This window comes from Enterobacter sp. 22452 (genome assembly GCF_052045065.1).
GTDB classification, from domain to species: Bacteria; Pseudomonadota; Gammaproteobacteria; order Enterobacterales; family Enterobacteriaceae; genus Enterobacter; species Enterobacter mori.
Genome location: NZ_JBQEOB010000009.1, coordinates 108,234 through 154,494 on the forward strand (window position 1 = coordinate 108,234; position 46,261 = coordinate 154,494).

47 protein-coding genes, 2 tRNA genes and 1 pseudogene are annotated in these 46,261 nt (G+C 58.1%); 29 read left to right on the forward strand and 21 right to left on the reverse strand.

Features of this window, described 5'->3' with window-relative positions:
• Positions 1-6 precede the first annotated feature (6 nt).
• Positions 7-82: transfer RNA gene (locus ACTJJA_RS20830), tRNA-Asn, on the reverse strand.
• A 319-nt stretch (positions 83-401) separates the two neighbouring features.
• On the opposite strand from ACTJJA_RS20830, the gene nac reads away from it, so the two are divergent.
• The 7 genes from nac (at position 402) to ACTJJA_RS20865 (ending at position 5,320) form a co-directional block, all read left to right on the forward strand.
• Positions 402-1,319 carry a nitrogen assimilation transcriptional regulator NAC gene (gene nac, locus ACTJJA_RS20835; RefSeq protein WP_010432103.1) on the forward strand — a complete coding sequence of 306 codons (918 nt, stop codon included), beginning with the start codon at positions 402-404 and terminating at the stop codon, positions 1,317-1,319.
• A 96-nt stretch (positions 1,320-1,415) separates the two neighbouring features.
• Complete coding sequence (gene cbl / locus ACTJJA_RS20840; protein ID WP_440668298.1) at positions 1,416-2,366, forward strand: HTH-type transcriptional regulator Cbl; 951 nt, start codon at positions 1,416-1,418, stop codon at positions 2,364-2,366.
• A gap of 238 nt (positions 2,367-2,604) precedes the next feature.
• Positions 2,605-2,958, forward strand: coding sequence for a type II toxin-antitoxin system RelE/ParE family toxin (locus ACTJJA_RS20845; RefSeq protein WP_237844318.1), 354 nt, complete (start codon positions 2,605-2,607; stop codon positions 2,956-2,958).
• Between the two features lie 4 nt (positions 2,959-2,962).
• Positions 2,963-3,265 (forward strand): helix-turn-helix domain-containing protein, encoded by a 303-nt coding sequence (locus tag ACTJJA_RS20850; RefSeq protein ID WP_182945657.1) that lies wholly within the window; start codon positions 2,963-2,965, stop codon positions 3,263-3,265.
• Between the two features lie 228 nt (positions 3,266-3,493).
• Positions 3,494-4,453, forward strand: coding sequence for a quinone oxidoreductase family protein (locus ACTJJA_RS20855; protein ID WP_440668301.1), 960 nt, complete (start codon positions 3,494-3,496; stop codon positions 4,451-4,453).
• Positions 4,454-4,729: 276 nt separating this feature from the next.
• On the forward strand, positions 4,730-4,987 hold the full coding sequence (locus ACTJJA_RS20860; RefSeq protein ID WP_440668303.1) for an AbrB/MazE/SpoVT family DNA-binding domain-containing protein: 258 nt from the start codon (positions 4,730-4,732) through the stop codon (positions 4,985-4,987).
• On the forward strand, positions 4,988-5,320 hold the full coding sequence (locus ACTJJA_RS20865) for a type II toxin-antitoxin system PemK/MazF family toxin (RefSeq protein WP_440668305.1): 333 nt from the start codon (positions 4,988-4,990) through the stop codon (positions 5,318-5,320).
• A gap of 54 nt (positions 5,321-5,374) precedes the next feature.
• On the opposite strand, the gene ACTJJA_RS20870 is transcribed toward ACTJJA_RS20865, so the two are convergent.
• From ACTJJA_RS20870 to ACTJJA_RS20895, 6 genes are all read right to left on the reverse strand, one after another.
• Positions 5,375-5,450 (reverse strand) — tRNA-Asn (locus ACTJJA_RS20870).
• A 164-nt stretch (positions 5,451-5,614) separates the two neighbouring features.
• Positions 5,615-7,804: a TonB-dependent siderophore receptor gene (locus tag ACTJJA_RS20875; RefSeq protein ID WP_440669097.1), complete on the reverse strand. Its 2,190-nt coding sequence runs from the start codon at positions 7,802-7,804 to the stop codon at positions 5,615-5,617.
• Between the two features lie 26 nt (positions 7,805-7,830).
• On the reverse strand, positions 7,831-9,156 hold the full coding sequence (locus ACTJJA_RS20880; protein ID WP_440669099.1) for a lysine N(6)-hydroxylase/L-ornithine N(5)-oxygenase family protein: 1,326 nt from the start codon (positions 9,154-9,156) through the stop codon (positions 7,831-7,833).
• On the reverse strand, positions 9,153-10,895 hold the full coding sequence (gene iucC, locus ACTJJA_RS20885) for an aerobactin synthase IucC (RefSeq protein ID WP_440669100.1): 1,743 nt from the start codon (positions 10,893-10,895) through the stop codon (positions 9,153-9,155). Before iucC ends, ACTJJA_RS20880 begins: the two co-directional genes overlap by 4 nt.
• Positions 10,892-11,839, reverse strand: coding sequence for a GNAT family N-acetyltransferase (locus ACTJJA_RS20890; protein WP_440669101.1), 948 nt, complete (start codon positions 11,837-11,839; stop codon positions 10,892-10,894). The genes iucC and ACTJJA_RS20890 overlap by 4 nt, the downstream gene beginning before the upstream one ends.
• Positions 11,839-13,581 carry an IucA/IucC family protein gene (locus ACTJJA_RS20895; protein WP_440669102.1) on the reverse strand — a complete coding sequence of 581 codons (1,743 nt, stop codon included), beginning with the start codon at positions 13,579-13,581 and terminating at the stop codon, positions 11,839-11,841. Before ACTJJA_RS20895 ends, ACTJJA_RS20890 begins: the two co-directional genes overlap by 1 nt.
• A 138-nt stretch (positions 13,582-13,719) precedes the next feature.
• Between ACTJJA_RS20895 and ACTJJA_RS20900 the strand changes: the two genes are divergently transcribed.
• Entirely contained in the window at positions 13,720-14,931 is a 1,212-nt protein-coding gene (locus ACTJJA_RS20900) for an MFS transporter (protein WP_440669103.1), read from the forward strand.
• On the opposite strand, the gene mtfA is transcribed toward ACTJJA_RS20900, so the two are convergent.
• Complete coding sequence (gene mtfA / locus ACTJJA_RS20905) at positions 14,928-15,725, reverse strand: DgsA anti-repressor MtfA (RefSeq protein ID WP_440669104.1); 798 nt, start codon at positions 15,723-15,725, stop codon at positions 14,928-14,930. The two genes, ACTJJA_RS20900 and mtfA, sit on opposite strands and share 4 nt — an antisense overlap.
• 246 nt (positions 15,726-15,971) lie before the next feature.
• Here mtfA and ACTJJA_RS20910 point away from each other — a divergent pair, with 246 nt between their 5' ends.
• A complete protein-coding gene (locus ACTJJA_RS20910) occupies positions 15,972-16,355 on the forward strand; it encodes a DUF1090 domain-containing protein (protein ID WP_440669105.1) in 384 nt (127 codons plus the stop codon).
• Positions 16,356-16,446: 91 nt separating this feature from the next.
• Here ACTJJA_RS20910 and ACTJJA_RS20915 read toward each other — a convergent pair whose 3' ends face one another.
• Together ACTJJA_RS20915 and ACTJJA_RS20920 are read right to left on the reverse strand one after the other, a co-directional pair.
• The gene (locus tag ACTJJA_RS20915) at positions 16,447-16,950 is read right to left on the reverse strand and encodes a hypothetical protein (RefSeq protein WP_395998656.1); all 504 of its coding nucleotides are present in this window, start codon (positions 16,948-16,950) and stop codon (positions 16,447-16,449) included.
• A gap of 74 nt (positions 16,951-17,024) precedes the next feature.
• Entirely contained in the window at positions 17,025-17,567 is a 543-nt protein-coding gene (locus ACTJJA_RS20920) for a chorismate mutase (protein ID WP_440669106.1), read from the reverse strand.
• 257 nt (positions 17,568-17,824) lie between these two features.
• On the opposite strand from ACTJJA_RS20920, the gene traF reads away from it, so the two are divergent.
• The 3 genes from traF to ACTJJA_RS20935 all read left to right on the forward strand — a co-directional run bounded on the left by traF (position 17,825) and on the right by ACTJJA_RS20935 (position 21,976).
• Entirely contained in the window at positions 17,825-19,030 is a 1,206-nt protein-coding gene (gene traF / locus ACTJJA_RS20925; RefSeq protein ID WP_440669107.1) for a conjugal transfer protein TraF, read from the forward strand.
• A 56-nt stretch (positions 19,031-19,086) separates the two neighbouring features.
• Positions 19,087-19,761, forward strand: a complete 675-nt coding sequence (locus tag ACTJJA_RS20930; RefSeq protein WP_440669109.1) for a class I SAM-dependent methyltransferase — start codon at positions 19,087-19,089, stop codon at positions 19,759-19,761.
• Positions 19,762-19,840: 79 nt separating this feature from the next.
• Positions 19,841-21,976, forward strand: coding sequence for an autotransporter outer membrane beta-barrel domain-containing protein (locus tag ACTJJA_RS20935; RefSeq protein WP_440669110.1), 2,136 nt, complete (start codon positions 19,841-19,843; stop codon positions 21,974-21,976).
• Between the two features lie 42 nt (positions 21,977-22,018).
• Here ACTJJA_RS20935 and ACTJJA_RS20940 read toward each other — a convergent pair whose 3' ends face one another.
• From ACTJJA_RS20940 to fliE, 8 genes are read right to left on the reverse strand one after another with little or no spacing between them, the layout of a single operon-like run.
• Positions 22,019-22,423 carry a flagellar protein FlhE gene (locus tag ACTJJA_RS20940; protein WP_440669111.1) on the reverse strand — a complete coding sequence of 135 codons (405 nt, stop codon included), beginning with the start codon at positions 22,421-22,423 and terminating at the stop codon, positions 22,019-22,021.
• The gene (flhA, locus tag ACTJJA_RS20945; RefSeq protein WP_440669139.1) at positions 22,420-24,513 is read right to left on the reverse strand and encodes a flagellar biosynthesis protein FlhA; all 2,094 of its coding nucleotides are present in this window, start codon (positions 24,511-24,513) and stop codon (positions 22,420-22,422) included. Before flhA ends, ACTJJA_RS20940 begins: the two co-directional genes overlap by 4 nt.
• Positions 24,513-25,658: a flagellar biosynthesis protein FlhB gene (gene flhB, locus ACTJJA_RS20950; RefSeq protein WP_440669112.1), complete on the reverse strand. Its 1,146-nt coding sequence runs from the start codon at positions 25,656-25,658 to the stop codon at positions 24,513-24,515. Before flhB ends, flhA begins: the two co-directional genes overlap by 1 nt.
• 18 nt (positions 25,659-25,676) lie before the next feature.
• Positions 25,677-26,315, reverse strand: coding sequence for a protein phosphatase CheZ (gene cheZ, locus ACTJJA_RS20955; protein ID WP_440669113.1), 639 nt, complete (start codon positions 26,313-26,315; stop codon positions 25,677-25,679).
• A 5-nt stretch (positions 26,316-26,320) separates the two neighbouring features.
• A complete protein-coding gene (cheY, locus tag ACTJJA_RS20960) occupies positions 26,321-26,707 on the reverse strand; it encodes a chemotaxis response regulator CheY (RefSeq protein ID WP_440669114.1) in 387 nt (128 codons plus the stop codon).
• On the reverse strand, positions 26,697-27,773 hold the full coding sequence (locus ACTJJA_RS20965) for a protein-glutamate methylesterase/protein-glutamine glutaminase (RefSeq protein WP_440669115.1): 1,077 nt from the start codon (positions 27,771-27,773) through the stop codon (positions 26,697-26,699). Before ACTJJA_RS20965 ends, cheY begins: the two co-directional genes overlap by 11 nt.
• A complete protein-coding gene (locus tag ACTJJA_RS20970) occupies positions 27,770-28,624 on the reverse strand; it encodes a CheR family methyltransferase (RefSeq protein ID WP_394146020.1) in 855 nt (284 codons plus the stop codon). The genes ACTJJA_RS20965 and ACTJJA_RS20970 overlap by 4 nt, the downstream gene beginning before the upstream one ends.
• Before the next feature lie 15 nt (positions 28,625-28,639).
• The gene (gene fliE / locus ACTJJA_RS20975; RefSeq protein ID WP_134347999.1) at positions 28,640-28,963 is read right to left on the reverse strand and encodes a flagellar hook-basal body complex protein FliE; all 324 of its coding nucleotides are present in this window, start codon (positions 28,961-28,963) and stop codon (positions 28,640-28,642) included.
• A gap of 264 nt (positions 28,964-29,227) precedes the next feature.
• Here fliE and fliF point away from each other — a divergent pair, with 264 nt between their 5' ends.
• From fliF to fliR, 13 genes are all read left to right on the forward strand, one after another.
• Positions 29,228-30,907 carry a flagellar basal-body MS-ring/collar protein FliF gene (gene fliF / locus ACTJJA_RS20980; protein WP_440669116.1) on the forward strand — a complete coding sequence of 560 codons (1,680 nt, stop codon included), beginning with the start codon at positions 29,228-29,230 and terminating at the stop codon, positions 30,905-30,907.
• Entirely contained in the window at positions 30,907-31,893 is a 987-nt protein-coding gene (gene fliG / locus ACTJJA_RS20985) for a flagellar motor switch protein FliG (protein WP_440669117.1), read from the forward strand. The genes fliF and fliG overlap by 1 nt, the downstream gene beginning before the upstream one ends.
• Positions 31,880-32,584: a flagellar assembly protein FliH gene (locus ACTJJA_RS20990; protein WP_440669118.1), complete on the forward strand. Its 705-nt coding sequence runs from the start codon at positions 31,880-31,882 to the stop codon at positions 32,582-32,584. The genes fliG and ACTJJA_RS20990 overlap by 14 nt, the downstream gene beginning before the upstream one ends.
• Positions 32,581-33,945, forward strand: coding sequence for a flagellar protein export ATPase FliI (gene fliI, locus ACTJJA_RS20995; protein WP_440669119.1), 1,365 nt, complete (start codon positions 32,581-32,583; stop codon positions 33,943-33,945). Before ACTJJA_RS20990 ends, fliI begins: the two co-directional genes overlap by 4 nt.
• Before the next feature lie 12 nt (positions 33,946-33,957).
• Complete coding sequence (gene fliJ / locus ACTJJA_RS21000) at positions 33,958-34,407, forward strand: flagellar export protein FliJ (protein WP_440669120.1); 450 nt, start codon at positions 33,958-33,960, stop codon at positions 34,405-34,407.
• Positions 34,404-35,471, forward strand: coding sequence for a flagellar hook-length control protein FliK (locus tag ACTJJA_RS21005; protein ID WP_440669121.1), 1,068 nt, complete (start codon positions 34,404-34,406; stop codon positions 35,469-35,471). The genes fliJ and ACTJJA_RS21005 overlap by 4 nt, the downstream gene beginning before the upstream one ends.
• A gap of 129 nt (positions 35,472-35,600) precedes the next feature.
• The gene (locus ACTJJA_RS21010; protein ID WP_440669122.1) at positions 35,601-36,107 is read left to right on the forward strand and encodes a flagellar basal body-associated FliL family protein; all 507 of its coding nucleotides are present in this window, start codon (positions 35,601-35,603) and stop codon (positions 36,105-36,107) included.
• A 5-nt stretch (positions 36,108-36,112) separates the two neighbouring features.
• Positions 36,113-37,105, forward strand: coding sequence for a flagellar motor switch protein FliM (gene fliM, locus ACTJJA_RS21015; RefSeq protein ID WP_440669123.1), 993 nt, complete (start codon positions 36,113-36,115; stop codon positions 37,103-37,105).
• A gap of 7 nt (positions 37,106-37,112) precedes the next feature.
• Positions 37,113-37,496, forward strand: a complete 384-nt coding sequence (fliN, locus tag ACTJJA_RS21020) for a flagellar motor switch protein FliN (protein ID WP_046888408.1) — start codon at positions 37,113-37,115, stop codon at positions 37,494-37,496.
• Positions 37,496-37,867 carry a flagellar biosynthetic protein FliO gene (fliO, locus tag ACTJJA_RS21025; RefSeq protein WP_440669124.1) on the forward strand — a complete coding sequence of 124 codons (372 nt, stop codon included), beginning with the start codon at positions 37,496-37,498 and terminating at the stop codon, positions 37,865-37,867. The genes fliN and fliO overlap by 1 nt, the downstream gene beginning before the upstream one ends.
• Positions 37,868-37,896: 29 nt before the next feature.
• Positions 37,897-38,595 carry a flagellar type III secretion system pore protein FliP gene (fliP, locus tag ACTJJA_RS21030; RefSeq protein ID WP_440669140.1) on the forward strand — a complete coding sequence of 233 codons (699 nt, stop codon included), beginning with the start codon at positions 37,897-37,899 and terminating at the stop codon, positions 38,593-38,595.
• Between the two features lie 9 nt (positions 38,596-38,604).
• A complete protein-coding gene (fliQ, locus tag ACTJJA_RS21035) occupies positions 38,605-38,874 on the forward strand; it encodes a flagellar biosynthesis protein FliQ (protein ID WP_440669125.1) in 270 nt (89 codons plus the stop codon).
• Entirely contained in the window at positions 38,874-39,653 is a 780-nt protein-coding gene (gene fliR, locus ACTJJA_RS21040; RefSeq protein WP_440669126.1) for a flagellar biosynthetic protein FliR, read from the forward strand. Before fliQ ends, fliR begins: the two co-directional genes overlap by 1 nt.
• 3 nt (positions 39,654-39,656) lie before the next feature.
• Here fliR and ACTJJA_RS21045 read toward each other — a convergent pair whose 3' ends face one another.
• Both ACTJJA_RS21045 and ACTJJA_RS21050 read right to left on the reverse strand, forming a co-directional pair.
• Entirely contained in the window at positions 39,657-40,181 is a 525-nt protein-coding gene (locus ACTJJA_RS21045) for a hypothetical protein (protein ID WP_440669127.1), read from the reverse strand.
• The gene (locus ACTJJA_RS21050) at positions 40,147-40,953 is read right to left on the reverse strand and encodes a winged helix-turn-helix domain-containing protein (protein WP_440669128.1); all 807 of its coding nucleotides are present in this window, start codon (positions 40,951-40,953) and stop codon (positions 40,147-40,149) included. Before ACTJJA_RS21050 ends, ACTJJA_RS21045 begins: the two co-directional genes overlap by 35 nt.
• A gap of 441 nt (positions 40,954-41,394) precedes the next feature.
• On the opposite strand from ACTJJA_RS21050, the gene ACTJJA_RS21055 reads away from it, so the two are divergent.
• From ACTJJA_RS21055 to ACTJJA_RS21070, 4 genes are all read left to right on the forward strand, one after another.
• Positions 41,395-41,886: a DoxX family protein gene (locus ACTJJA_RS21055; RefSeq protein ID WP_440669129.1), complete on the forward strand. Its 492-nt coding sequence runs from the start codon at positions 41,395-41,397 to the stop codon at positions 41,884-41,886.
• Between the two features lie 115 nt (positions 41,887-42,001).
• Positions 42,002-43,165, forward strand: a complete 1,164-nt coding sequence (locus tag ACTJJA_RS21060; protein WP_440669130.1) for a methyl-accepting chemotaxis protein — start codon at positions 42,002-42,004, stop codon at positions 43,163-43,165.
• A 74-nt stretch (positions 43,166-43,239) separates the two neighbouring features.
• Entirely contained in the window at positions 43,240-43,653 is a 414-nt protein-coding gene (locus tag ACTJJA_RS21065; protein ID WP_440669132.1) for a hypothetical protein, read from the forward strand.
• Positions 43,654-43,773: 120 nt separating this feature from the next.
• Positions 43,774-45,669, forward strand: coding sequence for a methyl-accepting chemotaxis protein (locus tag ACTJJA_RS21070; RefSeq protein WP_440669133.1), 1,896 nt, complete (start codon positions 43,774-43,776; stop codon positions 45,667-45,669).
• Between the two features lie 397 nt (positions 45,670-46,066).
• Here the strand turns inward: ACTJJA_RS21070 and ACTJJA_RS21075 are convergent.
• A pseudogene (locus tag ACTJJA_RS21075) lies at positions 46,067-46,261 on the reverse strand (IS481 family transposase); the annotation flags it as partial.

A 46,261-nucleotide genomic window follows, 5' to 3' on the forward strand; every position in this document is an offset into this window, starting at 1 on the left:
CAAATTTGGCTCCTCTGACTGGACTCGAACCAGTGACATACGGATTAACAGTCCGCCGTTCTACCGACTGAACTACAGAGGAATCGTGTGAACGGGGCGCATATTATCGACCTGCGTTCGCCTTGTCAAAGGATGGATCAACACCTTTCGATCGTTTGCTGACAAAATCAGCAAAGTGACGCTTTTGCCAACGTAATGCACCGTCATGGTGCAAACATACCTCTAATGGGGCAGATCATAAACTGCTGTTTCAGTCATTAAACCCCCATCCATGATTAGCTTTCCTTATTTTCAGCCGCTTAGCAACAAATCAGACCTCTTCGCAAAACTGGCATTCATATTGCAAAACCAGTTCAACAACGACAGCCGGTTCCGGCACAGTTTTTTGAACAGGGGGCAAAATGAACTTAAGACGACTGAAATACTTCGTAAAAATCGTCGATATCGGCAGCCTGACTCAAGCGGCAGAAGTGCTGCATATCGCGCAGCCTGCGCTGAGCCAGCAGGTGGCTACGCTGGAAGGCGAGATGGATCAGCAATTACTGATCCGCACCAAGCGCGGCGTAACGCCAACAGAAGCTGGCAAAATTTTGTATACCCATGCCCGCACTATTCTGCGTCAGTGTGAACAGGCGCAGCTGGCGGTGAACAATGTCGGCCAGACCCTGAGCGGACACGTTTCCATTGGTTTAGCGCCAGGAACCGCGGCATCGTCTATCACCATGCCACTGCTGCAGGCCGTTCGCGCTGAGCTGCCTGAAGTGCTGGTCTACCTGCACGAAAACAGCGGTTCTGTGCTGAATGACAAACTGCTCAACGGCCAGCTGGATATGGCCGTCCTTTACGATCGCTCTCCCGTCGCCGGGATCACCAGCCAGCCGCTGCTGAAAGAAGATCTTTATCTGGTCGGCACCCGCGACTGCCCCGGTCAGAGCGTTGATTTAACCGCCGTGGCCGAGATGAATCTCTTCCTGCCGCGCGATTACAGCGCGGTGCGCGTGCGCGTGGATGAAGCGTTCTCCCTGCGCCGCCTGACGGCCAAAATTATTGGCGAAATTGATTCTATTTCCACGCTGACCGCAGCGATTGCCAGCGGAATGGGAGTAACGGTCCTGCCGGAATCCGCCGCCCGCTCGCTGTGCAGTGCGGCAAACGGCTGGATGGCGCGCATCACCACGCCTTCAATGAGCCTGCCGCTGTCGCTGAATATGTCCGCACGCGGATCGCTGTCGCCGCAGGCGCAGGCAGTAAAAGAGATTTTGATGTCGCTGGTCAGCAAGCCGTCGCTTGAGAACCGTGAACTCCAGCTCGTGAGTTGATATTCCATAAAAGCATAAGATGCTGGTTTTTATTATTTGTTCTGCAGCTCAGCTGACTCTAACAATAGAGCTATGTCAGATGCGCCGGAGTGAATCGTGAATTTCCAGCAACTTAAAATTATCCGTGAGGCGGCCAGGCGGGACTACAACCTGACCGAAGTCGCTAACATGCTTTATACATCCCAGTCGGGCGTCAGCCGCCATATTCGCGAGCTGGAAGAGGAACTGGGGATAGAGATTTTTATCCGTCGCGGCAAGCGTCTGCTTGGGATGACGGAGCCGGGCAAGGCATTGCTGACCATCGCTGAGCGGATCCTCAACGAGGCCAGCAACGTGCGTCGTCTGGCGGATCTCTTCACCAATGACGCCTCGGGCGTGCTCACCATCGCCACTACCCACACGCAGGCGCGCTACAGCCTGCCGCCGGTGATTAAAGCCTTCCGCGAACTTTTCCCGGATGTCCGTCTGGAGCTTATTCAGGGCACGCCGCAGGAAATTGAAGTGCTGCTGCAAAACGGCGGGGCGGATATCGGCATCGCCAGCGAGCGTCTGAGCAACGATCCGCTGCTGGTGGCCTTCCCGTGGTTCCGCTGGTACCACAGTTTATTACTCCCTGTCGATCATCCGCTGAATCAGGTCTCTCCCCTGACGCTGGAAGACATTACGAAATGGCCGCTGATCACTTACCGCCAGGGCATTACCGGACGCTCGCGCATTGATGAAGCCTTCAACCGCAAAGGGCTCACGCCGGACGTGGTGCTGAGCGCGCAGGACTCCGATGTGATCAAAACCTACGTCGAGCTGGGTCTGGGCATTGGCCTGGTGGCGGAACAATCCAGCGGGGAACGCGAAGATGGGAACCTCGTGCGTCTTGATACGCGTCACCTGTTTGACGCCAATACCGTCTGGCTTGGCCTGAAGCGCGGACAGCTGCAGCGCAACTATGTCTGGCGCTTTATCGAGCTCTGCAACGCCGGGCTGTCGGTGGACGAGATTAAACGTCAGGTAATGGAGCCGGAAGAAGTGGCGATTGATTACCAGATTTAGCTGCTGGCTTGCCCGGTAGCGCTGCGCTGGCCGGGCTCGTCGCTCAGTTGAGCGGATCCTGACTTTTTTCGATGCTGCTCGTAACAAAATGAATATCCGATAAGGGATACGCAGAATTACTCCGGCACGCATTCTGTATTCTCCTAACCCCACAAGAATCTTCTTTTCCATCTCAGCATAATCATTGCTATAGCTTTGCACGTATATAGCTTTTGATCTATATTTGATGGGAGGTCTTGTGTGGACAATTAATACGACGGACAGGTTTGATCGCTGGTTCACTTCGCTTGACGATACCGATCGCGCCAGCGTACTTGCAGCAATGCTTGTTTTGCGAGAGAAGGGGCCGGGTTTATCGAGACCCTACGCTGATACGCTTAAAGGCTCTCGTCACAGCAACATGAAAGAGCTACGTATTCAGAGTAAGGGTGATCCATTGCGGGCGTTTTTCGCATTTGACCCAAACCGTACCGGCATCATGCTTTGTGCTGGCAATAAGGTCGGCAGTGAAAGGCGATTCTACGATGAGATGCTTCTCGTTGCTGACCGGGAATTCACTTACTGGCTGAATACATTAAAAGAGAGGGAATAGCACGATGGGAAGAACCCTTGAGCAGCTTATAGCGGATGAAAAGCCGGAGGTTGTCGCCAGCGCTCAGGCGATAGCAACGGATATTTTGCTCAACATTCATCTGGCTGAGTTACGTGAGAAAGTACATAAAACCCAAGTAGAGATGGCACAGGCTCTGGGTATCAGGCAGCCTACCGTTGCGGTAATGGAAAAGCCCGGGCGCGATTTGAAACTCTCTTCACTTAAGCGTTACGTTGAGGCTGCGGGCGGAAAGCTGCGGCTTGATGTTGAACTGCCAGATGGCTCGCACTATGAGTTTGTGCTGTAGGGCAGAAGAATGATGGACAACGTCGCTTGTTTATCCGCCCGATCTGGCACCTGTAAAGTGTCTTTGTGTTCACCGGACAGATTTCGCCCCATTACAAAGGTACAAACATAACAACATGCGAAGCCGTTTTCCCCTTCGGACAGCAGGCGTTCTATGATCGTAATCGGTGCTCACCTGCCATAAAATCTAACGACTTCCCACGGGTCTTGATATGACAGAGGAAAATGAATGAAAGCAGCGGTTTATGACGTGGAAGGCGCTCCCGACGTCCTGCAATACATTGATGTCCCGGATCCGGTCGCAGGGCCTGATGACGTCCTGATTTCTGTCGAGGCAATCTCGATTGAAGGGGGAGATCTGATCAACCGGCGCTCAACGCCGCCGCCTCTTCCTTCGTGGATCGTCGGCTACGCGGCCGCGGGCACAGTGGTTGCCGTCGGTTCGAAAGTCCGTCATCGCAGGGTTGGAGACAAAGTGACTGCGTTTAGCATGCAGGGATCGCATGCGGAACGCTGGGCTGTGCCTGCGGAACGAACCTGGCTTATACCGGATGGGGTGGATGCAACAGACGCGGCGGTGGTACCGATTTCTTTTGGAACCGCGCATCATTGCCTTTTCACACGAGGCATGCTCCGGCACGGAGAAACCGTCCTGATTCAGGCAGCAGCAGGGGGCGTGGGGCTCGCGGCCGTTCAGCTTGCCTCACAAGCAGGCGCGACGGTTATCGCCGTGGCAAGCGGAACGCAGCGAAGAAGTCGGTTGCTTGAATTGGGTGCCGATTATGTTGTGGATCGTGTAGAGGACAACATCGTGGACAGTGTCCGAGAGTACACCCGTGGCGCCGGTGTTGACCTTGTCATCGATCCGGTAGGGACGACGTTGCCTGTTTCGCTTTCTGCACTCGCTCCGCAAGGACGTCTCGTCTTCGTCGGTAATGCGGGCGGTGGCAGTCTGACTGTCGACTTGTGGCCGCCAATGCAGTCTAACCAGACACTCATGGGGGTATTCATGGGGCCCCTTTTTGAAAGGCCCGGCGTTCGGACAAGTGTGGACGACATCTTGCAGGCTGTGGCAGAAGGGCGCATCAGGGTTGTCATTGACCGTGTCTTCCCCCTGGCTAACGCCGCCGCAGCCCACGAATTCGCTGAGACAGCGAAACCGCTTGGTCGCATCGTTATGAAGCCGTGAGAGAGGGGGACCTCAACCTGGCCCCGACACAGCCCTGATCCGGAAGCCGCCACGCATTTCGTTTATCCTATCCCCCATAATCCTTTGAACCGCAAAAACAGTTTTCTATTATCAGCCTTCTTAGTGACGCATTTCGTTCCCACCTGCACCGTCCTTTGATGGATAACGGCTTTCTGCAAACTTCATTACGAAAAGGAAATCACCATGAATCTGATGAATAATTGCGCACTCTCTGCCATGAATGTTATATTAAAATATAATATTCGGAGGTGCGCTATGTATACAACTCGCCTGAAAAAGGTTGGCGGATCCATCATGCTGGCGGTTCCTCCCGCCGTGCTGAAAACGCTGGAGCTGTCGACGGACAGCGAAGTCGGCATGACCATTAATAATGGCTGCCTGATTATTGAACCCCAGAAACGGCCTCATTATTCGCTTGAGGAGCTGCTGGCGCAGTGCGATCCGCACGCTGAAATGAACGAAGAGGAGCGGGAATGGATTGATGCGCCTGCGGTAGGCAAGGAGATCCTGTAAATGGACAGAGGGGAAATCTGGCTTGTTTCACTGGATCCGATTGCTGGCCACGAGCAAAGTGGAAAACGTCCGGTACTCATCATATCGAAGGCATCGTTTAACAAGCTGACTCGGCTACCGGTAGTGGTTCCCGTCACCAGCGGCGGAAACTTTGCACGTACAGCAGGTTTCACCGTTTCACTGGATGGGGCGGGGACAAAAACAACGGGCGTTATTCGCTGCGACCAGCCCAGAACCATTGATATGGCTGCCCGGAACGGCATGCGGCTGGAACGCATACCTGACGCCGTTGTAAATGAGGTGCTTGCCAGGCTGGATGCGATTCTGAATTAACATCAGAGATGCAGAAAAGCAAAAAGCCTGCTTTAAAAGCAGGCTTTTCAAATTTGGCTCCTCTGACTGGACTCGAACCAGTGACATACGGATTAACAGTCCGCCGTTCTACCGACTGAACTACAGAGGAATCGTGTGAACGGGGCGAATATTATCGACCTGCGTTCACCTTGTCAAAGGGGGAAAGTAAACTTTTCGTTCGTTTGCCGACAATTTCAGCAAATCGCTGATTTTATAGCAAATTTGCGTTGAAATTACACAGCAAAATGCGCCGCCCGCAGGCGGCGCGCAGGATCAGAACAGTACGGAGTAGTTCAGACCAAAGGTACGTCCGCGACCTTTATAGGTATACAGGCCCGGTGCGCCGTAGGTTGGGCTATACAGCCCAGGCGCGCGCTGGCCCCAGGCGGTGGTGTAGTCTTTGTCCAGCAGGTTTTCCACGCTGAAGCTAACCTTGCCCACCGGCAGGGCGTAGCTGCCCAGGAAATCAATGGTGTTATAGCCATCTATCTTCTTACCGTCGGCGTCAGACACGTCAAAGGTCTGCGTGCTCTGCACGCGCAGCGCCCAGTCGCCCGGAGCCCAGTTAACCCATGCGCTGGCCTTCGACGGGCTGGCGCTGTCGACCGTCAGCTTCTCCCATTTTCCGTTTTCACGCGTCTCAGACTTAATGGCGTTAAAGTTCGCTCCTGTGCTCCAGTCGCTGTCGGTGAAGAAGTAGTCCACCTGGCCTTCTACCCCGTAAATACGACGTTTATCGTCTTCGAGGTTGATGGTCATGTCACTCTTGTTGATGGTGATGGTTTTATCGGAAAGCGAGTAGTACGCCGCGACCTGCGTGCGCAGGTTGTCGCCGGTGAAACGCCAGCCCAGCTCGTAGGCGTTGACCTTGATCCCGTCCAGAGTCGAGTCGTTCACGTTCACGCTGTTCAGCAGGCGATAGTGGCCGTCGACGAGTTGGTAGGTGCCAGAGCCGTAGTATTTCGCCAGGTCCGGAATTTCGAAGCCCTGGGAGAAGTTAAACCACAGCTGCTGCTGTTCGGTCAGGCGGCCGAGTATCCCGGCGTTAAACAGGAAGTTGTTGTAATCCGTTTTCCCACCCGGCACCGCGTCGGCGGAGGTGGCTTTCCCGTTAGCGATGGCCTGCTGCTGGGCGTAACCAACAAAGTCATCCACCTTGTTTTCAGTGTACTGGTAGCGCACGCCGCCGCTCAGGGTGATGGCATCAATGTCATAGCTGGCCTGCAGGAACGGGGCAAGATTGGTAATGCTGTAACCCGGATAACGGCCTACGTTGTAGGCATTTTCCAGATCCATACCGCCGCTTGCCGCCGCTTTACTCAGATCGAAGAACTGCTGGTTGGCATCGAAGGTTTCATGGTCGGCATCGACACCCCAGGTCAGCGTCAAATCATCCACCGGCTTGCTGTTCAGCGTCAGCTTGCCGCCGTAAAAGTCGGTTTTCTGCTGGGATGCGCCAATGCTGGTTACCGCGCCTTTGCTCAGCGTCGGGAACGGGTAGTAGGTCAGGCTCTCATCGCGATAGTAAATCTGCGCGACCAAGTCCTGGCCCCAGAAATCGGTATTAGAGTACTGCAGGTTAATCAGGTGGCGCTCGGTACCGGGGATACGATCGGAGTTGAGGTTGTCTTTGTTGTAGGCTTTTGCATCGCCCGTCACCGCCGAGAAGTTCTCGCCGAGGAACAGACCGTGCTTCCCGTCGGACTCGCTCTTGTAGTACTGCGTGGTGAGCTGCAGCTGCTGATGATCGTCAATGTTGATGGTACCCGTGCCCATCACGTCAATACGGTCGGAATATTGCAGGCCGGTCTGGGTGTTATCGATAATCACCTCGTCGCCGTTGCCGTCATACCAGCCGCCGTAGCGCTGATACGACACCGACAGACGACCGGAGGCCTTATCGTTGCCGCCGCTGACGGCTGCCCATACGTTCTCATCGTGATCGTTGTGGCTGTTAAACCCGCTCTTTGTCCCGGTCTGGAACTCCACTTCGGTATCCGGCTGGCCCTTTTTGGTGACGATGTTCACCAGGCCACCGGTGCTGCCGCCGCCGTAGAGCGAGGTGGCACCGGAGATCACTTCGATGCGATCGATATTGAACGGATCGATAGAGTCGAGCTGGCGGCTGTCGCTGCGTGACGAGTTCAGACGCACGCCGTCCACCATCACCATCATCGAACGACCGCGCAGGTTCATGCCGTAGTTGGTGCGCCCCTGGCTGCTGACGTCCATGCCCGGGATCAGCTGGGCCAGCACTTCTTTAATCTCTTTTCCGCCCTGAACCTGCTGCTCAATTTCAGCCCGTTCAATGACCCAGGTGGTCTGCGCCATTTCAGCCACGCTGCGGTGAGCACGGCTGGCAGAGACCACGATATCTTCTTCCTTTTGTTCTTCCGCCCACGCAGAGGTAGAAAGCATTGCAAGCAAGCAAGGATTTAAAACCCAAAGATGAGAACGTTTCATTGTTATGTTGATCCTGAATGTGTGTGTCAGTACTCGGTCGTTTTTGCTAAAGATTTAAAAACCTGGCTACTTTCCGGGCTGGCGGTGCTTCGCCAGTGGATAACGCCAGGGGTGGTAGCCAGTTCAAACGGCTCGTCATCGTGCGCGCGATTCAGAATTCGCGCCGCGCGCCAGGCCATCAGGCTGAGCTGGGGTTCGGCAATACCGAGACGGTGCATCCCGGCGTTGACGGCAAACAGGCGGTTGCTCTGCGGGCCGTCCCATTCAAGGGTGAAATCGTTGTTAATGCAGAAGGCCTCATCCGTATCCCGATGGAGGCGGTGAGACAGCGGCGCGAGGAACGCAGGCTGTACGGCGCGGTAGCCGGTGGCGAAAATCACCACGTCGCTCTCCAGCTGTTCCTGACCGCCATCAAGATGATGCTGAATGCTCAGGCGATGTCCGTTTTCCTGGCGCGTGAGGGCCGTCACCGAGCGGGATGGCAGGAGGTGAGCCCAGGGTTTTTCACGCAGCACTTCAAAGCGGTGGTACATGGCGCGATAAATCGCCAGCAGCGATTCCGTGGTAATACCGTCAGAGGTCATCTTCTGCTCGTGCAGCATCTGGCGACGCGCCTCTTCACCGAGCGTGGAGAAGCTGTCCACGTACTCCGGCGTGAAGTATTCGTTGGCAAAGGCAGCTTCATCCAGCGCGTTGTAGTTGTTGCGGCGCGATACCCAGTTCAGGCTCCGCGGCTGGCCCCATTCGCCGCGGAAGATATTTAAAAACAGGTCGGCACCGCTCTGGCCACCGCCGATCACGGTGACGCGCTTGCCCGCGAGATCCGGCGTGCGCAGCATCATCTCGCTGGCGTGGAAGCAGGTGTCGTCCTGCATCGTGACGCAGTCAGGCAGGTTGATCTGTTTGCCAATCCCCACGCAGACGTGGCGCGCCAGGAAGCGGTCCCGCTGGGTCACCACTTCAAACAGGCCGCTTTTTTCATCAAAGCTCACCTGCTGCACCTGCTGGCTGAATGACAGGTTGGTGAGGTTTTCCGCCGCCCAGCACAGGTAGTCCGCAAACTCCTCGCGGGAGACGGTGCGCTGCTCGGTGGTCAGAAAGCGGTAGAACTTTTTACGCTGCACCAGGTAGTTCAGGAAGCTGTGGCGGTTGGTGGGCTCCACGGCGCTGACCAGATCCTTCAGGAAGCTGGTCTGCATGTGGCAGTCCGGCACCATCATCCCCGGGTGCCAGGAGAAGTGCGGCTTGCGCTCAAGGAACAGCGAGCTAAAACCGTCCAGCCCTTCCGCCAGAGCGGCGATGCTGAGGTTAAACGGGCCAATACCAATGCCGATGAAATCATAGGTTTTCATTGCGCTGACTCCCGGGAGGCCAGAAAAAGAGGGTTATCAAGGTCGGTAACGTAGTTCGGCAGCATGCGGCTGCCGCCGTCGTGTTCGGAGAAGGTCAGTTTGACCGGGTTGAGGATCACGCGAATAATCTGCGGCTTAAACAGGTCGAATGTCGCGAAGCGCTCTGCAAGCTCCGGATGCGCGGCCATATAGCGATGTAACACCTGTGCCAGAATCTGGTAGAAACGGGTTTCGCTGACGCCGCATTGCAGGGTGAGGCGCGAGATAAAGCGCAGCACCGTCACAAAGTTGCCGGTTTGCAGGTCGTGAATGATGTAATCCGCGCTGAGGCGCGCCGTGACGGCCTTCACCTGCTCCGGCAGGCTCTGCGCCTGCGGGAAGTCTTCATCCACCAGGCGCATATCGCCCTGGAAATCTTTCAGCAGGATGCGCTGCGGGACGTAGTCCTTCATCACCAGCGTCACGTTCTGGCCGTGGGCGATCAGCGCCACGCCGTAGCGGCAGAGCAGGTGGTAGAACGGGATCACCGTTGCTTCAAACAGCTTTTCCAGCCACGCGTCGGCGCTTAACCCGGAACGGTTGATCCACGCGTCGATCAGTGGACGCCCTGCGTTGTCGGTTTCCATCAGCGCCGCCATCAGCACCGCCTGTTCACCGTCCTCTAAATAACAGGATGGGTTCTCGCGCCAGATCACCCCCAGCATCTCCTGATAGCGGTAGGGCGCTTTCGGCAACGCGGCATAGCCCGGATGCGACAGATATCCGGCGGCGGGTTCGCCCAGCACCTGCGCGCCAGAGCGGGCAAGCGTAGCGTCGGTGGCAAACTGCTCCTGCAGCCAGCGCGAGGCCAGCGGCCCGGCGGCAATGTACTTGCCCGGAATGCCGCGATAGCAGGAGGTGTTGTAGATGGTCAGCGGCAGCTTGATGTCATACGGTGCGCGACGGCTGGCGTTGGTGAGCGTGCGCAGGGACTGCTGCGCCAGATACTCATCGCCAAACTCGCCCAGCTCAACCATTTCACCGCGCGCGAGCTGCGCCAGGAAATGGATGGCGATCTTCTGCTGCCACTGCCACGGGTGCAGCGGCACCGGCAGCCAGCTATCGTTCAGACCTAGCGCCTGCCAGCGGGCGTCAAAGCGGGCGCGCTCGGCGTTGTCCATGGCGCTGGCCAGCAGAGCGTTGATATCGCAATCGGCGTCGCTGCTCCAGACCAGATGCTCCCGCTGAACGGCGACCCAGTGCAGACGAAATCGTCCGCGATACTCAGGCGCGTACTGACGCAGCGCGTCCAGACCCCAGCCGCGGCGGCCTTTATTGAAAATAAACTTCGGGTGACCGCTCATCAGACACTGTAATTCGTCCGGGTCGAGGTGGATCAGCGCGTCCGCGTCCAGCGCTTCCCGCGCCTGCAGCAGCTGCATATCGCCGCGCAGCGTGGCATAGAGATCTTCCATGTGCTCTGCCGTTTGCGCGTCGCTCATCTCCAGCACTTTCGCCAGCTGCAGGAGTGCGCTTTCCGCTTCCACGGCATCGCCGCTGGCGGTGGTCAGGCTGTCCGGGTCGATGTGCAGCCAGCCCCAGATCCCGCGCGTGGCGCGAAACTGCCAGGACTCGCTGCCCATGGTGATGCGCCAGACGTCCGACGAAACCGGCTCAGCGCGCAGGGTGCGTTCGTATTCCAGCTCGGCGAGGATCTTCGCCACCATTTCGCGGTTCACTTTTTGCCAGAGCGCGTTCACAGTTCCACCTCGCTGAAGAAGCGGTGACGCTGGCTCATGATGAGGCGCGAGCGCTTGTGCGGGAAGTCGAACTCTTTCATGGTGTCAAAACCGGCGGATGCCAGATGGCGGAACAGGCGCTGGTTGTCGAAGCGCGGCTCGGCGACAATGCGCGTGGTGCGTGGTTCAACGAGATATAAATAGTGGCTCAGGCCGCGCAGCCAGCTGCGGATGTACTGCGCGCCGCGCCAGTTTTCTTCACCCACCAGCATGTGCAGCCCGCGGTCAAACGGCTGCCAGCGGTAGTGACGGCCAATGCGGTCTTCCGCCGCCCAGTAGAGCTCAAAATAGCCGAACGGCTGGTCGTCGAAGCAGCCGATAACCGGGTAGCAGTAGGTCGAGTCAAGCTGACGACGCAGGTAGCTTTCCTGCTCGGCCTGCGGGCCCGCCATCTCCCAGAAGGCGTTCACGCGCGGGTTGTTCATCCATTGGGTAAAACGCTCGCCGTCCAGCGCCACGTCGGCCACGCGGAAGCTAAGGGTACGCTTAATTTGCGGATCGTAACGGCGGTACACTTCGCCCTGCGGGCGGCGAGGACGCAGCGGGAAGTACAGCTGACGGCTCTCATCAAACTGCATTCCGCCGCTGGACTGCGGCTGCTCGCCTTTCAGCCACAGCGGCAGCTGCCAGAAGGTTTCACGCGCCAGATAATCCCCGCTTGCCAGACGAAACAGCGCCTGCGCCTGCGGTTCATCCTGCCAGGTTGCCCAGGGCAGGGTGATGCCGGTCAGCGTGGGTGCGGCAACAAACAGCTGATCCAGCGCCTCGACCAGCCAGCCGTCCGGGATCCCATTCAGACGCTCCAGCACCGCGCTGCCGTCAAGGCCCAGCGTCAGAGGCAGGTTTTTTTCCGTGGCCGTGCAGCGAAAGCCGTAGCCGGAATGGACGATATTCGCAATGGCCATCACGCCTTCTCCTTGTAAAACGGGTTGCTAAAGTCGAAATAGATCACCGCCGGATCGACGATGGTGTTTTCATTACGATCGTGCAGGTAGCAGAAGAAGTTGCCTTTGCAGTTCCAGGTCGGGCTGTCGAGCACGTAGTCGAGGCAGCGGGTCTGCTTCGCCGTGCGGCGCAGTTCCGTCAGCGCGTCGCGCACCCGGGACATCAGGCTCTCCTCGCTGTCAAAACCGGCGGCGGCGAGGGCGGCGGTGACGGCAAGGGTAGAGTTCAGCAGCAGGTAGTACGGGAAGTAGCGCAGCAGCTGGCTGTCGCCGAAGCGGTTTTCCACCTCCGTTTCACCCGCCTCTTTCAGCCACGCGTCGGCCCCTTCGGTCCATGCACTGCCCTGGCAGTCGCGGTAGATAAGCCCGACGGGGAAATCCTGCTGCATTTCAACGAGGATATTCTGCTGGTGTGCCAGCAGGACAAGGCCGTAGTCCGCCTCGGCGCTGAACAGCGGGAGTAACACGCGGTCGCAATAGGCGTCGAGCCAGCAGCGGGCGGCCCGGTCGAGCGGTAATTCCAGACGCTGGCTCAGACGGCGCACCGCCGCGGCCAGCAGGCTGTCACCGCCGTCCGGTGCGGCCTGGGTCAGGCTCACCAGCACGTTGGTCTGGGTGTCTGGCGTATCGAACAGCAGATTGACGCGCAGGGCCATCAGGCTCTCTTCCTGAACGATGCCGTTTTCGTCACGCAGCCCCGCCCAGCCGTCTTCCTGCATCACGCGCATGGTCGGGTAGCGTGCCTGTAAATCTTGCCAGCGTTCCGTTTTCGCCAGGCGCGCCAGGCGCATCCCACGCTTAACTTCTTTCACCGACAGCGTGCGCACGGAGTTGGTCAGACGCACGCTGAGGGAGAACTTAATCATGTCGCTGTTGGTTTCGCTGTAGAGCGAGCGTGACGAGCTGGTGGGCAGCCACTGTGCGCCCGCTTCGCCCAGGTCCTGCAGTGAACCTTTTTCCGCCAGACGCTGGCACCACGCCTGCTCCAGCAGATAGTCGGCCTGCCACGGATGCATCGGCAGCAGCCAGCGGGTGTCGGTGAAGTGGCCGAGCAGCTCAGGCGCGCTCTGTGCGGCGAAGCGCAGCAGACGTTCGCGCAGGGAGACGTTCAGGCTATCGCCGGCAATAAGCGTGCTCTCAACGGCAAACCAGCGCAGCGGGAAGCGGGAGGCGAAATCAGGCAGATAGCGCCGCGCCTCGGTTTCGTTGAACGGCTCGTGGGATTTTGGCGCAGGGTGAAACGCGTGGCCGACCAGCAGCGCCTGTTCCGCCTCGGCAAACGTCAGCGGTTTATCGCGCAAGGTTGCCCAGCTGTGGCGCAGATCGATCGCCTGCCAGGTATGCGCATGGCTTTCAAGGACGCGCTGTTTAAAGCGTGCCAGCGTTTCGATATCCAGTGAGCCCTTTACGGAGGATTTTTCAAGAATTAAATCAACCAATTGCGCAAAGGTGACCGCGTCACCGCTATCGCTGTCGGCGTGGATCAGCGTTGCCGGAAAACGATACTGGTGATGCTGGGTAGGTGAAAAATAGCGTACTGGAACCCGAATAGCCTGGGTCTGGGAAAGCGGGATATGAATCTGCGATAACTCATCCGCAGCGGTAGCGGGGTGATAGCGCCAGTCCTTAGTTTCGCGCAGCAGCGCGTTCAAAAAACACTGGGCCGCAACGTCTGTACCGGCGGAGCGGGGCAGAGCACGCATAAAAGTACCTCATTCCATGACTGATAATAATTCTCGTTATGATATTCATTCTGTTTACAGCCGCAACTATTTTTGCAATATTTGTTTTCATAAACTTCATAATTTCCACATATTTATTGACACTATCTTCACAATTCTATGCGCCCAACCTCTGAAACTCTGATGGACAACGTCACCCCGAAAGCGAACTGGCCCCTGGCGCTGTGCGCAGGTTTATTAGGTATCGGGCAAAATGGTTTGCTGGTCATGCTGCCGCAGCTGGTCAGCCTGACCGGACTCTCACTCTCCGTCTGGGCGGGGCTACTGATGTTTGGCTCAATGCTCTTTTTACCCGCCTCTCCCTGGTGGGGACGACAGAGCGAGCGGCACGGCTGCAAGGTGGTCATGATCGCCTCCCTCGGTGGCTATCTGGCCAGTTTCCTGGTGATGGCGCTGGTGGTCTGGGCGATGAGCAGCGGCGTGCTGAATGCTTTGTGGGGGCTGGCGGGGCTTGTTCTCTCGCGCACGCTGTACGGCCTGACGGTCTCCGGGCTGGTGCCCGCCGCGCAGACGTGGGCCATTCAGCGCGCGGGTCTGGAGAAGAGAATGGCGGCGCTGGCGACCATTAGCTCGGGTCTCAGCTGCGGACGTCTGCTGGGGCCGCCGCTGGCGGCGCTGATGCTTAGCGTTAACCCGGTGGCGCCGCTCTGGCTAATGGCAATAGCGCCTTTCATCGCGCTGCTGCTGGTGCTGCGCGAAGCCGCCGATCCGCCGCTGCCGCCGGTGGCGCACCAGTCGACCCGGCTACAGGTGTCGATGCTACCGTTTCTGGGGCTGGCGCTGCTGCTGGCGGCGCTGGTGAGCCTGATGCAGCTTGGCCTGTCACCGCATCTGCATCCGTTGCTCCAGGGCGACCCGGTGCAAATCAGCCATCATGTTGCGATGCTGCTGAGCCTGGCCGCACTGGCCACGCTCGCCGCCCAGTTTCTGGTGGTCCGCCCGCAGCATTTCAGCCCGATGACGCTGCTCTGCATCGCGGCGGTGTTAATGGTGGCAGGACTTGGGCTGATGTCTGTCGCGGGTTTAACGCTATTTTACGTGGGGATTGTTATCACTTCACTCGGGGCGGCGATGGCCACACCGGGCTATCAACTGCTGCTGAACGACAGGCTGACGACAGGGAAAGGGGCGGGAGTTATCGCCACCAGCCATACGTTAGGATACGGGGTGAGTGCGATGCTGGTGCCGGTCGTAACCCGCTTTTATGGTGAGTCGTTTTTAATTGCTGCCGCATGGGGAATGGCGCTGTTGTTTTTGCTGGTGAGCATAGGGGTACGCTGCTCCGCGCGTCCCCATGCTGAAAACGCTTAATGGACCTGGCGGGACATATTACCGCCCGGCTCTTCGTTTTGCCGCAGACGTTGCAACGGATCCTGTTGGTAAAACAGGCAAAAACGCTGCCACAGCGCCGGGAATCGCGGCGCAAAGAGTTCTGGTGCGCTAAAGAAATACTCTGACAGCACCGCAAAACACTCGGCAGGATCGGTTGCGGCATAGGCATCAATACTGGCCGCGCTTTCCCCCACCAGGTCTATCTCATCCTGGATATTCTCCATCGCGGCATGCAGGTCGTGCTCCCATCCGGCAACTTCACGAAGCGGGATCAGCGGCACGCCGCTGGCGCGATCGCCGTTGCGGGTATCCAGCTTGTGCGCAACTTCATGAATAATCAGGTTGAAGCCTGAGGCATCAAACGAGTCCTGAATATCCAGCCAGTTAAGGATGATCGGCCCTTGCTGCCAACTCTGACCGGACTGCACCACGCGCTGGTTGTGCACCAGCCCGATGTCATCTTCCCACTCGTCATCGACGATAAAGGGGGCCGGGTAGATCAGCACTTCGTGGAAGCCATCCAGCCACTCAATGCCCAGTTCAAGTACCGGTAAACAGAAGAGCAGGGCGATACGCGCGTTTTTTAGCGGATCCAGCTCAAAACCCTGCAATGGGACCAGCCGCTTTTGCTGCATAAAACGTTCAGCCAGCTGAATCAGGTTTGCCTGTTCATCCGGTGCGAGGTTAGCCAGAACGGGTATTGCCAGTGCTTCGTCCCACGGCAATGCCGTGCTTCGACCAGCTTCATTTGATTTCCAGGGCCACTTAATCATCGCTGTGCTCGCAAACTCGTCACGTGAACAAATTGAAAGGTCAGGTACCGTTAACATGCCAAAGAACCCGGCATGAAGGCAACACTAAATGGAAAGTTGCTGGTGCTCCGCCACTATTCAAACACTTATATCGCATCGCTTCAGCGACAGTAATCACACTTGCTTAAGCAAAAATTTTAGTTATTCGTTCAATCGCCGAATGAAACATGAATAGCAAATCATGTTATCAAGAGGGAGACCAAAGTGATGAATAAAAAAGCAGTTGTGACGTTAGCGATGCTCCTGGCATTGCCTTTTTCAGCCGATGCAGAAAGCGCGTTAACGGGGTGCGCGGCAAAACGGGATAACATTGAGCAACAAATCCGCTATGCAGAAACCCATGGAAATGCTTATCGCGTAGAGGGATTAAAAAAAGCTTACGCGGAAGTGGTCGCCACCTGTTCTGATGAGTCACTGAAAAAAGATCGTGAAGCTGACGTGCTTAAAAAGCAGCAGAAACTGATCGAACGGGAACAGGAGCTGAAAGACGCTAACGCATCAGGACGCACTGATAAGATTGCGAAAAAACAGGCTAAACTTGAGGAAGCCCGAGCGGAGTTGAAGGAAGCGGAAGCCGAGCTAACAAAATAAAGGGTTGTCGCAGATCTTCACATCATTAAACCCAAGGCCACACGGTGGCCTTTTCAGTTCACCTTTCTGCTCGTTGCATTCACGTTTTTTGTCAGTGCACAGCATGAGTAACCGTGTTTTCAAAAGTAAACACTTTCTGCTCGCCGTTGGCATACGTCACCTGCAGCCAGGTGTTATGCGCATCATTTGCCGGTCGGAGATCGCTAATGTCAGCGCGACCGCCAAGCGATAGCCTCTCGACATAAGGTGTGGCCCGATTTTTATTAATCGCAATCCATGAACCGGTGCGGCAGGCGTCGGCGGAATTATCACACAGGAAAACAAAATAAGGACTCTCCACCATCATGTTGTACTGGCTGAGTTTCTCTCCCCCTTCGATGAGAACCTTTTTGCCGCTGTTCCCGCAATTTTCACACTGCATACGATCGTCCGGTGTGCCGGAGAGCGTCACCTTATAGGGAAGTGGCGTACTTTTTTCAGTGAAAGGGCGACTGGTTTTTGACGCAGAGTCGTGCTCAGACGTGCTACAGGCTGACAGCAGGAGGGTTATCAGGATTGGGAAAACAGCCAGGCCCAATGTTTTGTTCAGTGTCACGTGTTGCTCCTTTTAATGAGATGCGTTCAGTATCATTCCGTCCAGACCTTACAGCGTAGAGCGCGAGCGGGTATTTAGCGACGTTTAATCTTCCCGAGCGCGTCGATGAGCTGTGCCTTCTCCAGCGCGGATATCTGCTTATCATCCAGTAACTGAACCAGCGTGCGGTCCTGCTCTTCACCAAATCCGCCGCCGGTCATGATTTGACGGCTAATCAGGTTCAGGATCGTGTTATCCAGTTTAAGAATTTCTGCTCTGACCTCTGCCAGAGGGCGGGGCTGCCACGCTTTTTCAGGCTGCAAACGCCAGCGATCAAGATAGCGATACTGGATGTTTTTACTGACGGCCATCTGTGTCTGGACAAACGCATCAATACTCTGCGGATCCAGCATGACGTCGCGGGCGGCGTTCTGCGCTTTCAGAAGGACATCTTTTTCCCTCGGCAGATCCTCAACGGGAAGGTGGTTCGCCGCCTTATAGCCTGCGACATCTTTCATCACCTCGAATCGTGTGTTTAATGCCTCAGCCAGCTCAGGAAGGGTTGCGGCGTTCACGGACGCGGCAAGCGATGATCCACACATTAAAATTGATGAAACTACAACAGCGAAATAGCGCACGGTGTTTCTCCAGGCAATATGAGTTGGTGATCTATTATGGCAGCCTGTTTATTACAGACAATCATTTGTAACGGTAATAAACGAGCATATTTGTCAGCATTTAAGAGGATGGTGCGGTAAATAAAATAACCTTATATATAAAGTCATCAATAACGGAAATATCTTTCAGGTTATCGCCAATTAAGAAGAGTGAACTTTTTGATAGCATGATAATGAGCAATAAATAACACACCGCTCAATATTACTCTGGGAATAAAATGAAAAAGAATAGTATTCTGCGCAGCCTGTTTCTGGCAGGTTTTAGCGTTGCAGCCCCTTTTGCCTCTGCGTCTTATAACGGTTTTGATGCTCGCAGTACCGCAATGGGTGGCACCGGCGTGGCGTCGGCACATTTTGGTGCGGCACCGTTAGTGAACCCGGCGTTGCTGGCGACCTCGCGCTCACAGGACACGATCAGCCTGATTGCCCCCGCCATTGGCGCGCAGGTCAGTGATTCGGCCAACCTGATTGATGGCTTTGATGACGTCAAAACGGCCTGGGATAGGCTGGAAAGAGCTCTGGGCACCGGTACCGAAGCGGAGGCCGCAGGTAAGCTCGGCGATATTGTGTCCGGTCTCTCCGGTGAAAATGCCTACGCGAACGTCGGGCTGGCGATGGTGCTTGCCGTGCCGGATGACTCACTTCCTGTCGCGTTATCCGTCAACACCTGGGCGAAGGGCAATGCCCGCGCGCTTGTCAGTCAGAGCGACCTGGAGTATCTCGAAGGGGTGGCCGATGGCTCTATTATTCCGGTGAAGGAGCGTCTGGATAACCTCACCTCTCGCGCCGAAGGGATGGCCGCTCTGGTGACTGAATACGGCGTGTCGATTGCACATCCGTTTACCGTGGGCGATATGCCGATGGGCGTGGGGATCACGCCGAAGATCCAGCGTATCGAAACCTGGAACTACAACGTTGCCATTAATAACTATGACAGTTCCGATCTGCGCGATGGTAACTGGCAGCACCAGACGATGAGCGCCAACATCGACGCCGGTTTCTTTGCCTCACCGACGCCGGGCTGGATGGTGGCACTCTCCGCGCAAAACCTGTTTGAAAACCGCGTAAAAACCCGTGAGGTGAACGGGTATCAGCCTGCTTTTGTTATTCGTCCGCAGGTGACCGCCGGTACCGCCTGGCAAACGGGTAACGTGACGCTGGGCGCCGATATCGACCTGACGCCTGTCAGTCATTTCCAGTATGTCGACAAAAATCAGTATGCGGCCTTTGGTGCCGAATGGCGCACGGCTGACTGGGTCCAGCTACGTGCGGGTTACCGCCTTGATATGCGTGGCAACGACCGCCGCGTCGTCACGGGCGGTGTAGGGCTTTCAGCCGGTGACGTCATGCAGTTTGACGTAACGGCCATTGCCGGCCGTGACCGCACGATTGGCGGTGTCGCGCAATTTACCTTCTACTTCTAAATAAAAAGGCCACGTTACGTGGCCTTTTTTACAGCACCGAACGCGCAGGAGATCGGATGAATACAAAAACTCGTGACGGGATAAAAGCCTATACCCCTCTCTCACTGAAACTCTATGACTGGTGGGTACTTCGCGTTTCCAACCGCTATGCCTGGAAATGCGCTACCGAACGACATCTTATTCCCCATTTCAGAAATAACATGAAAAATAACCACCTCGATGTGGGGGTCGGAACCGGATATTACCTGACGTATACGCCAGATTCCTGCACTATTTCGCTGCTCGATTTGAATATCTCAAGTCTTGAGGCGGCGAATGCACGTGTGGGCAGAAACAGGGTTAAGGCGTCCATATTGCATGACGTATTCGAACCTTACCCATCAGAAGTTCAAGAGCAATTTGACTCCGTGTCGATGTTTTATCTGCTCCACTGCCTGCCCGGCGAAATGCACGATAAAGCGGAGGTGATTGCCCATGCCAGCAGCGCGTTAACAAAAGAAGGGCGTTTATTTGGCGCAACCATTCTGGGTGACGAGGCGGGTCACAATATCTTCGGGCGAAAACTGATGAAGATTTATAATAAGAAAGGCATCTTTTCTAACCGAACCGACAGCGCAGAGGCGTTAGCCTCTCTGCTCACGCGTTATTTTCATCATGTGGAGATTACCGTTGAAGGAAAGGTTGCTCTGTTTAAAGCCGAACGTAAAAAAGAGATTATGCTGGCTGAATAATTTCAGCTGATTGTCTTTTCACCGATGAATAAACAGAGAGGAACACCTCTCTGTTTATTCCTAATGAAAAAGGCAATTCATGAAATCGTTATATCCTTACTCTTACCTGCGCCGGGCGATCCTCGTTGCACTCCTTGGCACGACCGGCACAACTACTGCTGCCACCCTCATCGATAAAGACACGCTGATTGATGGTAACTCCCCTGTTAATGAAGACTATCAGGTCGAAAATGGCGCGACGCTCACAGCAAAGGGCGCGGTTGCCGGTCAGGTGACCGTTTCTGATGGTCGTTTCGTCATGGACGGCGGACAAATTAATGGCTACCTGATGCTAGACGCTGGCAGTACGGCGACCATTGATAATGCAAACGTGAAATTCGCGGCGTTGATGGGGGACTCCCAACTTCGAAATACCACAATCGACACGCAGCTTATTGTGAATGAGGCCCGGCTTGTCGCGATGCAAATCCGTGCGCAGCAGCTTGTGGCGTATGGCAGTGAGGCCGCTGTAGAGAATGGCGTTATTGCCAATGACGACGAAATGTACAGCGGGGCAGTTGATTTTTACGGTACTAACGGCACGTTTATCGGTAGCACTATTAAGGGGCATAAGTCCGGTATATACCTGAGCGGAACGAACACCGTTGGTCTTGATGACTCCAGCGTCTGGGCGGTGAAAGGCCCTGCTTTCATGGTCAACAGTGGAACTCAACATATTCAGCTGAGAAATGGCAGCACCGCCGGTTCTGAAACAGGCGAGCTCCTGACGGCTAAAAAGGGCAGCGATGTTTCCCTGTCACTCAACGCCAGCCAGGCCGCAGGTACTATCCGTGCCGAAGACAACGCCGTGGTTGACGTCGCGCTCGGCAACGGTAGCCACCTTTCCGGTGCCATGATTAACGTCAATTCCCTGTCGCTGGATAATTCCTCTCTTTATGAAATGACGGCAGATTCCGATATCAAGGCGCTCTCCATGGCGGGCGGTACGGTGAAGTTTGCCGCAGGGGAGGACTACGGCACGCTGACGCTCGGTACGCTCTCCGGCAACGGCCATTTTGTGATGAATGCCGACGTGCTGACGGGCCAGGGCGATCTGCTGAATATCACCGAGAGCGCCACCGGGAAACACACCCTGCACGTGGCCGCCACGGGTCGTGAAGCGACCAGCAGCGATGCCCTGACGCTGGTGCGTACCGCTGCAGGAGACGCAGAATTTACGCTGAACGGCGGTCGTCTGGATGTCGGTGCCTGGCAGCAAACGCTTGTGCGTAACGGCAATAACTGGGAGCTGGTTCAGGCGGGCTCAACCTCCGCCTCGACCGATGCGATGCTCTCCATGGCCTCCGCGCCGCAGTTTATCCACGAAAATGAACTTAACGTCCTGCGCTCGCGTCTTGACGACACCCGCGCCCAGCCGCAGTCCGGCATGTGGGGGACCGTGCTGCACGGCCGCAGTGATGTTGACGGTGCCTGGGGTTCTGCATACCGCCTGGAACAAAACGGCATGATGCTGGGTGGCGACAAGGTGACCTCCGTTGCGGCAGGCGATCTGACCACGGGCGCCTGGCTGAGCCAGTCAACTGGCCAGGTGAAGCATGCCCGTGGCGGCCAGAGCCGGGTAACCAGCTACGGCGGCGGTCTGTATGCCACGTTAAACTCCGCTAACGGTTGGTACACCAGCGGCTCCGCGCAGATCAACCATTTTGCTAACAAGCTGAGCGCCCGCATGAGCGATAGCGGCACAGCGCGTGCAGAATGGAACAGCTGGGGATACGGACTGGGTCTGGAAGCGGGCCGTCATATCGCTCTGAGCGATGCCACGCGTCTGACGCCGTTTGCGGGTCTCGACGGCTGGATGACGCCGTCTGAGCACATCAAACTGAACAACGGGATGACGGCGGAAACGGGTGACGGACGTTCGCTGCAGGCGCAAGTGGGCCTTCGGATAACCACTGGTCTCGAGGCGGGTGAGGTTCGGGTCATGCCTTATGCGACGGCGGCGCTGAGTCAGGGGCTGGTGCAAAACGGCAGCACGCGAATTAACGAGACCTACGACTTTACCAATGACTTCACCGGCACGGGCGGTAAGTTTACGGGTGGTTTCAGCGTGATGATTACGCCATCAACCCAGGTCTGGCTGGATGCGAGCTACGCGAAAAGCGAGCACGTCGAGTCGCCGGTAGTGGGGAATGTGGGTCTGCGCGTCGATTTCTAAGCCGTGCAGCGTGCTTTACCGGTTCGCCGGTAAAGCACACTTTCAACGGTAACGATAACTCACCGTCACCTGGTTACTCAGCACGGTCAGCGGCGTGTCGAGGCGACCTCCCGCCACGGAATAATACTCAAAACGAAACGGTCCGCCTGCCGGCATCCCGACAGGCAGGGGCAGCTCCCCGGCATAGCCGGGCAGCGTCAGGCAGCGGGTGGCGCTGCACAGGCGAATGCGAAACCCGGCGGGGGTGAGTCCGTCCGTCTGAATCTTCCAGTGTACGCGCGAAGCCACTGCGCCAGCGGGCAGGGGAGAGGGGCTTTGCACCGGTTTGCTTTTCAGTACCACCTGTCCACGGGTCATCGTGCCGCCGAAGCTGCTGCCGCTCCATGAACCGTCCGCCGCCATCGCCAGCGGCGAAACCAGAAGCAGCGCAAGCCCTGCTTTTATCATCCTTTACCCCCAATCAGATATGTCATCCGCACGTTGCGCTGGGTGTTAATCTCTTGGCTGGAAAGGACCGCCAGCTGCGGGAAGATGCGGCGCAGGTAGCGCGACAGCATCAGGCGCAGAGCCGGGTTCACCAACAGCACTGGCGGCGCGCCTAATCCTTCCTGGTGCTGCAGCGCCTGCTCGGTCTGCTTCATCAGGTTTTCAGCAATACCCGGTTCAATTGCGCTGCCGCTCTGGGTTGCCTGGATCAACAGCTGCTCCAGGGAGAGATCCAGACCAATCAGCTGAATATCGCCCTCGCCCGGGAACCACTGCTGGGTGATTGCCCGGGAGAGACGCGCCCGCACGCGGGTGGTCAGCTCATCGGCATCGCTCTGGGCGGTGGCAAACTCCGCCAGCGTATCGATAATGGTGCGCATATCGCGAATCGGTACGCGCTCGGCCAGCAGGTTCTGCAGCACCTTGTGCAGCGTGGTCAGGCTGATGACCGCCGGGATCAAATCTTCCACCAGTTTCGGCGAGTTTTTGGTGATCTGGTCGAGCAGCTGCTGCGCCTCCTGACGGCCAAACAGCTCCTCGGTATGGGTGGCGATCAGATGGTTGAGGTGCGTTGCGACGACTGAACTCGGGTCAACTACCGTGTAGCCCAGCGTCTGCGCCAGTTCGCGGTGGACCTCGTCAATCCACAGGGCTGGCAGACCAAAGGTGGGTTCGGTGCACGGCGTGCCGGGAACCTCGCCCTCGGCGCAGCCAGGGTTGATCGCCATCCAGCGATCCGGCTGCACTTCCCCCGAACCAATGTTGACGCCTTTAAGCAGAATGCGATAGTGCGTCGGCGCCAGATCCAGGTTGTCACGAATATGCACGGCAGGGGGGAGGAAGCCCATCTGCTGGGCAAACTTCTTGCGAATACCGCGCACGCGGGTCAACAGCTGGCCCTGCTGCTCGTGATCCACCATCGGGATCAGACGATAGCCCACTTCCAGACCGAGGGTATCTTCCATCTGTACATCAGACCAGGTGGCTTCGTTCACCTGCGCCACGTCAGCGTCCGCCGCATCGGCATCTGACATTGTGCCCGCGGGTTTTTTCGCTTCACCTTCGCGACCGCGCAGCCACCAGGCGACACCCAGCAGCGCGGCGGTAAACAGCAGGAAGACGAAGTTAGGCATGCCGGGGATCAGCCCCAGCAGGCCAATGACGCCCGCCGCCAGCACAATCACGCGCGGAGAGGTGAACAGCTGGCCCACCATCTGCTCGCCCACGTCCTGATCGTTGGCGACGCGGGTCACCACCACACCAGCGGCGGTGGAGATCACCAGGCCCGGGATCTGCGCCACCAGACCATCACCGATGGTCAGCAGGGTATAGGTTTCACCGGCCACGCCCGCAGACATGTCGTGCTGCATCACGCCGATCACCAGACCACCAATAATATTGATGGCCATAATCAGCAGCCCGGCGATGGCATCGCCGCGCACAAACTTACTCGCACCGTCCATCGAGCCGTAGAAATCCGCCTCCTGCGTCACCTCTTTACGGCGGCGTTTGGCTTCCTCTTCACCGATCAGTCCGGCATTGAGATCGGCGTCAATCGCCATCTGCTTGCCCGGCATCCCGTCGAGAGAAAAGCGCGCGCCCACTTCCGCAATACGTCCGGCACCCTTGGTGATCACCATAAAGTTAATAATGATCAGGATGATGAACACGATGATACCGATGGCAAAATTACCGCCCACCAGGAAGTGGCCGAAGGCTTCCACCACCTGGCCTGCCGCATCGGAGCCGGTATGGCCGTGCATCAGGATCACGCGCGTGGAGGCGACGTTAAGCGCCAGACGCAGCAGGGTGGAGAACAGCAGCACCGTCGGGAACGCCGAAAACTCCAGCGTGTTCTGGGTAAACATGGCGACCAGCAGGATCATGATCGACAGCACGATGTTGAAGGTAAACAGCAGGTCAAGCACAAAGGTCGGCAGCGGCAGGATCATCATCGCCAGGATGGTCATGATCAGCACCGGCCCGGCCAGCACCTGCCACTGGGTTTCCTTCATGTTGGGTAATCGTAATTTGGTGGCGATATTGGCCATCACTCTCTACTCTCTTGTGCAAAATCCATCCCCGCCGGAACGGGAAGATCTTTAGGTGTCAGCGGACGCAGGCCATAGCCCTTGCGCCAGCGCTTAAGGCCATAAACCCAGGCCAGCACTTCCGCCACCGCGCTGTACAGCTCGGCGGGAACCGGTGTGCCGGGTTCACAATGGCGATACAGGGCGCGCGCCAGCGGCGGCGCCTCAAGCATAGGGACCCGGTTCTCTTCGGCCAGTTCGCGGATGCGCAGGGCAACCAGCCCGCTACCGCTGGCAACTACCATCGGCGCGCCCATGGCGCCTTCCTGATACTTCAGGGCGACCGAATAGTGGGTCGGGTTATTCACCACCACGTCGGCGGTGGGAACATCCGTCATCATTCGCTGCTGCGCCATCTGCCGCTGCAGCTGACGAATCTTGCTTTTGATCAGCGGGTCGCCTTCCTGATTTTTGAATTCGTCTTTGATTTCCTTCAGGCTCATGCGCAGCTTTTTAAAGTTGCTCCAGAGCTGGTAAACCACGTCGAACGCCACCATCGGGATCAGCGATAAAATAATGACCAGCATGCAGCCCATCAGCAGGGCGCTGATGTCGCCCAGCGCCATGCGCAGCGGTTCATACATCAGGCTGATAAATTTCCCTTTGTTGAACCACAAAAACAGCCCGCCGCCGATGCCTGCAAGGGTCACCTTCAGAATGCTCTTCACCATCTCCGACACCATCTGCGCGGAAAAAAGACGCTTGATGCCGCTGATCGGGTTGAGCTTTTTGACGTTAAATTTGAGGGCTTTGGCGCTCATATTCAGGCCGCCAATCAGCGACGGCGTGGCGACGGCGGTCAAAAACAGCCCACCCACGAACGGCAGCAGGGCCAGAAAGGCGATCCCCAGCAGCGATCCGGCGTGATGCAGCATCTGCTGCGGGTCGCTGACTAACAGCCGGTCAAACGTTAAGCCGTTGTGCAGCAGGTGCTGCAGCTGTTTTGCCAGCCAGCCGCCCGCCACCAGCAGCAACCCCCAGCCTGCCAGCAGCATCAGGACGCTCGTCAGCTCGCGCGATCGGGGAACCTGTCCCTCTTCGCGCGCTTTTTGCTTTCGGTGGGGTGTGGGGTCTTCTGTTTTTTCGCTGTCGTTTTGTTCTGACATGACATTTGCCCGGCGGGATTAGAAGCCGAGTGACTCCAGCAGATCGTCCACCTGCTCCTGAGACGCCACAATGCCCTCGGCGCGGGTATCGATCTGCGGACCGTTCTTCAGATGCGCATCACCGGCGGCGGCGCTGGCGTCGCGTTCGTTCATGTTTTCCACCAGTACGCTGATAAGCTCTTTCTCAACGGTCTCAATCACGTGCATCAGGCTTTGCAGCACCTGACCGGTGAGATCCTGGAAATCCTGCGCCATCATGATTTCGGTCAGCTGACGGTTGGTCTGCTGAGTCTTCTCCGGCACGTCGTGCAGGAAGGCGCGGGTGGCTTTGACCAGCTCGCGGGCATCATCCAGCGGCTGCGGGTTTTCAAACCACGCGTCCCAGCGGGCGCTCAGCGCGGTGGCGCTATCGCTCAGCCCTTCCTGCAGGGGACGCGCCACTTCCACGCTGGTCAGCGCGCGATCGGCGGCCTGCGAGGTTTTGCCGACCACATAGTTGAGGCGGTCGCGGGTGTTCGGAAAGGCGTCGGCCACTTCCATGATCGCCTGTTCCAGACCGAGGTTCGCCATGCTGTCGCGCAGCAGACGGGTCAGTTGTCCGATGCGAACAAAAATCTCTGTGGCGTTATCCGCCTGCATATTTAACGGGGAGTTCATAAGGGTTACCCGAGTTTTTCAAAGATTTTGCCGAGCTTTTCTTCCAGCGTGGCGGCGGTGAACGGCTTGACGATGTAGCCATTGGCGCCCGCCTGAGCGGCCGCGATGATGTTCTCTTTCTTCGCTTCCGCGGTCACCATCAGGACCGGCAGTTTTGACATCGCCGCATCGCTGCGGATGGTTTTCAGCAGCTCCAGCCCGTCGATATTGGGCATGTTCCAGTCGCTGACGACGAAATCGAAGTCGTTGGCGCGCAGCTTGTTGAGCGCGTCCTGACCGTCTTCGGCCTCGTCAATGTGCTTGTAGCCCAGATCCTGCAGCAGGTTTCGTACGATGCGTCGCATGGTGGCAAAGTCGTCCACCACCAGAAAACGCAAATTTTTATCCGACATGGGGGGTATCTCCTGAACGTGAGTCGGTTTTGGAAAATTTATGCTTATGAAAACTGTCCAGTAAGCACTGGCTGATATCGTCGAGGTCGACGACCTTCTTCGCTGCGCCCAGCGCAATCGCCTCACGCGGCATGCCGAAGACCACGCAGGTGGCTTCGCTTTGCGCGAGGGTAAAGGCACCGGTCTGGCGCAGGTGCAGCAGGCCGCGCGCGCCGTCCGCGCCCATGCCGGTGAGCAGGGCGGCGCTGGCGTGTTTGCTGGCCTGACGCGCCACGGAGTCAAACAGCACATCCACCGACGGACGATGACGATTCACCGGCTGGGCATCGCTAAGCCGTACCCGGTAGCCGTTGTCCTGACAGATGACCTCCATGTGGCGATCGCCCGGGGCGATCAGAGCGGTACCTGGCCGCACCGGTTCGCCATCCTGCGCTTCACGCACCGCAATCTGGCACAGCGAGTCGAGTCGCTGGGCGAAAGAGTGGGTGAAACCGGCAGGCATGTGCTGGGCGATCACAATCCCCGGCGTGCTGGCCGGCAGCGGCATCAGCACCCGGCGCAGCGCCTCCGTACCACCCGTAGAAGAGCCGATGGCGATGATGCTCTGCTGGCGCACGGGAATACCGGCGAGGATCGGTCTGGCATCGGCGCTATGCTGTGCCAGCTTCGCGCGAGCCGCGATGCGGATCTTCTCCACCACCAGCTGGCTCCAGCTGTCGATGTTCTCTGCGCCGCGGTGCTCCGGCTTGGGCAGAAAATCCACCGCACCGTGCTCCAGCGCGGTCATAGTGGCTTTCGAGCCGCGGGTGGTCAGGGAGGAGACCATAATCACCGGCATCGGGCGAAGACGCATAAGACGGGAGAGAAACTCCAGCCCGTCCATTCGCGGCATGTCGATATCCAGCGTCAGCACGTCCGGGTTAAGCTGTTTAATCAGCTCGCGCGCGATAAACGCGTCCGGCGCCGTGCCGACCATTTCCATATCAGGCTGCTGATTGACCACCGCGCTGAGCATGTTACGCATCAGGGCGGAATCATCGACCGCCAGCACACGAATCGCCTTCACCGTGTGGCCTCCGTCAGTTCATACACAGACTGCCCCCGCAGGCGCAGCGGAATATGTGGGTGGTTAAAGTGTTCCGAATGGCCGACAAACAGCAGGCCACCCGGCTTAAGCAGACGCGCAAAGCGCTGCAGCAGACGCTGCTGCGTCGGCGCGTCGAAATAGATCATCACGTTGCGGCAGAAAATGGCGTCGAACGGCCCGGGAACGGACCACTTTTCATCGAGTAAATTCAGCTGCTGGTAGTGAATGGCCGACAGCAGTTCCCGCCGGGCTTTCACCCACTCGCTGTTGTCGCCCGCCCCGCGCAGAAAATAGTGGCGCTTTTGCGCCAGCGTCAGCGCGTCCAGATCGCTCAGTCGGTAAACGCCCGCTTCGGCTTTTGCCAGCACCTCGGTGTCGATATCCGACGCCCAGATGCGCGGTCCGGCCACCGACGCGCCAAGCTGCTCGTTAAGCGTCATGGCGATAGAGCAGGGCTCTTCCCCCGTTGAGGCGGCGGTACACCAGACGCGATAGCCGCTAGCGCGCTGGCGTGCATGTTCCGCGAGGATCGGGAAGTGATACGCCTCGCGGAAAAAGGAGGTCAGGTTGGTGGTCAGCGCGTTGATAAAGTTCTGCCATTCCGGGTGCTCAGAGTGCGACTCAAGAAGGCCGATATACTCGCTGAACGTGGCCAGCCCCAGCGTGCGCACGCGACGAGAGAGACGATTAAAAATCATCTCTCGCTTTTGCGCGTTGACGACAATGCCGGCACGCTTATAGATTAATTTCCCGACACGCTGTAATTCGCTGTCAGTCAGAGAAAGCGTATTCAGGGATAAGCGTGCAGGCGTGCTGTTAATTTCACTCATAGAAGGGGGCAGACCTTACACCGGGGTATTCATTATTTCCTGATACGCGCCAATCATCTTATTTCGCGCCTGCATACCAAAGCTGAATGAAATAGAAGATTTTTGCATCGCCAGCATTACGTCATTCAGGGCAATATCGCTACTTCCGGACATCCACTGCTGTGTTTTGCTTTTTGCCTCAACCTGGGTTTTATTTATTTCGTTAATGCTGTTAAATAAAACGTCAGAAAAGGAGGGGGCGTCGCCGCGCGAGGTGTGCCGCTGGTTAGACGGGCCGCTGACCTGCTGCGCCTGGGTTTGTATTTGATCGAGTACGCCACGCATTAATGTCGCTGACATTTTTCAATTCCTGATTAATGGGATAAAAGCCACTGTTTATTGCACATCTTTTAAACGTCGACAGCTTAACACGTGTTTAAAAACCTCAGAAAATCCAATAAGCCGACAGAACTTTGAGCTTATTTATCCTTAAAAAAAACGCCTTTCAGATGATAATGCCCGCCTGAAAAATTCTTATATTTTTGAAATCGTCGACATCACTCTCGCGAATTTCGTGAGCTGACGCGCATCGCGGATGCGTGCTATTTCATACAGGAATACGGCATGAGTGCCACACTAAATGAGTTAACCAACAATCCGGCAGAGCGAATTAAATCGATGCTGTCCTCCCTTCGCGGTAGCCCGAAGCTTTTGCTGGTGATTTGCGGCGCTGCGGCGCTATCCGTCATCATCGCGCTCATGTTCTGGGCAAAGGAGCCGGATTACCGGGTGCTGTTCAGTAATATCAGTGATGAAGAAGGCGGCGCCATCGTGGCGCAGCTGTCTCAGCTCAACGTCCCTTACCGTATCGATACGCCGGGCGGCGTGATCATGGTGCCGGGCTCGCAGGTGCATGAGGTGCGCATGAAGCTGGCCCAGCAGGGGCTGCCGAAGGGCGGCTCGGTGGGCTTTGAGTTGCTCGATCAGGAAAAGTTTGGCGTCAGCCAGTTCACCGAGCAGGTGAACTACCAGCGCGCACTCGAAGGCGAGCTGGCGCGCACCATTGAAAATCTCGGCCCGATCCAGAGCGCGCGCGTGCATCTGGCCACGCCGAAACCGTCGATGTTTGTTCGCGAACAGAAGAAACCGACCGCGTCCGTCACCGTTAACCTGCTGCAGGGCCGCACCCTGGACGACAGCCAGGTGGTGGCCATCACCCATCTTATCTCCAGCGCAGTGACCGGGCTAGCGGCAGAGAGCGTGACCATTGTCGATCAGCGCGGCAACCTGCTGACCCAAAGCGGCCTGCGCGGTCTGCAGACGGCGCACCTGAAATACACCAATGAAATCGAGAGCGACTACCAGCAGCGCATCCAGCGCATTCTGGCCCCGCTGGTGGGGGACGAAAACATCCGCGCTCAGGTCACCGCGCAGATGGATTTCACCGAGCAGGAGCAGACCCTGGAGCAGTACCAGCCAAACAGCGACCCTGAAAAAATGGCGATCCGCAGCCGTCAGTCAAGTCTGGCTGAGCAGGGGAATCGCCGTGGCGCCAGCGGCGTACCGGGAGCGCTGAGCAATACGCCTCCCGCACCGGCGACCGCGCCTATCACCCAGCCGCTGAACACCCCGGCGGACGACAAAAAAGAGAACGCCACCGGCAACAGCGCAAACCGCGAGCCTGCTCAGCCGTACAACAACCGCAGCGATGAGACCACCAACTTTGAGGTGGATCGCACCCTGACCCACACCAAATCCAATGCCGGACGCATTCAGCGTTTATCCGTGGCGGTGGTGATCAACCACCTGCCGCAGGGGGAAGAGGGCAAGCCGGGGCCGATTAGCGAGGCCGAACTGACCCGCATTAACGCGCTGGTGAAAGAGGCGATTGGCTACAACGCCGCGCGCGGTGACAGCGTCAACATCCTCAACTCCGCCTTTAACGGCGTGGTGGAAGAGCCGGTTCCGCCGTTCTGGGAGCAGGATCGTTTCTATGCGCTGCTGATGGCTATCGCACGCTATCTGGTCATCGCCATTATCGGCTGGGTGATGTGGCGCAAGTTGGTACAGCCTGCCTGGGTGCGCCATCAGGAGACCACCATCCGTCGCCTGGAGATGGAAAAAGAGGCGCGGGAAGAAGAGCTTGCTGCGAAAAAACGCGCCGCCGAGAAACAGTCCCGCGACCGCGCGCAGCAGAAAGTGGATACAGAGCTCAATGGTCAGCAGCTGCGTGAGCTGGCAGAGCAGGAACCGCGCGTTATTGCCCTGGTGATCCGCCAGTGGATGAGTAAGGAGCCGAAATAATGAATGCCTCAGAAAAAAGCGCCATCGTCATGCTGACGCTGGGAGATGTCCTGGCTGCGGAGGTGTTCAAGCACCTCAACGCCCACGAGGTGAAGCAGATCAGTGGCTCCATGGTCAACATGGCGGGCTTCACCCACGATCAGATGGCCATGGTGCTGGAGGAGTTTAAGAAAGACTCCAGCGAATATGCGGCGCTCAGCCTCAATACCAACGACTACCTGCGCAGCGTGCTGGTCAAGGCGCTGGGCGAAGAGCGCGCCTCCTCGCTGCTGGAAGACCTGCTGGATACCCATCAGGGCACCAACGGCATCGAAACGCTCAACTTTATGGATCCGCAGGCGGTGTTCGACCTTATCCGCGAAGAGCATCCGCAGATCATCGCCACCATCCTGGTCCACCTTAAGCGTAACCAGGCGGCGGACGTGCTGGGCAAATTCGACGATCGCGAGCGTAACGACATCATGCTGCGTATCGCCACCTTCGGCGGCGTACAGCCTGCCGCGCTGCAGGAGCTGACGGAAGTGCTTAACAACCTGCTCCACGGTCAGAACCTCAAGCGCAGCAAAATGGGCGGTGTCCGTCCGGCGGCCGAGATCCTCAACCTGATGAAATCTCAGCAGGAAGAGGCAGCCATCGAGGCGGTGCGCGAGTTCGACGGCGAGCTGGCGCAGAAGATCATCGACGAGATGTTCCTGTTCGAAAACCTGGTGGATGTGGAAGACCGCAGCATCCAGCGCCTGCTGCAGGAGATCGAGGGCGATACGCTGATCGTTGCGCTGAAAGGGGCCGACGAGCCGCTGCGCATGAAGTTCTTCCGCAACATGTCGCGCCGTCAGGCCGAGTTGATGACCGACGATCTGGCCTCCCGTGGTCCGGTGCGTCTGTCGCAGGTCGAAGCCGAACAGAAAAACATTCTCAACGTGGTGCGTCGTCTGGCCGAGTCCGGCGAGATCCTGATTGGGGGCAGCGACGATGCCTACATTTGATGAACATAACGCCACCGGGTGGCGCGCCTGGCAACCTGAAAACCTGCTGGGTGAACCGCTGGACACCCCGCTGCCGACGCTGGACAACACCCAGTCTGAGGCGCAGCTGAAAGCCGAGCTGGCGCGTCTGCGCAAGCAGGCGGAACAGCAGGGGTTTGCCCAGGGGCAGCGAGAGGGCCAGGAAGAGGGGCGCAAGCAGGGCTATGAAGCGGGGCTGAAAGAGGGTCGCGACGCCGGGTTTGCCCAGGGCGTCGAACAGGCGAGCGCTGAGCAGCAGGCCGTGCTGCGCGAGGCCGGGCAGTGGGTCAGCAACTTTAAGCTGGCGCTGGAAAACCTCGAAGGGCTGATCCCCGCGCGTCTGGTGCAGTTGTCCCTGACGGCGGTGCAGCAGCTCTACGGCACCTCCCGCATCGCAGATAACCATGCGCTGGTGACGCAGATCCGCAGCCTGATGCAGCAGGACGCGCTGCTGCATGGCACCATCCAGCTGTATGTCAGCCCGGAGGCGTTTGACGCCATGCAGGCGGCGCTCGGTGAGACGCTTGCCGCCGCGGGCTGGGAGCTGCATCGCGACGCCAGCCTGGCCGCCGGGGGCTGCCGGGTGGTCTCCCCGGATGTGGAGGTGGACGCCAGCATGGAAACCCGCTGGCAGGCGCTCTGCCAGCTGGCGCGCGAGGAGCTCTCGCAATGAGCCAGCAGCTAAAAAAATGGCTGTCGGCGCTCGACCGGGTGGAAGAGAAACTGACGCAGGTGCCTGATTTTCGCCAGTACGGCAAGCTGACGCGCGCCACCGGTCTGGTGATGGAAGCCGTGGGGCTGAAGCTGCCGATCGGTGCCCTGTGTATCGTCGAGCGCCAGACGGAACTGGGGATTATCCCGGTGGAGAGCGAAGTGGTGGGCTTTAACGGCCAGACGCTGTTCCTGATGCCGCTGGAGCATGTCGACGGCATTCTGCCGGGGGCGCGCATTTACGCCCTGCAAACAGACAATCACGCGGGCAAACAGCTGCCCGTGGGCCCGCACCTGCTGGGCCGCGTGCTGGACGCGCAGGGCCGTCCGCTGGATGGCCGTCCCGCGCCAGGGAAACCGGCGGCGGGGCTGTTTACCCCGACGCTCAATCCGCTGCATCGCGACCCGATCAAAAACGTGCTCGACGTTGGCGTGCGCGCCATCAACGGCCTGCTGACGGTAGGACGCGGGCAGCGTATGGGCCTGTTCGCCGGTTCCGGCGTCGGCAAAAGCGTGCTGCTCGGCATGATGGCCCGTTTTACCACCGCTGACGTCATCGTGGTGGGGCTGATTGGCGAGCGTGGCCGCGAGGTGAAAGATTTTATCGAGAATATCCTCGGCGAGCAGGGGCTGGCGCGTGCAGTGGTTGTCGCCGCCCCGGCTGACGTGTCGCCGATTTTGCGTATGCAGGGGGCCGTTTACGCGACGCGCATCGCGGAAGATTTTCGCGAGCGCGGCCTCAACGTGTTGCTGATCATGGACTCCCTGACCCGTTACGCCATGGCGCAGCGTGAAGTGGCCCTGGCGATTGGTGAACCGCCCGCGACCAAAGGCTATCCGCCGTCGGTCTTTGCCCGCCTGCCCGCGCTGGTCGAACGCACCGGTAACGGCGTGAAGGGGGGCGGCTCGATCACCGCGTTTTATACCGTGCTCACCGAAGGGGACGATCAGCAGGATCCGATTGCCGACTCCGCGCGAGCGATCCTCGACGGCCATATCGTGCTGTCGCGTCGTCTTGCCGAGGCGGGTCACTACCCGGCTATCGATATTGAAGCCTCGATCAGTCGCGCCATGACCGAGCTAATTCCGCATGCCCAGTACCGCAAGGTGCAACGTTTTAAACAGCTGCTTTCCGCGTATCAGCGCAACCGCGATCTGGTCAGCGTGGGCGCGTACGTCAAAGGGAGCGACGCGATGCTGGATCAGGCTATTGATAAATACCCGTCGCTGGAGGCGTTCCTCCACCAGGCGATCCACGAGCGCAGCGGCTATGACGACGCCGTTCGCGCCCTGTCCGGGCTCTTCCCGGATATTAAGGACTAACCCGGAGGCGCGATGAACGTGAAAAACCCGATGACGCTGCTGCGCGATATGGCGCAAGAGACGCTGACCGAGACCACCCGCGCGCTGGGCGGGGCACAGCAGCAGCTCCAGCAGGCAATGACCCAGCACGAACAGCTGCAGCACTACGAGCAGGAGTACCAGCAGTCCCTGCGTCAGGGGATGATGGGCGGCGGCATGTCTGTGGCGGATCTGGTCAATCACCAGTCGTTCATTTTGTCGCTGAAGCAGGTGGTGAAGCAGCAGGAAGGCCACGTCAACGCCTGCGAAAAGGCGGTAGACCAGGTGAAGCAGAACTGGGTGCAGAACAAGCAGCACCTGAACGCGTTTGAAACCCTGATTGAACGCCGGGCGACGGCGCAGGCGTTGGTTCAAAGCCGACATGAACAAAAGCTGATGGATGAATTTGCTCAGCGTGCCGGACAAAAGAGAGAAAGGCTATGAACATTGATATTGCCGCCCTGTTACTGGGTAGCGGAGCGCAGGGCAAACCGAAGGCCGGGTTGCTCTCCGACGAAGGCTTCAGCCTGGCGCTGGATGACAAGCTGGCTGAACTGGCGCAGCTTTTCCCGGGGATTGACCCCCAGGCGCTGGCAGCACTGCCGCAAGCCGCGCTGACAGGGGCGGGCTTGCCTGCGGATTTACTGCCTGAACAGCTGACCGGAGACGTACCCGTAACGGAGGCTGACGGTCTGCTGCTAACGGCGACGCCGGGGCTGACAGAGGCCCTGAAAGGCGTTGCACTCACCGACGGCGAGGGTGAAGAGAGCCCGCAGTGGCAGCTGCAACAGCTGGTGACCCGCAGCGCTACCGGGGCAGAGCCGGTTAAGCCTGCGAATGGCGTAGTGGGCGGCAACATTGCCGCCTCAGAAAAGACGGTTTCTCCCCTGATGGTCGCCGCCGATAACACCCCTGCGGCAAATGCCGCGCCGCTGATGGCGCAGCCCGCAGCACCGGTGAGTAGTGAGGCGTTGGTCACGACTGAAATGTCTGCGACCTCCTCGGTGAGCGCCGTGGCGCTGCCTGCCGCCGTGCGCACCAGCGTGGCGCATGCACCGCAGCAGGTTGTCACCGTCAACCATCCGCCGGAAACGCCGGAGTGGAAGCAGTCGGTCAGTCAGCATATCGCTATCTTTAGCCGTAACGGGCTGCACAGTGCGGAGATCCGCCTGCATCCGGAAGAGCTGGGGTCGCTGCAGATCTCCCTGCGCATGCAGCAGGATCAGGCGCAGATCCATATCGTCAGCGAACATGCCCACATTCGTCACGCCATGGAGCAGGCCATGCCGCAGCTGCGCGCCGCGATGGCGGAATCGGGTATTCAGCTCGGCCAGGCGAACGTGAGCGCGGAAGGGCAGCCGTTCGCCGCCGGTGAGCAGGGCCAGAACGCATCGGGGGATGAGCACGGCGCACAGGAAGGGGAAGAACCGTTGGTTGAAGAGGAGATCGTGCCGACTTTATTAACCACCACCCCCGGAAATATATACGGAATTAATACCTTTGCCTGAAAGGGTGAATTAGCTTCAGGAATGAAATTTTATCGCCTGATTATCAGGATGATTATATGGACTACAATGTCCGCCATATTGACCCGAGGGTAGTACGCTGCCCTCTCTTATTTATCAGGTGTACGTTCAATGAGTAATAAAAATAAAAAGGTCGCCAGCGGCGGAGGGCCTCGCTCGCTTCTGATGACGTTCATGTTTTTGACTGCCGTTGCGGCGTGCGGATTTTCCGGATACCTGTTCTGGGAAATGAAATTCGCGAAACCGGCCGTTGCCGTTGCGGAAGAGGGGGTCAGCGTGCCCCCTGCACCGGTGCAGGTTGAGCCGCTGTACGCCTCGATGAATACCTTCACCGTGAGCCTGAAACCCACGGCGAATGAATCGGATCGGGTGCTGTATCTCGGCCTGTCTATTCGGGTGGCTGAACAGCAGTCGCTGACGGTGCTGGAAAAATATTTGCCGGAATATCGCAGCCGCTTATTTATGTTGTTAACCCATCAGACCTATGAAGAGTTATCAACGGATGAGGGCAAGCGTCGCCTGATGAGTAATATTCAGAGCGAGCTGGCTAAACCGCTGGCATTTAACCAGTCCATTCGCGTCACTGACGTGCTTATTAACGAATTTATTCTGCGGTAATTATTATGGCTGACAGCTTTTTATCTCAGGATGAGATCGACCGGTTGCTAAACGCCGATGCGGAGAGCAACAGCGAACATCATAAAAACGGCGCAGACGCGGGAGTCAAACCTTACGATCCGCATACCCAGCGCCGGGTCATTCGCGAGCGTCTGCATTCGCTGGAAATTATTAACGAACGTTTTGCGCGTCAGTTCCGTATGGGGCTGTTTAACCTGCTGCGCCGTAGCCCGGACATTACGGCGGGGAACATTAAGATCCAGCCGTATCACGAGTTTGCGCGCAACCTGCCGGTGCCGACAAACCTGAACCTGCTGCACCTTAACCCGCTGCGCGGTACGTCGCTGATGGCGTTCTCGCCGGGGCTGGTGTTTATGGCCGTGGATAACCTGTTCGGCGGCGATGGTCGTTTCCCGACCAAGGCTGACGGCCGCGAGTTTACGCCCACCGAGCAGCGCGTGATCCACCGCATGCTGTCGATGGCGCGCGAGGCGTACGAATTTGCCTGGAGTTCGATCTATAAAATCAAAACGGAGTACATCCGCTCTGAAATTCAGGTGAAGTTCACCAACATCACCTCGTCGCCAAACGATGTGGTCGTCACCACGCCGTTTTCGGTGGAGATCGGTTCGCACCGCGGGGAGTTCAACATCTGTATTCCCTTCAGCACCATCGAGCCGCTGCGCGAGCTGCTGAGTAACCCGCCGATGGACAACTCACGCCATGAGGACTCCCACTGGCGCGGCCTGCTGGCAAGCCAGATGCGGGAAACAGAGCTGGAGCTGACGGCGCGTTTCGCCGATATCGGCACCCGACTCTCTAACGTGATGCAGATGAAAAAAGGCGATGTGATCTCGCTGGACAAGCAGGAGTTTATCGAAGCCAGCATCGGCGGCGTACCAGTCTTCACGGCCCGCTACGGTGCCGTCAATAACCAATATGCCCTGAAGGTCGAGCAGATGATTCAGCCTTCATTACTTTCATTAAACAAGGAGTAATTTCCCCATGAGCGATATGAACACCTCATCGGGTTCTGACGATCAGTCCATCGATAATCTTTGGGGTGATGCCATGACCGAACAGCACGCGGCGGGAATTACCGACACCATGGCTGCACCGCAATTTTCTGACGAGATGAACCTGATCCTGGATATCCCGGTAAAAATGACCGTGGAGCTGGGACGCACAAAAATGACCATCAAAGAGCTGCTGCGCTTAAGCCAGGGCTCGGTGGTGTCGCTGGACGGCCTGGCGGGTGAACCGCTGGATATCCTGATCAACGGTTACCTGATTGCGCAGGGCGAAGTGGTGGTGGTGTCCGATAAATTCGGCATCCGCATTACGGATATCATCACCCCGTCTGAGCGCATGCATCGCCTGAGCCGCTGATGAACGCTACTGACTCCCTCCCGGCCACCGGCTCGGTGCTGATGATGGTCAGCGGCGCGCTGGCCCTGATTATCCTGCTGATGGTGGTGATGGCCTGGGCCGCCCGCCGCAGCGGGCTGGCGCGTCGGCTGAACGACGCCCAGGGCAACATGACCCTGGTCGCAACCCAGTCGCTCGGGCCGCGCGAGCGTCTGGTGCTGGTTGACGTGGGCGAGCAGCGTCTGGTGCTGGGCGTTACCGCCTCGCAGATTACCTGCCTCGCCACGCAGGCGCGCCCGGAAAATGCCCCGCAGACCTCCGCGCCCGCGGCGACCTTTCCGCTGATGCTGGAAAAGCTGCGTCAGAAATACCGTCCGGGAGGTGAGCAGTGAGCATTCGTCTGCTGCTGGCGCTCGGCCTGATGCTACCCGCCGCCGGTGCGCTGGCGGCCAACGGTGACATCACCCTCGGCCAGCCTTCCGGCGGAGGCGGCTGGACGCTGCCGGTACAAACCCTGCTGCTGCTAAGCGGCTTTACCTTTATCCCCGCCGTGCTGCTGATGATGACCGGGTTTACCCGCATCATCATTGTGCTGGGGCTGATGCGTAACGCGCTGGGCACGCCTACCGCGCCGCCAAACCAGGTGCTGGTGGGGCTGTCGCTATTTTTGACCTTTTTTGTCATGTCTCCGGTGTTCAGCCAGATCTACGAAAAGGCCTGGCAGCCGCTGCAGGAAAACAAAATCACCATGGAGGTGGCGCTCACCGAAGGGGTGAAACCGCTGCGTGCGTTCATGCTCGACCAGACGCGCGAAAGCGATCTGGCGATGTTCGCCCGTATCGCGAAGACGCCGGATATCGCCTCGCCGGAAGAGGTGCCGCTCAGCATTCTGGTGCCTGCATTTATCACCAGCGAGCTGAAAACCGCGTTCCAGATTGGCTTCACCATCTTTATTCCGTTCCTGATTATCGATCTGGTGGTCGCCAGCATTCTGATGGCGCTGGGGATGATGATGGTTCCGCCGACCACCATTGCGCTGCCGTTCAAGCTGATGCTGTTTGTGCTGGTGGATGGCTGGCAGCTGCTGGTGGGCTCGCTGGCGCAAAGCTTTTACAGTTAGGAGAGACCCATGACCCCGGAAAGCGTAATGGTGATTGGTATGCAGGCGATCAAGGTGGGGCTGATGGTGTCAGCCCCGATGCTGGTGGCCGCGCTGGTCATCGGTCTGATCATCAGTATTTTGCAGGCTGCCACTCAGGTCAACGAAATGACCATGACCTTCATCCCGAAAATCCTGATGATTGTCGGCGTCGCGGTGGCGCTTGGCCCGTGGATGATGAAAATCTTCATTGAATACACCCGCGCGGTGTTCGCCAGCGTTCCCTACGTGATCGGCTGATGGCCTTCGGACTTCCCCTCGACCAGCTCTACGGGCTGGTCAGCCACTACTTTTTTATTATGGTGCGCATTGCCGCGCTGCTGCACGTTGCCCCTGTATTTGGCGAAAAGGCGATCAGCGCCCGGCTGCGCGCGTGTCTGGCGCTGCTGACGGCGATCCTGATTGGCGGCACGCAGCCCGAAACGCAGGTGGGGCTTTACTCCTGGGAAGGGGTCTGGGTGCTGGCCAAACAGGTGATTATCGGTGTGGCGATGGGGCTGACGCTGCAACTGCTGTTTACCGCCGTGCGCATGGCCGGTGAGATCATCGGCATGCAGATGGGGCTGTCGTTCGCCACCTTCTTTGACCCCGGCGCCGGGAACAGCCCGGTGATCTCGCGTTTTCTCAACCTGCTGGTGACGCTGCTGTTCCTCGCCTTTAACGGTCATCTCTGGCTGCTGGCCGTGCTGGCGGACACTTTCCAGACGCTGCCGGTTGACGCCACGCCGCTGCATGCGGGCGGGTTTATGTACCTGGTCACCCATGCGGGGATTATCTTCAGCCAGGGGCTGATGCTGGGGCTGCCGATTATTGCCCTGCTGCTGTGCATCAACTTTATCCTCGGGCTGTTAAACCGCCTGACGCCCCAGCTCTCCATCTTTGTGATCGGCTTCCCGCTGACGCTCACCTTCGGCATGCTGGCATTGTTCCTGATTGCCGAAACGCTGGCCCCGTTCTTTGAGCGCCTGATGGCCACCGGGTTTGACCTGCTTGCCGGGCTGATTCAGGCGCTGGTGTAACCGTCAGTTCATGCAGGCGATGCGGGCGACGGTTTCCGTGCCGGAGGCGAGCACTTTATCGTCCAGCAGGTAGACGGTGCTGGTGGTGACTTCGCCCGGGTTGATTTGCGGGAAGATATAGTCGGTCACATCTTGATCCGTGGTCTGGCCGCCGAGCTTGCGGTGCTGGCTGGTGACGGTCAGATGGATCCGCTTGCCCGACACATCCACATCGTAGCGCACTTCACGGTTGACGTGCTTGGGCAGCCCGTCGCGCTTGCCATCTTTGAAGTGGCTGATGCTGCCGATATAGGTGGTATGCCCCTTGAACAAGCCGTCACGGTAAGAACGATAAATGCCGCGTGCCAGCGTGGCGTTGTTGTCGTCCTCAATCACGTAGTAGGACGTGGGCGCGATACACTGCGAGGCGTACGCGGAGGTTTTAAACCCATACAGCGCCATACCGCCCAGCCCGGCAACCATCCCACCCAGAAACAGCAGGGTGAGCGGGGATTTAATAAAGGCGAAAATAGAACGATTCGCAGTCATTCCCTGAATCCTTAAAGGGTTGTTGGCAGGCAATAAGCCCCTGGAACTGGCTCATTTTTTCAGAGCCGGTGGTGACGTAAAGCACGGCGGCCGGTTTTTCGTTGGGGCGGCGGTCCAGCACGTGACGGGTATAGGTTTGCAGCGTGGACGCTATCAGGGTGTGCTGAGACTGTTTGTCCTCCTGCACCATCACCTGCGTGCCGGGCGGCACGCCGGGGCCGTTCCAGCGCACAAAGTGAACCGGCTGCGGGCTAAAGTCGATCACGCTGCGCGCCAGCAGCGCCAGCACCAGACCCACCAGCAGACCGCTGGAAAGGGCAACCAGCTTCTGTTTTAGCCCGGCGCGCGGGCGCACGGGGGCGCTTGCGGCAGGCGGGGAAGCGTCCGGCTGAGCGGGCAATGTTACCTCTTCCGCTGGCGCAGCAACGGCCAGGGGCTCGTTGCTCGTTTCCCGCACCAGCAGACGATAGCCGGTGCGCGTCACGGCGATGAGGGTGATGGCCTCCTGCACCTGCAGCTGGGTAAAGGCGCGGCGCAGTTTGGTGATCATCACCCGCACGCTGTTGTCGGTAACCTCCACCCCGGCGCTGCGCCAGCCGATCTCCATCAGCTGTTCCTGGGAAAGTACCTCTCCTGCGGCTTCCACCAGCGCGGCGAGACACAGGCAGGCACTTTGCGGAAGGGTGACGGTTTCTTGCGTATCACTGCGGGCAAGCTCGCGGGTCTGCAGATCCAGCGTCACTAACGATCCAATCACAATGTTATTAAGCATAGTTATTTGATTCTTCTGGTGTAATGGGTATCGCGTCTGACTCTTGTAATTAATAGTAATGAATGCACGTTATTGCTAGCGGGTGGCCAGAGCGACATGCTTTTTATGTCTTACGTCATATTTTTGCAACCACTACGTAATAACAGCCTTAACGAGATTAAGGTTATTAATCGTCTGTGCTGAGTCGCTTTTAACAATAGTGTTGGTGGGGATTTGACGTTAATCACTCTAAAACCAATTGCTTACTAGTGGGGCATAATTATCTGTCATCAAATGGTATTGATAATGAGACGCTGTCGTTATTTTTAATTAATCATTTTTAATAGGTATATATTTATTAATTGTGTGGGTAATAGGGGGCGAGCGGTTGCGAACGGGGTCGGGAAATTTATACTGAACGGGACACAGGTTGTTGAATTTATTAACTGACAAGGATGACCGATGGTACCCCTTATACGCTGTTTGCAAACCTCCGAAGTGCCCGCGATGTTCCCCGTTTTACTCTGTCGGCTGGTGCTGGGCGTCTTTTTCTTTACCACCGGCTTCAATAAGCTGTTCGTTGTGGAAAACCAGCTCCTGATGGTGGACACCATGTACGATGCGGGTATTCCTTTCCCGACCATCATGGCGGTGGTGGTGGCCTTTATGGAGTGTTCGATGGGCCTGTTGCTGACCTTCGGCCTGTTCACTCGCGTTAGCGCGCTGGTGCTTTTTGTTATCAGCACCGTGGCGCTGGTGACCATTGGCATTTATACCATTCCTCGCGGGCTGAATTTGATGGCGTGGCTGAGCTGGCTCTTTTATCTGCCCGAGGCCCTCTATATGGTGCTTTGCCTGCTGCCGATCACGCTGGGCGGCACCCTGTGTAGTCTGGATGGCTGGCTGGTCAAACGTTGGGAAAAGCGTGGCCAGATTGTTTTTGTCCAGGAATAACAGATCTGCGCGGTTATCAACGCTTTGAAGAGCATCTTTCCCGCTCCCCCGCAGAGTAAAATAGCCCTGTAGAGGCAGCGCTGTGCTGCCGTTTTTCACAACAGGCGCTGATGTCATGGTTTTAACCGTCATACTGGTCATTATTTTTATTACGTTACTGGTTCTTGTACAAACCGGCGTTATGCCGTGGTTTATTCGCTCCGAGGGGCAGCGCCTGCGCACGCAGGTGGATGCCCTGGCGACGCAGCTACGTGAGCAGCTCGACCGGGTTGAGGCGCAGCAGCGCTCCATGACCGAAAGCGTGGTCACCCTCAAAAGCTTTGCGCTGGATAAAAGTGCGCCGGGTGACAGTGAAATTATTGAAGAGACGGGCAACAGCCGTCAGTTCTTCAATGCACTGGTGAAAGAGATGGGAGAGCGTCTTGGTGGCCGCGCGTGGATCGTTGAAGAGACCGGGCGCATTATCGGCGATGCGGCTGGTGCGCCAACGGTGCAGTCCTTCAACGATGCCAATCTGCCCATGGCGGTGCCGCTGCGCACGCTGCTGGCGCAGTCAGGGGAAGGGTTGCGCCATACCCGCTTTCGCAGCGCCAGCGGCGAACATACCCTGGTAGCGATCCCGATTGCCGACACGCCGTGGCTGCTGGCGGTCGATGTTCCCACCCGTCGCCTGGGCGAACGCCCTGGCATCCTCCTGCATAAGCCGTGGCCGCTGGCGGCGCTGCTGCTGGTCTCCACCCTGACGCTGCTGCGCAGCCTGAACCTGCACCTTTCACGTCTCAACGAAGAGCTGCCGTCGCAGTTGAAAACCGAGCAGGGCGCGCCGCTGCCACCGCTGATGCGTGAGGTGGGCGAGCAGGTCAGAGAGATTGCCCGGGCGGCTACCGTGATTGCGCAGGAGAATGAACGTCTGCTTCGCACCCCGGACGCGAACGCTAATCTGCTGGCTATGTTGAGCGAAAGCGCCACCGGTGTGGTGCAGGCCATGAGCGCGCTGCATGACGCCGCGCGACAGATCGCCGACAGCAGCGGCACGCTGGTGCAGCTTGCCAGCCGTGCCTACAGCTATTCGCTGCACAACGAAGAGGGGATATTTGCCGTGGAGTCTCGCAACCTGGCAAGCCGCTGCGCCCGCTCCTCAAAAGAGCTCCGCGCGCTGATTGACGACGCGATGATGCAGGCGCAGAGCGGCGCACCGTCGGTGACGCAGAATAACAGCGTGCTCATTGAAGAAGTGTATACCGTCGCTAATACGCTGACGCAGCGCACGCAGGGGTGAGGAAAGTCTGATTGTGATAACAGCCTCGGTTTGCTTAACTGGATCAACACGTTAGTGAAAAAGGAACCGCAGAGATGAAATACGCCCTCTTATTGTTGACCGTCCCGATGCTGGCTGCATGCCAGTCGTCGATGTCGCAGAAAACAGACCGTATTCCACTGACCCGCTGTGACAGTTATCAGATAACCCTGCAGCCTGCGACGGTTGCCGATCGTCAGACGCGGATCTGGATAAATGAGGTGGAATTTACCGGTGATGCGCGCCGGGAAATAGCCAGAAATGAGTACATGCCGTTTCACACCTTTCTTTATGGCAGAACTACGCCCGTTGCTGATGCGCAGCCCTGGAATATCGCCGCGCTGACGGCGGCACCGGAGGGGGTGACGCTCATGCGTTATTTTGACAGCAGGGAAGTGGGCAAAGCGAAATGCGATATTTCGGAGACGGCGTTAAAAATGCAGCTGCATGATAACGCGATGCCTTATTAAAAAATCATCACCAGGATAAGGGGAATAAATATCCTCTTATCCCGGCAATGGTAAATTTCATTTTTACCGGTAATCACCGATGAAGACTTTGTCATCCTTTAATTTCAGAGTCTATTTCCTATGTTTACCTCCACCCAAAGCAGAGTGGTTTTACTGATCTCTGCTTTCTTTTTATTGCTTATTCTCGTCACCTTTTGGGTTGTCACCCGGTTTGTCGCCCCGCAGTTGCTTGCCGGTGAACACCGGCGGGTTATTTCGGAGATCGGTCAGCAGGCCAGCGCCATCACGCAGCAAATGTCGCGCGTGCAGGCGCAGCACCGCAGCCTGACGGAGACCGTCGCCCGGCTGGACAGCCCGCAGATAGACAGCCTTCTTCCGGCGCTGATTAACCAGAACGGTGACAGCAATATCTTTGGCGGCGGCGTCTGGCCGCTGCCGGGCATGCGTGAGCCGGGGGTGGAGAAGTACAGTACCTTTTACGCCCGTGACGAGCAGCATGCACTACGTCTTAACAGCACGTGGAACGCGCCTGATGCGCCTGCCTACTGGCAGCAGCCGTGGTTTAAAGCCGGGCTGCGCACGGCAAAAGGGCAGTGCGCCTGGGCTGAAGCCTATATGGATGCGGCCAGCCCGCAGCCGCGCACCAACTGCGCCATGCCGGTGTACCGCAACGGCCAGCTATGGGGCGTGGCGACGCTGGACGTGACGCTGGGCTTCTTCCACCAGCTGGCGCGGCAGATAGCCGAACCCATCGACGCGGGCGTGCTGATTATCGAAGCCAGCGGCAACATAATCGCCTACAGCCGTACCACGGAAAACACCGCCGCCCTGACCAATATTAACGATCTGCCCGGGGATGAGATCGCCCTGCTTAAGACGATGCTGACTGACGCGAAGGGGGCGCCGCTGGAGCGCGTCTACACGGCGCCGGACGGTGAGCACACCATCTTTGTCTATCCGGTTAAGGACACGCCGTGGTTTGTGGCGACCGACACCCGCAGCAGCCTGCTGAACAAGCAGACGCGTGAGATCCTGTGGCGTCTGGGGGCGGTGCAAATCCCGCTGTTGCTGCTGCTGGCGGTGGTGCTGACCCTCATCGTTCGCACCGTGATGCGCAATCTGCAGACCGTCAGCGACCGCCTGGCGACCCTCTCTTCCGGTGGGGCGGATCTGACCCGACGCCTGCCTGAAAACAGCTCTCCCGAGCTGAACGCCATCGCCCGCAATGTGAATACTTTTATGGGGTATCTGCAGGGGCTGCTCCAGCAGGTCGGGGCGAGCACCCGGACCATTGCCGCCGCATCGCACCAGATTGCCGAGGGTAACGTCTCGCTCTCGTCCCGAACCGAGGAGCAGTCCGCCTCGCTGACGCAGACGGCGGCGTCGATGGAAGAGATTGCCGGCATTGTCGCCAGCAACGCCGACAGCGCGGAAAATGCCGACCGTCTGGCGACAGAAGCCGCGGCGGTGGCGCAGCGCGGCGCCGGGCTGATGAGCTCGGCGGTGGATAGAATGCGCCATATCGAATCGTCATCCCTGCGGGTGGCGGACATCGTCGGGGTGATCGACGGCATTGCCCGGCAGACCAATATTCTGGCGCTGAACGCGGCGGTGGAAGCGGCGCGGGCCGGGGAGCAGGGGCGCGGGTTTGCGGTGGTGGCAACCGAGGTTCGCCAGCTGGCGCTACGGGCCTCCGGCTCGGCCAGCGAGATCCGCGCGCTGATTAACGACGCGGTGGTGGGTGTTCAGGACGGCAGCCGTCTGGTGCAGGATGCCGGGGAGACTATGAACGCGCTGGTGACGTCGGTTAATGCGGTCTCCACTCTTATGGAGCAGGTCAAAACCGCCAGCCGTGAGCAGAGTGTCGGCATTGCGCAGGTGAACGTGGCCGTGTGCCAGCTTGAAGGGGCAACCCAGCAGAACGCCGCGCTGGTGGCGGAAGTGTCATCGGCGGCGAAAGCGATGGAAGAGCAGGCGCAAGCGCTGGAAAGTGTCGTGAACCGGTTTAACGTCTGAGCACGTCATTCAGCGCTAATGCGCGCACGGACGACCCTCCTCCCTGTGGGTGAGGGCATCAGGCCGCCGTGCAGCCTGATCGCCCGGTGGCGCTTCGCTTACCGGGCCTACAGGCTGGGTGTTCTCCCTCTCCCTGTGGGAGAGGGCTGGGGTGAGGGCATCAGGCGGCCGTGCAGCCTGATCGCCCGGTGGCGCTTCGCTTACCGGGCCTACGGGCTGGGTGTTCTCCCTCTCCCTGTGGGAGAGGGCTGGGGTGAGGGCATCAGGCCGCCGTGCAGCCTGATCGTCCGGTGGCGCTTCGCTTACCGGGCCTACAGGCTGGGTGTTCTCCCTCTCCCTGTGGGTGTACAGTCCGGGGACATGGTAGACAGGTGTTCGGGGACATGGTGAACACTTTTTAACATCCTTTACCCATGGTGATCGACTTTTTCTTCAGGTCGATCACCCCCACTTTCGTGCTGTACCACCACACCTCGTAGCTCCCGTCTTCCTGCATCTCCTTCAGCCCGACCCGTTCTCCCCTGAACGCCTTGCCTGCACTCAGACTTACCCCTTTCACGCTCAGCTTTCCGCTGATATCCACTTTCCTGAC

What these genes read in the sequence shown, in the direction of transcription:
- ACTJJA_RS20880 (WP_440669099.1), bottom strand. Translation starts at nt 9,156, where the DNA reads ATGAAAACCTATGATTTCATCGGCATTGGTATTGGCCCGTTTAACCTC.
- mtfA (WP_440669104.1), bottom strand. Translation starts at nt 15,725, where the DNA reads ATGATTAAGTGGCCCTGGAAATCAAATGAAGCTGGTCGAAGCACGGCA.
- ACTJJA_RS20890 (WP_440669101.1), bottom strand. Translation starts at nt 11,839, where the DNA reads ATGGCCATTGCGAATATCGTCCATTCCGGCTACGGCTTTCGCTGCACG.
- fliN (WP_046888408.1), top strand. Translation starts at nt 37,113, where the DNA reads ATGAGCGATATGAACACCTCATCGGGTTCTGACGATCAGTCCATCGAT.
- fliR (WP_440669126.1), top strand. Translation starts at nt 38,874, where the DNA reads ATGGCCTTCGGACTTCCCCTCGACCAGCTCTACGGGCTGGTCAGCCAC.
- ACTJJA_RS21065 (WP_440669132.1), top strand. Translation starts at nt 43,240, where the DNA reads ATGAAATACGCCCTCTTATTGTTGACCGTCCCGATGCTGGCTGCATGC.
- ACTJJA_RS20970 (WP_394146020.1), bottom strand. Translation starts at nt 28,624, where the DNA reads ATGAGTGAAATTAACAGCACGCCTGCACGCTTATCCCTGAATACGCTT.
- ACTJJA_RS21050 (WP_440669128.1), bottom strand. Translation starts at nt 40,953, where the DNA reads ATGCTTAATAACATTGTGATTGGATCGTTAGTGACGCTGGATCTGCAG.
- fliG (WP_440669117.1), top strand. Translation starts at nt 30,907, where the DNA reads ATGAATGCCTCAGAAAAAAGCGCCATCGTCATGCTGACGCTGGGAGAT.
- ACTJJA_RS21055 (WP_440669129.1), top strand. Translation starts at nt 41,395, where the DNA reads ATGGTACCCCTTATACGCTGTTTGCAAACCTCCGAAGTGCCCGCGATG.
- ACTJJA_RS20875 (WP_440669097.1), bottom strand. Translation starts at nt 7,804, where the DNA reads ATGAAACGTTCTCATCTTTGGGTTTTAAATCCTTGCTTGCTTGCAATG.
- cheY (WP_440669114.1), bottom strand. Translation starts at nt 26,707, where the DNA reads ATGTCGGATAAAAATTTGCGTTTTCTGGTGGTGGACGACTTTGCCACC.
- ACTJJA_RS20910 (WP_440669105.1), top strand. Translation starts at nt 15,972, where the DNA reads ATGAATAAAAAAGCAGTTGTGACGTTAGCGATGCTCCTGGCATTGCCT.
- ACTJJA_RS20855 (WP_440668301.1), top strand. Translation starts at nt 3,494, where the DNA reads ATGAAAGCAGCGGTTTATGACGTGGAAGGCGCTCCCGACGTCCTGCAA.
- fliP (WP_440669140.1), top strand. Translation starts at nt 37,897, where the DNA reads ATGCTACCCGCCGCCGGTGCGCTGGCGGCCAACGGTGACATCACCCTC.
- fliE (WP_134347999.1), bottom strand. Translation starts at nt 28,963, where the DNA reads ATGTCAGCGACATTAATGCGTGGCGTACTCGATCAAATACAAACCCAG.
- ACTJJA_RS20900 (WP_440669103.1), top strand. Translation starts at nt 13,720, where the DNA reads ATGCGCCCAACCTCTGAAACTCTGATGGACAACGTCACCCCGAAAGCG.
- ACTJJA_RS20850 (WP_182945657.1), top strand. Translation starts at nt 2,963, where the DNA reads ATGGGAAGAACCCTTGAGCAGCTTATAGCGGATGAAAAGCCGGAGGTT.
- fliQ (WP_440669125.1), top strand. Translation starts at nt 38,605, where the DNA reads ATGACCCCGGAAAGCGTAATGGTGATTGGTATGCAGGCGATCAAGGTG.
- ACTJJA_RS20860 (WP_440668303.1), top strand. Translation starts at nt 4,730, where the DNA reads ATGTATACAACTCGCCTGAAAAAGGTTGGCGGATCCATCATGCTGGCG.
- nac (WP_010432103.1), top strand. Translation starts at nt 402, where the DNA reads ATGAACTTAAGACGACTGAAATACTTCGTAAAAATCGTCGATATCGGC.
- ACTJJA_RS20940 (WP_440669111.1), bottom strand. Translation starts at nt 22,423, where the DNA reads ATGATAAAAGCAGGGCTTGCGCTGCTTCTGGTTTCGCCGCTGGCGATG.
- ACTJJA_RS21005 (WP_440669121.1), top strand. Translation starts at nt 34,404, where the DNA reads ATGAACATTGATATTGCCGCCCTGTTACTGGGTAGCGGAGCGCAGGGC.
- fliO (WP_440669124.1), top strand. Translation starts at nt 37,496, where the DNA reads ATGAACGCTACTGACTCCCTCCCGGCCACCGGCTCGGTGCTGATGATG.
- flhA (WP_440669139.1), bottom strand. Translation starts at nt 24,513, where the DNA reads ATGGCCAATATCGCCACCAAATTACGATTACCCAACATGAAGGAAACC.
- fliI (WP_440669119.1), top strand. Translation starts at nt 32,581, where the DNA reads ATGAGCCAGCAGCTAAAAAAATGGCTGTCGGCGCTCGACCGGGTGGAA.
- traF (WP_440669107.1), top strand. Translation starts at nt 17,825, where the DNA reads ATGAAAAAGAATAGTATTCTGCGCAGCCTGTTTCTGGCAGGTTTTAGC.
- ACTJJA_RS20990 (WP_440669118.1), top strand. Translation starts at nt 31,880, where the DNA reads ATGCCTACATTTGATGAACATAACGCCACCGGGTGGCGCGCCTGGCAA.
- flhB (WP_440669112.1), bottom strand. Translation starts at nt 25,658, where the DNA reads ATGTCAGAACAAAACGACAGCGAAAAAACAGAAGACCCCACACCCCAC.
- ACTJJA_RS20930 (WP_440669109.1), top strand. Translation starts at nt 19,087, where the DNA reads ATGAATACAAAAACTCGTGACGGGATAAAAGCCTATACCCCTCTCTCA.
- ACTJJA_RS21045 (WP_440669127.1), bottom strand. Translation starts at nt 40,181, where the DNA reads ATGACTGCGAATCGTTCTATTTTCGCCTTTATTAAATCCCCGCTCACC.
- ACTJJA_RS20865 (WP_440668305.1), top strand. Translation starts at nt 4,988, where the DNA reads ATGGACAGAGGGGAAATCTGGCTTGTTTCACTGGATCCGATTGCTGGC.
- ACTJJA_RS20935 (WP_440669110.1), top strand. Translation starts at nt 19,841, where the DNA reads ATGAAATCGTTATATCCTTACTCTTACCTGCGCCGGGCGATCCTCGTT.
- ACTJJA_RS20895 (WP_440669102.1), bottom strand. Translation starts at nt 13,581, where the DNA reads ATGCGTGCTCTGCCCCGCTCCGCCGGTACAGACGTTGCGGCCCAGTGT.
- fliM (WP_440669123.1), top strand. Translation starts at nt 36,113, where the DNA reads ATGGCTGACAGCTTTTTATCTCAGGATGAGATCGACCGGTTGCTAAAC.
- ACTJJA_RS21010 (WP_440669122.1), top strand. Translation starts at nt 35,601, where the DNA reads ATGAGTAATAAAAATAAAAAGGTCGCCAGCGGCGGAGGGCCTCGCTCG.
- ACTJJA_RS21070 (WP_440669133.1), top strand. Translation starts at nt 43,774, where the DNA reads ATGTTTACCTCCACCCAAAGCAGAGTGGTTTTACTGATCTCTGCTTTC.
- fliF (WP_440669116.1), top strand. Translation starts at nt 29,228, where the DNA reads ATGAGTGCCACACTAAATGAGTTAACCAACAATCCGGCAGAGCGAATT.
- cheZ (WP_440669113.1), bottom strand. Translation starts at nt 26,315, where the DNA reads ATGAACTCCCCGTTAAATATGCAGGCGGATAACGCCACAGAGATTTTT.
- fliJ (WP_440669120.1), top strand. Translation starts at nt 33,958, where the DNA reads ATGAACGTGAAAAACCCGATGACGCTGCTGCGCGATATGGCGCAAGAG.
- ACTJJA_RS21060 (WP_440669130.1), top strand. Translation starts at nt 42,002, where the DNA reads ATGGTTTTAACCGTCATACTGGTCATTATTTTTATTACGTTACTGGTT.